This window comes from Kocuria sp. APC 4018 (assembly GCF_030407675.1).
Taxonomy (GTDB): domain Bacteria; phylum Actinomycetota; class Actinomycetes; order Actinomycetales; family Micrococcaceae; genus Kocuria; species Kocuria rhizophila.
This window is the reverse complement of sequence record NZ_JASDCY010000005.1, coordinates 1,823-59,162: the sequence shown is the minus strand read 5'-3', so window position 1 is coordinate 59,162 and position 57,340 is coordinate 1,823. Positions and strand designations below refer to the sequence as shown.

Genomic DNA, 57,340 nt, shown 5'->3' with positions numbered 1-57,340 from the left:
ACGGCTCGCGGCGCCTGGGGTGAAATGCAGCTGCGCCGCGTGGTGGAGGCGGCAGGCATGACTCGCCACGTGGACTTCACGGAGCAGACGGTGCGCTCCACGGAATCCGGTATCCAGCGCCCGGACATGGTGGTCAACCTGCCCGGGGCGCAGACCGTGGTGGTGGATGCGAAGGCCCCCATGTCCTCCTACCTTGACGCCCAGGCCGTCCCCTCGGACGGCTCCCCCGAGAACGAGCAGCGCCGCGCCCAGCTGCTCGCCGCCCACGCCAAGGCTCTGCGGGCGCACGTGAACACGCTGGGCACCAAGAAGTACTGGTCCGCGGAGGAGAACTCTCCCGAGCTGGTGATGTGCTTCGTCCCGGTCGAGTCCGCCCTGGCCGCCGCGCTGGATGCGGATGCCTCCCTGCTGGATCACGCGGCGCGTGCGAACGTGGCCCTGGTGTCCCCGGTGTCCCTGCTCGCCTCGCTCAAGGCCGTGGCGTTCAGCTGGCGTCAGGCCACCCTCACGGACAACGCCCGGGAACTGTACCGGCTGTCCCGGGAGCTCTACGACCGCATGGGCTCGGTGGGCAAGCACCTGTCCGACATGGGCGGTTCGCTGCGGCGCTCGGTGGAGGGCTACAACAAGCTCGTGGGATCGCTGGAGTCACGAGTGCTGCCCTCGGCGCGCAGGATCGCCGAACTGGATCCCACGGCCACCGACTCCGAGGCACTGGAGACCAGGCCCGTGGACTCGGTGCCCCGTCCGGTCACGGCCACGGAGTTCGTGAACGACTGACGCCGCCCATCCCGCGGGGCTGGTGCCGGGGCTCAACGCGAGGGACCGGCACCAGGGCTCAGCGTGAGGAGCGGTTACCGAGACTCGACGTGAGGAGCGGGTGCTGGGGCCCGTAGGAGGGCCCGGCGCCACAGCTCAGCGCGAGGGCTTGGTGCCGCGGCCACCCAGACCGCGGGTGGTGTCCCCGTCCCTCGCGAGCTTGGCGCGCAGCTCCTTGGGCAGGGAGAAGAGGATGTCCTCCTGGGCGGTCACCACTTCCTCGACCTCCCCGTAGCCGTACTCCGCGAGCAGGTCCAGAACCTGCTGCACGAGCACCTCGGGCACCGACGCGCCGGAGGTCAGCCCCACGGTGGCCACGCCCTCGAACCAGGACTCGTCCACCTGGTTGGCAAAGTCCACGCGCTCCGCGCGCCGGGCCCCGTACTCCAGGGCCACCTCCTTGAGGCGCACCGAGTTGGAGGAGTTCGCCGAACCCACCACCAGCACCAGGTCCGCCTGCGGGGCGATCTCTTTGATCGCGGCCTGCCGGTTGGAGGTGGCGTAGCAGATGTCGTCGCTGGGCGGGTCGATCATGTTGGGGAACTTGGCACGCAGCCGGTTCACCGTCTCCATGGTCTCGTCCACGCTGAGGGTGGTCTGGGACAGCCACACGACCTTGTCGGGATCGTGCACCTCCAGGGTGTCCACGTCCTCCGGGGAGTTCACGACCTGGATGTGCTCGGGAGCCTCCCCGAACGTGCCCTCGACCTCCTCGTGGCCCACGTGGCCGATCAGCAGGATCTCGTAGTCGTTCTTGGCGAAGCGCACGGCCTCGCGGTGCACCTTGGTGACCAGCGGGCAGGTGGCGTCGATGGTGTTGAGGTTCCGCTCCTGCGCGGACTGCACCACCGCCGGGGACACCCCGTGGGCGGAGAACACGACCAGCGAGCCCTCGGGGACCTCGTCGGTCTCCTCCACGAACACGGCTCCGCGTTCCTCCAGCGTCTGCACCACGTGCTTGTTGTGCACGATCTCCTTGCGCACGTACACCGGGGCGCCGTAGTGCTCCAGGGCCTTCTCCACGGCGATCACGGCCCGGTCCACGCCCGCGCAGTAGCCGCGCGGCGCTGCCAGGAGCACCTTGCGCCCGGTGACCGGAGCGGCGTCGGCAATCTCCTGGGGAGTGCGACGCACCCGGGGGACGGTGGGCATGGAGAGGTCAACCACGGTGGACATGACCACTATCGTAAGTGACCGTACGGACACGCACCACGGCGCCGATCACACCCGCCAGCGCCACGACCCCCGCCCAGATCATGCCGGTGACGCCGCGTTGCGTGAAGGACTCCTGCAGCAGCGAGACGATCTGCTCGGTCACGAGGTGCGCCACCGGGTCCACGGTGGCGGCGCCCACCACCGCGCGTCCGCCCGCGAGCGCCAGGGCGAGCACGATCCCCGTGCACACCACCCCCGCGACTCCCACTCCCGCGAGCGCGAGCCAGCGGCGCGGGGACACCACCACGGCGGCGATCCCGGCCGCGCCCGCGAGCCACGGCAGGACGTAGCGCCACTGGGCCAGCTGAACGAGGGCGTCCACCACCGCTCCCGTGTGCACGCCCGGGACGGTCACCGTGAAGTTCTGCTCGTCGATGCCCGGGGAGAAGCCCACGGCGTCCTCCACCTGGCGGTTCACGGCCTCCCCGAGCGCGCTGACGTCCACCACGAGCTCGTCCGGCGCGTGCCCGGCGGAGGGGGTCAGGGGGATGTTCGCGTCGTGGGTGTCGTTGAGCACCGCGAGCCACGCGCCCTCCTGCTCGGGCGCGGTCAGCCAGGACTGGGCGGAGTCCACCACCGTCTCGCGGATGGACTCGATCGTCCGGTCCACGGCGTCGATGCCGGTGGCTTTGTCCTCCAGGGCGCTGAAAGTAGCCCGGTCCAGCAGGGTGCGGACCAGCTCGTCCTGGAAGCTCGTCTCCGTGATCACGGACGCGGCGGTGTCCTGGAACCCGGAGGGCGAGAGCAGGTGGTCCTGCAGCCAGGACACCCCCAGCCACAGGGCGAAGCCTGCGCCGGCCAGCAGGGCCAGCGCAGCGGCGGCCACGCTGCGGAAGGCATCGGAGGGGTGGGGGAACGGCGAGGAGCTCACCGCTCCACTCTAGGGAGCAGCGGCTGTGCGTGTCCCCGACGGGTGATACTTATGTCCCATGGACACCTCGTCGTCTCCCAGCGCCGCGTTCCCCCCGGACGCCGAGCGCTCCGCCGCGCCGGCGGGTGCTCCGGCCGAGCTCCCCCGGCTGGCACGGGACACCACCCCCGAGAACCCCTGGCCGCTGAGCAAGCTCTCCCACTCCCTGCACGGCTGGGTCCAGAAGGCCCCGGACGCGTGGGTCGAGGGCCAGGTGATCGAGGTCAACGAGCGCGCCCGGGTCTGCTACGTGACCCTGCGGGACCTCCAGGAGGAGGTCTCGGTGAACGTGACCCTGTTCAAGAACGAGATGGCCCGGCTGGAGCGTCCCCTGGAACGGGGCTCGCGCGTGGTCGTGAGCCTCAAGGCGGACTTCTACGTCAAGACCGGGCGGCTCTCCATGCTGGGCCGAGACATCCGCCCCGTGGGCCTCGGCGACCTCCTGGAGCGCCTGGAGAGGCTGCGCCGGTCCCTCGCGGACGAGGGACTGTTCGACCAGACCCACAAGAAGCCCCTGCCGGTGCTCCCCCACCGCGTGGGGCTGATCACCGGGCGCAACTCGGACGCGGAGAAGGACGTGGTGCGCAACGCCACCAACCGGTGGCCGGGTGTGCATTTCGAGATCCGCGAGGTCCCCGTCCAGGGCTCGGGCTCGGCACGCGCCGTCATCGGGGCCCTCCAGGAGCTCGACGCCCTGGACGAGGTGGACGTCATCGTGATCGCCCGCGGTGGCGGTGCCTTCGAGGACCTGCTCTCGTTCAGTGACGAATCCCTGCTGCGGGCGGTCTTCGCGGCCCGGACGCCGGTGGTCAGTGCGATCGGCCACGAGAACGACCAGCCCCTGCTGGACCACGTGGCCGACGTTCGGGCCTCGACCCCCACGGACGCGGGCAAGCGCATCGTGCCGGACGTCCAGGACGAACGGCTGCGCCTCGGCCAGGCCCGCGCCGCACTGGACCGCGCCGTGGGTTCGATGCTCGACCGCGAGCAGCACGGCCTGGACACCGTGCGCTCACGTCCCGTGCTCGCACAGCCGGAGGGCATGATCCTGGTGCGCGAGGAGGACGTGGACCGGCTGCGCTCCCGCGCCTGGTCTGCCGCGAACTCCCTGGCCCTGCGGGCCCAGGACTCCGTGGTCCAGCTGCGCGCCCGGGTCCGTGCCCTGTCCCCGCAGCAGACCCTGGACCGCGGCTACGCCGTGGTGCAGACCGCGGACGGCTCCGTGCTCACGGACGCCGCCCGCGCGGAGACGGGCCAGTCCCTCACCGTGCGGCTGGCCGCCGGAGAGCTGGGCGTGGACGTCACCGCCGCCAGTACCCGTCAGCCGGGCGAGCGCTGAGGCGTTCGCCCGTCCCACCAGCGACCGGACAGGGCATCCGACCCGGGTCGCACAGCACCCGCACACCACGCATCACCAGGCACCACCACCGGAAGGAACACCGTGGCACAGCAGAACCAGAGCACCGACTCCCAGCAGAGCCCCCAGCAGGGCGCGCCGGACCTCTCCGACGTGGACCAGCTCGGCTACGAGCAGGCCCGCGAGCAGCTCGTGCAGATCGTCTCCCAGCTCGAGACGGGCGGCGCCTCCCTCGAGGAGTCCCTGCGGCTGTGGGAGCGCGGCGAGGCCCTGGCCACCCGTTGCGAGCAGTGGCTCGACGGCGCCCGGGAACGGCTCGACGCCGCCCGCGCCCGGCGGGAGAGCCGGGACCAGGCGGCGTCGGACGCCGAGTAGGAGCGGGACTGGCCTATTGCTGGTAGGTCGAGAGGAACTCGCCCAGGCGGTCCAGGGCGGTGTCCAGCATGTCCACCGCGGGCAGGGTGACCAGCCGGAAGTGGTCCGGCTTGCCCCAGTTGAACGCGGTGCCGTGGCTGAGCAGGATCTTCTGCTCCTTGAGCAGGTCCAGGGCGAAGCGCTCGTCGTCCACGATCCCGAACTTCTCCACGTCCAGCTTGGGGAACAGGTAGAGCGCGCCGCGGGCCTGCTCGCACGTGACGCCGTCGATCTCGTTGAGCTTGCGGTGGGCGATGTCCCGCTGCGCCTTGAGCCGGCCGCCGGGGAGGATGAGGTCGTTGATCGACTGGTAGCCGCCCAGGGCGGTCTGGATGGCGTGCTGCGCCGGAACGTTCGCGCACATGCGCATGTTGGCGAGCAGCTTGATGCCCTCCAGGTAGGACTCCGCACGCCAGTTGGGCCCGGTGATCGCGAGCCACCCGGAGCGGTAGCCCGCCACGCGGTAGGCCTTGGAGAGCCCGGAGAACGTCAGGCACAGCACGTCCTCACCGGTGAGGCTCGCGGTGTTGATCATCTCGGCGTCGTCGTACGTGATCTTCTCGTAGATCTCGTCCGAGAACAGGATGAGGTCGTGCTCCTTGGCCAGGTCCACGATCTTCTGCAGGGTCTCCTTGGAGTACACCGCCCCCGTGGGGTTGTTGGGGTTGATGACCACGATGCCCTTGGTGCGCTCCGTGATCTTTGAGGCCATGTCCTCGAGGTCAGGGTTCCACCCGTTCTCCTCGTCGCACTCGTAGTGCACGGGGGTGCCGCCGGACAGCGCCACGGACGCGGTCCACAGCGGGTAGTCCGGGGAGGGGATGAGCAGCTCGTCACCAGGGTTGCACAGTGCCTGCAGGGCCATGGTGATCAGCTCGGAGACGCCGTTGCCCAGGTAGACGTCGTCGGTGTCCAGGTTCATGATCCCGCGCGTCTGGTAGTACTGCACCACCGCGGTGCGGGCTGAGTAGATGCCCCGGGAGTCCGAGTAGCCCTGCGCGTTGGGCAGGTTCTTGATCATGTCCACCAGGATGGCGTCCGGTGCCTCGAAGCCGAAGGGTGCGGGGTTGCCGATGTTCAGGCGCAGGATGCGCTGACCCGCCGCCTCCATCTTCTCCGCCTGCTCCAGCACGGGGCCGCGGATGTCGTAGAGGACGTTCTTCAGTTTGTCGGACTGCTTCACCTTTGCCATGGGGCCAGACTACTCGCGGGTCCCCTGCGGTTCAGCGGTGCGACGCACCTGTCCGGGGTCCCCGGGTCGGTCCGCAGCACGCGCGGTGCCCCGCGGAACGCACAGCGGGATCAGCGGGGCTGCTCCCGGAGGTAGGTGGCCGCCTTCTCGGGGCTCATGGCCGGATCCTCACCGCCGGTGAGCCGGGTGATGGTGGTGAGGTCCTCGGTGGTGAGCTCCGCGGTCACGGCATTGACGCTGGACACTGCCTGGTCGCTCAGCTTCTCCGATCCCACCACCACGGCGTGCTCCGGGCGGAAGAGCCGGTTGGGGTCCTCCAGGGCCACGAGCCCGTCGTCCTGAATCACCGGTTCCGAGGACCGCAGCACGGCGGCCTGCACCTGATCGGTGAGCAGCGCGTTCACGAGCTCGTCGGTGGTCTTGTACTCGGGCGCGGCCTTGGGGTCGCAGTCGTAGTACGCCTTCAGGCCGGGCTCCCCCTGGGCGCTGTCCGCATAGTCGGTGGGCATCCCCACGGCGAGCTTGCCGCACTGCTTGCCCGCGCCGTCCAGGCTCTTGAGGTCGTACTGCGCGTCCGTGGCGGCGGTGACCACCACCTGGTCCGTGCGCTGGGCGCCGGAGGAGTCCAGCACCTCCAGACCGCTGGGCATCACGTCCGGCAGGGCCCGGTAGACGTCGTCCCCGGACGGCCCGGTCTCCCCCGTGATCCCCAGCAGCTGCCCGAGGGAGTCCAGGAGCCCGCGCGGGGCGTCGGTGTCCGCGGATGCGCTGGGCGCCGGTGTGGGGCTCGCGCCGGTCGCCTGCGAGGCCGGCACTTCGTGCTGCCGCGCGTAGACGTAGAGGTCGCCCGTGAAGTCCGGGACCATGGTGGCCCGCCCGTCCTGCAGCGCGTCGAAGATCTCCTCGCGGGTGGATCCCACGTCCACCACGGTGGCGGGCACACCGTCCGCGCTGAGCCGCTGCTGGTACAGGTGCGCGAGCACGCGGGTCTGGGTGTCCACGCCCGCGGCGATCTTCACGGTCTCGGGCCCGGTGGACGACGCCGCCGCGCTGGGTTCCCCGCCGTCGGCCCCGTTCTGCCCGTCCCCCGCGGAGCAGCCGCTCAGCAGCAGGGCACCCGTGGCGAGCACGGCCACGGCCCGGAGCCGCCCGGGGTGGGTCACCGGTCCCCGCCGGGCTCGGTGGAGACGTCCTGCTCGGCCACGTTCTCCGGCGGTGTGGCCGCCGCGTCCACCACGTCGCTGAGCCCCGCGAGGCGAAGCCCCTGGTCCACGAGGTCCAGCCGCTTGATCGAGCCGAGCTGCGAGAACGGGACCCAGGCGGCGTCGTCCGAGGAGCCGTCCTGCTCCACCGCGAGATCACCGCCGGTGATGTGCGCGGTGTAGAGCACGCGGCACGCGTGGTTGCCGCGCGTGGTGGGGTCCAGGCGCTGCTCCGCGCTCATCCAGTAGCTGTGCACGCCCACGAGTCCGTCCGAGGCCACGTGGAACCCGGTCTCCTCGAAGACCTCCCGCACCATGGTCTCCTCGGGCTGCTCCCCCGGTTCCATGCCGCCGCCGGGAAGCGTCCACGCGCCCTCGAAATCGGGGTGGCGGGGGTTCCAGTGCGTGAGCAGGAGGTGCTCGTCGCGGGTGATCAGGGCGTAGGCGCCCACGCGGGAATCGAACGGCTGGCTCATGGCGGCCAGTCTAGTGGCGGACCCCCATAATGGGCGGGTGAGCATCGTGGAGAACGCCATCTATCGCAACGGCCGCAAGGTCGAGTCCCCGCGCTCCCTGGAGGAGACGTACAGCCTGCTGCGGCGGGTCATGGACCAGCCGGACGAGTCGGGCAGCGGCGAGGACACCGTGCTGGCGTGGATCGGGCTGTACCGCCCCGAGGCGGAGGAGATCCGCTCGCTCGCCGAGCACTTCCAGCTGCACGAGCTCGCCGTGGAGGACACCGTGCAGGCCCACCAGCGGCCCAAGATGGAGCGCTACGGGGACACGCTGTTCACCGTGATCCGCCCGGCCGTCTACCAGGACGAGACCGAGACCGTGGAGATCGGGGAGATCCACATCTTCACCGGCCCCAACTTCGTGATCACCATCCGTCACTCCGAGTCCCGTGGCGTGAGCCGGGTGCGCAAGCGCGTGGAGGCGGACCAGGAGCTGCTGTGCTTCGGCCCGGACGGGGTGCTCTACGCGCTGCTGGACCAGATCGTGGACGACTACTTCCCGGTGCTCTCCGGGCTGGAGAACGACATCGACGAGATCGAGGACGCCCTGTTCGCCGGGGAACCGAACGTGTCCCAGCGGATCTACGAGCTCGCCCGGGAGATCAACGACTTCCACCGCGGCGTGGCACCCCTGAGCACCGTGATGCAGCGGTACTTCGCGGGCTTCACCAAGTACGGCACCCACGAGGAGCTGCAGCACCGCCTGCGGGACGTCCTGGACCACGTGATCGCGGTGACCGGCAAGCTCGAGTCCATGCGCTCCTCGCTGACCGACGCCATGAGCCTGGACTCCACGCTCACCACGGCACGGCAGAACGAGGCCGCGATGGTGCAGAACGAGCAGATGAAGAAGATCTCCTCCTGGGCGGCCATCCTGTTCGCGCCGTCCATCGTGGGCTCCATCTACGGCATGAACTTCCAGGCCATGCCGGAACTGGAGTGGGCTTTCGGCTACCCCATGGCGCTCGTGCTCATGGTGCTCGTGGGCGTGGCGCTGTACGTGGTGTTCAAGGTCAAGGACTGGCTCTGAGCGTCTGAGCCGCCCCGGGTCTGCGTCGGGTCCGCGGGACCCGCCTGCCGACCGACGACGCCGCTCCCCCAGCTCCCGCCCCGGCCGCGCCAAGCGCACACCCACGGGCTGCGGATACGCTGAAGCCGATGCACAACCTCGAATTCTGGCTCGACAAACCCTTCCGCGTGCTCCTGGTGCTGATCGGGGCTGTGGTGGTCTCCGCCGTGGTGCGCCTGCTGATCCGCAAGGTCACCCGCGGCATCGCGCGCGGCACGCAATCCCGGATCGTCAAGCGCCTCGACCACGGCCAGTCCCGCTGGGTGCAGGACGCCGGGGTGGCCTCGGAGCGGCAGGCGCTGCGGGCCCGCACCATCGGTGCGGTGCTGGCTTCGGTGGCCACCATCATCGTGTGGGCCATCGCGATCCTCATGATCATCTCGGAACTGGGCTTCAACATCGCCCCGGTGATCGCCTCCGCCGGCATCGCCGGTGTGGCCCTGTCCTTCGGCGCGCAGTCCCTGGTGAAGGACTACCTGTCCGGGATCTTCATGGTCGCGGAGGACCAGCTGGGCATCGGCGACTCCGTGGACCTCGGGGAGGCGATCGGCACCGTGGAGAACGTGGGACTGCGCGTCACCCAGGTGCGGGACGTCAAGGGCACCCTGTGGCACGTGCGCAACGGCGAGATCCTGCGGGTGGGCAACCAGTCCCAGGGCTGGGCCCGCTGCGTGCTGGACATCCCCGTGCCCTACGACACGAACATCGACCTGGTGGCGGACATGATCGAGCATGAGGCCCTGCTGGTGCGCCACGACCCGGACGTGGGCCCCAGCATCGTGGACGACCCCGAGGTGTGGGGCGTGGAGAACATCTCCGGGGAGAGCATCACCATCCGCCTGGCCGTCAAGACCGCTCCCCTGGAGCAGTGGGACGTGGCCCGGGTGATGCGCGTGCGGATCAAGAAGATGCTGGACCGGGACGGTCTGCGCATCCCCCTGACCAACCAGGTCACGGTGCGCACCGGCTCCGAGCCGGAGACCAGCGCGGACATGCCCACCACGTCCTTCCCCGTGCCGCGTGTGCCCACCACGGGCCAGGTGCGCACCACCCCGCTGCACCCCCACGGCTCGGCCGCGGACAGCCACACACCGGACGGCCGCACCCCCAGCCGGGACGAGACCGGCGAGGGCACCACATCCTCGGAACGCCGCGGGGACGGCTGAGCCACAGGCTCGGCCTCCGCTGCCACTCTTTCCGCAACAGACCCTCGCCCGACGCCGCTCGGAGCCCTTCCCGTCCGGCTCGACTCGTCCCGGGAGGCAGGCCCCGGCTCAGCGCCGCTTCTTGGACCGGCTGTTCTTGACCTTGCGCCCGGGCTTGCGGCGCAGCCCCGGCTTCGTGCTCGCCCCGGCCTTGGCCCACCCACCGGACTGGGGCTTGACGCTGCGCGTTGCCGGCTGCTTCTCCTGCGACTTCTCTGAGGCCGCAGGCTTCATCGCCCGTGACGGCCGCCCCTCTACCCCGGACGACGCCGCCTGGCCGGGCGCCGCGCCGTCGTCCCGCCCGCTGGACTCCTTGCGCCCACGCACGATGCCCACGAAGCGCTGCACCGCGCCCTCCATGTCCTCGTCCAGACCCCGGGGCCACACGAGGAAGACGGGGACGGTCGGGGCGTCCGTGAGTTCGCGGTGGGTGACGTCCTTGCGGGCGTGCAGCCGTGCCACGGACATCGGCAGCACCACGGGACCCACACCGGCGGCCGCGAGTTCCACGGCCATGGCGGCGTCGTCGATGTCCGCGTGTGCCTGGGGCGTGGACTCCTCCGCGAGCTGTGCCGTGGTGAGGCTGTCCAGGACCCCCAGGACGTCGTCGGTGCTCAGCACGGCCACCTGGAGCTCGTCGTAGAGGTGCACCGCGTGGTGAGTGGTGCGGAGGTGGTCCGGGTCGGGGTCCTCGGGCGACCAGTCGAGGCGGACGAAGCACGCGGTGACCTCCCCGGAGTCCAGGGCCTGCCGCCACCCGGCGGCCGTCAGCAGCTCGTCCCGGAGGACCGGCCGCATGCGGCGCTGGCGCCACCGGCCGAGCCACTTCCCCGGCATGACCCCGGGGACGTAGCCGACGGTGAGGAACGGCCCGGCGGCCTCGGGGTCCCCAGGGTGCAGGGCGTCCTCGTGAGCAGGAGCGTCGTCGTGGGCCGATGCGGGAGCGGCGTCGTCGTGGCCCGGGGCAGGCGCGGCGTCGTCGTGGCCCGGGGCGGGCGCAGCGGTGCCGCGAACGTCATCGGGGCCGTCTGCGGGATCTGCGGAGGAGAGCTGGGGCGAGGAAGGCGTGGGGTCCGCTGCGGTCATGGACCCACCCTAGGGCCAGTGCAGCCGCGGCGATCACCGCCCCGGGGCACCCGGCGCCCCGCGAATGTGCGAAATCCGTCCGGGAGGACTACAGTGACTCCTGTTGTTCGGGGCCTTAGCTCAGTTGGTAGAGCGTTTCGTTCGCAATGAAAAGGTCAGGGGTTCGATTCCCCTAGGCTCCACACCACGTCCACGGTCACGTGCTTTCGCACGAAGGATCGAGGGAACGCCGAGAAGGCCCTGGAACGCACCGTTCCGGGGCCTTCTTGCTGCCTCCGGTGGCTCCTGCCCCAGGGACACCGCGCATTCCGCGAGCATCGGCCGGTGCGCCGAGCGGCGATACGGTGGGCCCATGAAGATCCTCGTGACAGGCTTCGAGCCCTTCGGCGGTGAAACGGAGAACGCGAGCGGCACCGCCGTCCAGCGGCTCGGCGAGATCCCTGGTCCGGACGGCGTGAACCTCGCCACGGCGATCCTCCCGGTGACGTGGTCCGGCGCCGGTCCGGCGCTGCTGCGGGCTGTCGAGACCCACCAGCCGGACGCGATCATCGCCGTGGGAGAAGCGGGTGGCCGCGCGGTCGTCACTCCGGAGCGCTGGGCCAGGAACCTGGGGCACGGGCGCATCCCGGACAACGACGGTGTGGTGCGGGATGCCGCTCCCCTGGCCCCCGGGCCCGCACGCCTCGAGTCCCGCCTCGATCCTGCGGCTCTGACCCGGGCCATTCAGGACGCGGGAGTTCCCGCGGAGGTGTCCGAGGACGCTGGTGCATTCCTGTGCAACGCCGTCTTCTGGACCGCCCTGCACCGAACAGACCTGCCCGCCACGTTCATCCACGTGCCCGCGGTCAGGTCACAGGGAACCGCGAGCATCGGCGCCGAGACCGACCCGGAGAATGCCCGCGCGGAGTCCGCGCTGAACTTCAACGACATCACCCACGCCCTGGCCGCGGCGGTGGGCGCCGCCGCGCGGCAGCTACGACCTCATCACTCTTGAGCGCCTCAGTGAGCGGCCACCGTTCACTGTGCAGCTCGGGCCGGAGCACTCCGCTCGCGGCACTGACGCGGTGGACTGCACCGGGACCGGGCCACCCTCCGGCGGCAGGTTCCTCGCGTCCGGTGAGCTCGTCTCGTCCGCCGCAGAGGTCTCCTCTAGGCAGACACATCCGCCTTGTCAGCGATATCATCGTTGCATGGCGATCTGTCCTACCGACCTCCCTGCACTCGATGAGCAGGCCACCCACGCGTACGCGCACCTCTTCCAGGCCCTGAGCGAGCCCACCCGCCTGGCGGTCCTGCAGCATCTGGCCTCCGGCGAGCACCGCGTGCGGGATCTCGTGGCCCACATGGGGCTTGCGCAGTCCACGGTGAGCAAGCACCTGAGCTTTCTGGCGCAGTGCGGGCTCATCCGTTCCCGCCCCGAGGGCCGCGCCACGTGGTACTCCCTCACGCACCCCCACGAGCTGGCGGGACTCATCGCGGCGGCCGAGCAGCTGCTGGGTGCAACGGGCACCCGCGCGGTGCTGTGCACGCACCTGCACCACCCTCCCGCCAACCAGGAGCCCTTCCCGGACGGCCACCCCTCCGGGGTCCTTTCCGGGAACTCGGCCACGGGCGCCCCGCTCACCGGGGCCGCAGCTGCGCCGACGACGCCGCGGCAGGAGTCCCTCTGATGGGCGCCGGCCACGCGCACGACCACGGCGCTGGCGCGGGCGACCACCGCGGCCGGCTGTGGATCGCGTTCGGGCTGACCGCCGGAATGGTCCTCGCCCAGGCGGTGGGCTCCGTGCTCACGGGCAGCCTCGCCCTGCTCACGGACACCGTGCACGCCCTCACGGACGCCCTCGGTCTGCTGGTCGCCCTGGTGGCGGCCCACCTGATGCGCCGCCCTGCGAGTTCCAAGCACACGTGGGGGTTCCGACGTGTGGAGGTCATCGCCGCCCTCGCGCAGGCCACCCTCCTGCTGGGCGTGGGGATCTTCGCCGTGGTCGAGGGCATCCGGCGGCTGCTGGAGCCCCGGGTTGTGCCACCCACCGAGCTGCTCGTGTTCGGTGCGATCGGCCTGGCGTGCAACGTGGTCGCCATCCTGGTGCTCGCCTCCGGGCGCGGCGCCAACTTCAACATGCGCGCCGCGTTCCTGGAGGTGGCCAACGACGCCCTGGGGTCCCTCGGCGTCATCGTGGCCGCCGTGGTCATCGCCACCACCGGCTTCCAGCAGGCGGACACCGTGGCCGCCCTGTTCATCGCCGCGCTGATCCTGCCGCGGGCGGTCACCATCATGCGCGAGACCGCGGCGGTGCTCATGGAGTTCACGCCCCGGGGTCTCGACCTGGACCTGTTCCGCGAGCACATCATGGGGCTGCACCACGTGGTGGACGTGCACGACGTCCACGCCTCCACGGTCGCCACGGGCCTGCCCACCATCAGCGCCCACGTGGTGGTGGAGGACGAGTGCTTCCGGGACGGCCACGCCGCCGACCTGCTCAAGGACGTCAAGACGTGCGTGGCCGAGCACTTCGACGTCTCGGTCCACCACTCCACGTTCCAGATCGAGACCGTGGAGATCCGCGACTCCGAGTCCCACGAGGTCCTGCACGCCTGAGCCGGGTCCCACTGCCCCCGGAGTGACCGGCCGATCAGTCCCGCTGCAGGCGCCGCCACGCGAGCTCGGCGAGCGCCGCGGCCTGGGTGCCCAGCACGGCGTCGTCGAACAGCACCGTGGGCGAGTGGTTCCACCCGGGATTCTCCTGGTCCAGGTCCGGAGGGCTGCACTCCAGGAAGAAGAAGCAGCCCGGGACCTGGTCGAGCACGAACGAGAAGTCCTCGGAACCCATGAGCGGGTCCGCATCCTGGCGCACGTGCTCCTCCCCCACCAGCTCGGCCAGGGTGTTCGCCACGAACGCCGTCTCCGCGTCGTCGTTGAGGGTGAGCGGGTACAGCACGGTCCACTCCACCTCGGCGCGCACACCGTGGGCGGCGGCGATGCCGTGGGCCAGCTCGCGCACGGCGGCGGGGAAGGCCTCGTCACTGGCCGCGGACAGCGTGCGAACGCTCGCGCCCAGGCTCGCGCGGCCCGGGATCACGTTGATCGCCTCGCCCGCGGAGAGCTGCGTGATGGAGGCGACCACGGGGTCGAACACGCTGAACCGCCGCGTGACCATGGTCTGCAGGGCCGTGCCGAACTCGAGCAGCGCGGGAACGGGGTCCTTGGCGGTGTGCGGCTGGGACCCGTGTCCTCCCTCGCCGTGGAACGTGACGTGGAGGTAGTTGGCGCCCGCCATCGCGGTGCCGGGGCGGTACGTGAACAGCCCGCGCTCCCCGGGGAACACGTGGATCCCGTACGCGGCCACCGGCTTCTCGCCCGTGACCTCCAGCAGCCCCTCCTCGATCATGGGCTTGGCACCGCCCGGGCCCTCCTCCCCCGGCTGGAACATGAACACCACGCTCCCGGCGAGCTCGTCCCTCCGCGCGCTCAGCAGGTGCGCCGCTCCCACCAGCCCGGCCATGTGCAGGTCGTGACCGCACGCGTGCATCGCCCCGGTGGTCGAGGCGTACTCCAGCCCGGTCTGCTCGGTCACCGGCAGCCCGTCCATGTCGCCGCGCAGCAGCACCGTGGGCCCGGGCCTGGCGCCACGGAGCACCGCGACCACCGAGGACACCGAGTGCCCCAGGGTGACCTCCAGGTCCAGCCCGTCCAGGGCCTCGACGATCCGCTGCTGGGTCCACGGGAGGTCGTTGCCCACCTCCGGGTGGGCGTGCAGGGAGCGGCGCAGGGCAACGAGCTCCGGCTGCAGGGACGTGGCATGGTCGAGGAACGACATGGTGGAACTCCTTCACAACGGGAACGGGTGGGTGGTGGTCGGTGGGCCGCCAGACCACACGGCGACCCCCAAGGGGAACGTGGCGGCCCAGTCGATGGCGCACAGGTCCCGGCTCACAGGGCCCAGGAAGCGGCCCCGCACGAGGCCGGCCGGGACATCGGTGGGCGGCTCAGCCCCGCGCCACTCGCTCCCACGCCACCTCGGCAAGCGCGGCGGCCTGGTCCCCCAGGACGGAGTCGTCGAAGAGCACCGTGGGCGAGTGGTTCCAGCCGGCGTCCGCGGGATCCACCTCGGGCGGGGTGCAGTGCAGGAAGAAGTAGCACCCGGGGACCTCGCGCAGCACGAACGAGAAGTCCTCCGAGCCCATGCGGGGGTCCGGGTTCCGGGACACGCGCTCCGGGCCGAACACGCGGGCGAGCGTGTCGCTCACGAAGGCGGCCTCGGCGGCGTCGTTGACCGTGGGCGGGTACAGCGGGGACCAGTCCACCTGCGCGGTGAGCCCGTGGGCCGCGGCGATCCCGTCCGCGAGCTCCGTCACGAGCCGCGGGAACCGTGCGGACGTCTCCGGGGACAGGGTGCGCACGTCCCCGGAGATCCAGGCGCTCTCGGGGATCACGTTGTTCACCTCGCCGGCGGAGAGCCGGGTCATGGTGGCCACCACGGGGTCGAACACGCCGAACCGGCGGGTGACCATGGTCTGCAGCGCGGTGCCGAACTCGCACACGGCCGTCACGGGGTCCAGCGCGGTGTGGGGCTGCGAGCCGTGCCCGCCGCGTCCGTGGAAGGTCACGGTGAGGTTGTTGGCCCCGGCCATCGCGGTCCCGGGCCGGTAGCTGAACTGCCCCAGCGGCCCGGGGTTCACGTGGATGCCGTAGGCCGCCACCACGCGCTCCCCGGCGATGTCCAGCACGCCCTCCTCGATCATGGGCTTGGCGCCGCCCGGACCCTCCTCCCCCGGCTGGAACATGAACACGATGTTCCCGGCGAGCTCGTCCCGGCGCGCGCTCAGCAGCCTGGCCGCACCCACCAGGGCGGCGGTGTGGAGGTCGTGACCGCACGCGTGCATCGCCCCGTTGGTCGAGGCGTAGTCCAGCCCGGTCTGCTCCACCACGGGCAGCCCGTCCATGTCACCGCGCAGCAGCACCGTGGGCCCGGGCTTCGCCCCTCGCAGCACCGCGGTCACCGACGTGAGCGACTCGCCCTTCGTGAGCTCCAACCCGCACCCGTCCAGCGCGGCGAGGACCTGCTGCTGCGTCCACGGCAGGTCGGTGCCCAGTTCGGGGTTGGTGTGCAGTGTGCGGCGCAGCGCCACCAGCTCGTCGTGCATCCGGTGGGCGTCGTCCAGGAAGCTCACGTGCGGACTCCTCGGTCTCGGCGGGCGGGATCACTCCCCGTCCGCGGGCATCCCCGCGAGGTCCGGTCCCGGTGCCAGCCGGATGGGACCGCGGGCTGTACAAGGGTCCACTGTCTCACCTTTTTGAGTGACTGTGACTTCTCCCACACCGGCCATCTCCCCCGCCACGTCCCGGATCTGCGGCATGAGGTCCCGCCAGTCGTCCCCGCCCAGGGCGCGGGCCACGTCCGACGGGCAGATGGTCTTCCCCGCCCGGTGCCGCAGCAGCGCGCGGATGGTCGCGGCCTCCCGCGCGCGCAGCCCGTCCTCGCTGGGCTCCTCCCACCACGGCTCCCCGCGCTCGCCCAGCGCCACCTTGGCATCCTGCACGCGGTCCCGCGCGTGCTCGTCCCTGGACTTCACGGCGCGCCGCGCGCTCATCAGCTCGGCCACGAGTTCCTTGCGGAACGTCTCGGGGATCCCGGTGTCTGTGGCCCGCCACTTCCGTCCGTTGACCACGATGTGGTGCCCGTCCGGGGTGCGCTCCGGGCCCGACGACGCCGCTCCGCCGCCTCCCTGCCCGTCCTCGCCCGTTGCTGCGGGACCGTTCCCTCGGTCCTCGCCCGATGGCGCAGGACCATTCGCCCGGTCCTCGCCCGGTTCCGTGGACCCGTTCCCGCGTGCCTCGTCCGTGCTCATGCGCTTAATCCCAGTCGTTGAATCAGGTGCTCGTGGCGCCGCAGCCCGGCAGTCACCACGGACGGGTGCTGTGCGTACCAGCGCAGGTGCTCGGCGGCGATGTCCTGCGCGGGAACGTGCTCCCCGTGGATGATCCAGTCCTCGTGCGGCCCACCCTCGAGCTCCGCAGGGTCGTGCCCGAGAGCTTCGAGGGTGCTCGCCAGGATGGGCGCCCGGATCCCGCCCAGCAGCACCCGCCCCGGATCCGGGACCGGCGCTGACAGCCCCGCCTCGTCCAGGACCGCGGACGCCACTGCCCGCAGCACCCCGTTGCCCGGGTGGTTGATCACGTGCACCGCGTTGGGTCCGGCGGCGTCCAGCAGGGAGGCGGCGTCGAGCGTGCGGTGGGCGTCCTGACGCAGCCGGAGCTGGGCGAGCGACTCCTCACGGGCGGCCCGGGCGGCGTCGGCGGACGGCGGGGCGAGGTCCACGCTCCGCTCTCCACGGGCGGCCGCGGTGAGCACCCGGAGGTCGTGGTACGGCGCGATCGGTGGATCTCCGACCCCGGGGGCGCGGACGATCGCGAGCGTGGGCATGAGCGCGGTCCAGCGCATCACGGGGACCCGCACCACCCGGGCGTCCGGGGACAGCCGCGCCAGGACCTCGTCGGTGCCCAGCGGAAGCCCCCGGTAGCCCGCCGCGATCGGCTGCGTGACCAGCAGGGACAGTCGGGGCAGCAGGGCGTGCAGGTGCGGCAGGTCCTGCTCCAGCAGCTCGTGCACCGGGGGCATCCGCACCCCGTGCCAGTCGCCGGCGAGCGCGCCGTGCAGCAGCACGCGCAGGGACTCCGCCTGGCAGTTGCCGTGCACGGCGAACAGGGGCTTGTCCGGGAGCTCGCTCAGCCCGTAGAAGTCCCCGTAGTGGGCGCGGCGGCCCTCGTCCTGCGGGTCGAATCCCAGCTCAGCCATGGTGGCCCACCCTGTCCTCGAGTCGTCGGTCGGTGTCTGCGGGGTGCACCGCGCAGTCGGCGTGGTCGCGAGGCATGCGCCGCGGAGACGACTCCCCGCGGTGGACGGCGCGCACCGAGCGCACCGTGAGCACTCCCGGCACCTCGCTCTCTCCGCGCTCGCACCACACCCGCAGGGGCTCGCCCAGCGTCAGCGGAGCGTGGGCGTCCGCGAGCACGAGGGCGCGCTCCAGCATCCCGGCCGGCGGCTCCCCCGTGCGCACGCGCGGGTCCGCGGCCAACGCGGCCGGAACGTCCTGGCGGTCCACGAACCACAGCCCGGCGTCCGTGTCCCGCAGCAGGTGGCACGCGGTGAGATACGCCTCGGCGTCCTCGCGGTGGCCGTGCACACGCACCACCGCCCAGGGCTGCTCGAAGACCACGCCGATCCCGCGCGTGCTCGGCAGCGGGATGCGCTGCGCGAGGGCGAGGGTCTCCGCGTCCTTCACCGCGCGAGTGTCCGCCCGCCCACCGAGGTCCGGACCGTCGTGCCACGCCCCGGCCCCCGGCACGTGGGCGAGGTTCGCCCCGAGCTGCCGGCACCGGTGGGCGAGGTCCCAGTCCTCGCCGCCGTAGCCCACGAGGGACTCGTCGAAACCGCCGCAGCGCTCGAAGAGCTCCCGGTCCACGGCCAGCAGCGCACTGATGACCAGCCGGAAGTCCTCCACGCCCGCCTCGCGCAGATTCGCGGTGCGCGCGTAGCCCTCCGCGAGCCACGCGGGATCCTCCAGACGCCGCGCCCGGGGCACGTCCTCCCCCGCCACCCAGCGCAGCACGTCCGGGATCTCCAACTCCGACAGCTCCGCGTGGTGGCGCGCTCCCACGGCGAGCGCACCGTGGCCGTCGTCCGCGGCGTCGCGGCCCGCGAGCAGCGCGGTGAGGAAACCCGGCTCGGGGATCATGTCCCCGTCCAGGAACACGAGCACCGTTCCCGACGACGCCCGCGCGCCCAGGTTGCGCGCGGCGCCGGCTCGGAAGCCCAGGTTCTCCTGGCGCATCACCGTGCACGCGAACTCAGTGGCGGGAAGGACGGGCGGGGTGGCGGACCCGTCGTCGGCGATGACCACCTCGAACTCCCGGGCGGCCATGTCCTGGCGGGCGAGGGCCGCGAGCAGCCGGTCCAGACCGCGTTGGTTCTCGAAGTAGGGGATCACCACGCTCACGCGGGGCGGGGCGGCGGGCTCAACCGTCATGACAGCTCCCCGCCGCCGGTGATCTGCTCCCACTGCACGGCCGCGGCCACCGCACTGGACGGCAGGTCGGCGGTGCGCCACTCGCCCGGCGCGATCCACGTGCCCGCCGGGTCCGAAAGGGCAAGGCGCAGTGCACCGGGCAGATCGTCGGTGAGGGTGAGCGCCCACGGAGCCCGTGCGGCAAGCTCCTCGAAGAACGGATGGGGCGTGACCAGCGGGCGGCGCCCGGCGCTGATCCAGCGCCCCACGGACCCGGAGGCCGAGACGTGCGCGGGGGCGACCACCGGGACCGTGACCTGTTGCGCGGCACGGGTCAGGGCGGCGTCGTCCAGGAAGCCCGTGGCGCGGAACGTGTGACCGGCGCGGCGCGCGGCGTCGTCCAGTTCCTCCACGAGGTCCTCGTGACCGTCCGACGCACGTCCGAGCGCGAGCACGTCCACCGGGAACGGCACGTCCGCCAGGGCTTCCACCACGCGGTCGTGGCCCTTGCCCGGGTAGAGGAAGCCGAGCATGGCCACGGTGGGGCGCTCGGACTCGGTGGGGCGCTGCCCCGTGGCGGCGTGGCGTCGAGCGGCGTCCCAGGCCCCGCGCTCCGGCGGATCGACCGGCAGGGGCGCCACGAGCACGGGAGCCGTGCCCGTGGTCGGGACGTGCCGTGCCAGCTGGGCCCGCTCGGACTCGCTGCTCACGATGACGGTGCGGGCGGCGTCGGCCACCCGGGCGTAGCACGCGCGGCGGGCCTCGAACGCGTGGCCGTTGGCGGGCTGCGGGAGGTCGTGGAGCGTCACGGTGACCGGGCGGACGCGCGCGATCTCGACCACTGCGTCCGCGGCGCCGGCGGGCGTGGACCCGAAGATGCGGTCCGTGAAGTGCAGGTGCACCGGGGACCGCCCGGCGAGCAGTTCCGTGCGCACGCGGTCGAGGGGGCCCACGACCGTGGACGCGTGCGGCGTGTGGGCCGCGAGGTTCTCCGCGTGCATCCGCACGCCGTGCTGAGCGGGCCCCACACAGGCCAGTAAGGGTGCTGTCACACACCCACTGTATCGGGGCCCGCAGACCCGCACCGTGGGGGCCCGGGCGGTGGGACACCAGGCTGCGTGCGGCGGGGCTCGACCGAATGCCGTCCGCTCCCCCGCCCCGCAGGCATCCGCTCAGGGGCCGAGGCGCGCTTCCGTGACCGGGATCATACACTCAGGGCAAAGTCTGCACTTGTGCAAGTTTGCACGAGTGCATAAAGTTGGCGCGTGACACATCCACAACCCTCGTTGCGTGAACGGCATCGCGCGCGCACCCTCACGGAGATCCACCAGGCCGCGCTCGAGCTGGCCGCCGGTGGCAGCTTCTCCGACACCACGGTGGACGCGATCGCGGAGAACGCGGGCATCTCCCGGCGCACGTTCTTCAACTACTACGCGAGCAAGGAGGACGCGGTGCTGGGCATCACCCCGCCGCAGATCTCCGAGTACGCGCACGCCCGCTACATGGACCGCAGCACCGGGGACGAGTTCGCCCGGACCGTGCGGTTGTTCATGGACGTCCTGCGGGAGTCCACCGGGCCGCCCGAGTTCGTGTCCCGCCGCCGAGAGCTCGTGGAGCAGTACCCCGAGCTCAAGCGGCGCATCGGCATCCACGTCAACGCCGCCGAGAACCTCGTGGTCTCCACGGTGGCCGAACAGGCCGGGCAGGGCGCCATGCCCCGCTCCGAGGAGACCACCCACGCCTACGTCCTGCTGGCGGGTTCCGTGATCAAGTTCGCCTTCCGCACCGACACCCACCTGGCCACCGTCTCCGACGACGCCGCCGTCCAGCACGCTCTCGACCACGCCATCGGCGTCTTCCGCACCGCTTTCAAGGAGATTGCATGACCGCCACCGCTTCCCGGGCCGCAGCCGGCCCCGCAACGGAAGAGAAAACCCCACACCTGGGACTGCTGTTCGCGAGCCTCATGATCGTCATGCTGCTCGCGTCCCTGGACCAGACCATCCTCTCCACCGCCCTGCCCACCATCGTGGGCGAGCTGGGCGGCGTGGACCACATGAGCTGGGTCATCACCGGCTACATCCTGGCCTCCACAGTGATGATGCCCGTCTACGGGCGCATCTCCGACCTCCTGGGCCGCAAGCCCGTCCTGATCGCCGCCCTGGTGCTGTTCCTCATCGGCTCCGGCATGGGTGCTGCGGCCGGAACCATGGGCTGGCTCATCGCCGCGCGCGTGGTGCAGGGCCTGGGCGGTGGCGGACTCATCATCCTCGCCCAGACCTCCATTGCGGACGTGGTTCCCGCCCGTGAGCGCGGCAAGTACATGGGCGTCATGGGCGCCGTGTTCGCCGTGTCCTCGGTGGCCGGCCCGCTGCTGGGCGGCTGGCTCACGGAGGGCCCCGGCTGGCGCTGGGCGTTCTCCCTGAACATCCCCCTCGGCCTGCTCGCGATCGCCGCCGTGGCCGTGTTCCTGCGTGTGCCGCCGCGTCCCCGCGAGGAGAACACGCGCATCGACTTCCTGGGCATGGCGCTGCTTGCCGCCACAACCACCTGCCTGATCCTGGTGTGCACGTGGGGAGGCACCCAGTACGACTGGACCTCCCCACAGATCCTGCTGCTGAGCGCCACCACCGTGGCGGGTGCCATCGCGTTCGTGGTGGCCGAGACCCGCGCCACGAGCCCCGTGATCCCGCTGGCCCTGTTCAAGGACCGCAACTTCACCCTGACCACGCTCACCGGCCTGGCCGTGGGTGTGGCCATGTTCGGTGCGATCGGCTACATGCCCACCTACATCCAGATGGTCAAGGGCGTGGACGCCACGCAGGCCGGTCTGCTCATGACCCCCATGATGGGGTCCCTGCTGGTCGCGTCCATCGTGTCCGGGCAGATCGTCTCCCGCACCGGACGCTACAAGCTGTTCCCCCTGGTGGGCATGAGCATCATGGCCGTGGGCCTGTGGCTCATGTCCACCCTGGAGGTCTCGGACCCCACGTGGAAGATGTGCGTGTTCCTCTCGGTGTTCGGCATCGGCATCGGTCTCACCATGCAGATCCTGGTGCTGATCGTGCAGAACTCCGTTCCCAACCGGATCGTGGGCACGGCCACCGCCTCCAGCAACTTCTTCCGCCAGGTGGGCGCCACCGTGGGCTCCGCCGTGGTGGGTTCGCTGTTCATCTCCCGCCTGAAGGACCTGCTGGCGGAGAACCTGCCGCCGATGCCTCCCCAGGCCTCCGGCTCCGTGGACGCCAACTCCTTCACGCCGGAGACGGTGCACGAGCTGCCGCAGATGATCCAGGACCCGGTCATCCAGTCCTACAACGACGCGCTGCTGCCCATCTTCCTGGCCATGATCCCGCTGGCCGTGGTGGCGTTCCTGCTGCTGCTGTTCGTGGAGGAGAAGCCCCTGGCCACCCGCGTGGACCGCACCGGGACCGGCGAGATCTCCACGGTGCAGGCAAATGTCACGGAGTCCGGTGCCACGGGCACCACTGACGCCTCTGACGCCTCTGACAGCGTGGAGGACGCGGCGGTGTCGGCGGACGCCGAAGCCACTGGTGCCGCCGAGCGTGAGTCCGCGCCCGTTGCGGCCCGACCCGCCACCGGTGGGGCGGACGCCGGCACCACCCCCGTTTCCACGGGTGAGGGATCTGCCCAGCGGACCCGCAGGTCAGGACGCCGGGCGCCGCGCCACCGCGCCTGAGTCCCGCCGCTGAGTGGACACGCACGAAGAAGCGCCCCGTCGACGATCACTCGTCGGCGGGGCGCTTTCGTACGTCACACCTGGCCACAGTCCCGGGGCCGAGGGACCAGCGGGGGTCATGCCCGCCGCTGGCCGCAGCCGGCATCCGTCTCCACCGCAGACCACCGTAGCCCAGTGGTGACGGGCGCTGTGCCACCCGGGCGGGTCAGTCCTGAGAGGGCAGCTCGTCCCGCAGGTCCTCCACGAGGTCCTCCAGGATCTCGGAGGCCTCCAGCATCCCGTTGCGCAGCTCGGTGAGCTCCATCCCGTGGAGCACGCCCACCGCGTAGCGGTCCTTGCCGGTGCGCTGGAACGAGCGGGCGGCGCGCGCGAGCCACTCCTCCATGACCGCGGCGTCCGTGATCACCCCGAGGTCGTCCTGGTAGTCCTTGGCCACCGCGGCGGCACGGATCCGCTTCTTCCCGGCCTTGGCGTGCGCGCGTCCCAGGGCCTCGGACACGTAGCGCGCGGACTTCGCCGCCTTGCGGGTCTCGTGCAGCACCTCGAACGCCGCCGCGGTCTGCAGAGAGTCCTTGCCGGGCAGGGCGATCCGCTCCCCCACGTCCATGGCCATCTCGCTCAGCGAGACCTCGGCCCCCGGCTCGGGCGGGGTGGTGCTGGCCGTGACGACCACTCGGTTCAGCGCCGCTCCGAGCACCGCCTTGGCGAACTTCCTGTCGGACAGCGCCGCGGCCTCCTCCGTGAACCCTTCCCCGCGTCCGAGCGCGTGCAGGTCGCGGACCAGCTGGAGGTAGTCCTGGCTGTCCAGCTCCCGCCGGACCGCCCGCCCGGTGCCGGTCCCCAGGTGGCCGGCGGCCTCGCGCAGGTCTTCCTTGGCGGCGCCGCTCAGCACACCCGCCGGCTGGCCGTCGAGCAGCACGTCCAGCCGCTCCAGGGCGACCTCCTGGTCCCGGGCGTCGCCGAGCACACGCGCCAGGTCCTTGAGCCGCTGCTCCATGTCCGCCACCACGTCCTCGGCCACGAAGCCCCGGGACGCCTGGAGCACGCTGCGCAGCGCCCTGGAGCGCACACGCATCTGGTGCACCGAGTCCGTGGCCTCGATCCGCACCGCGAAGTCCCAGCGCTGCAGCTGCGAGGTCAGGTGCGAGATCATCTCCGCGAGGACGTCCGCCCCCGTCCGCTCTCCCCGGTTCCCGGACTCGGACGACGACGCCGCGTCCTTGCCCTTGGCGCGTCCGGTCTCGCCGCCCGTGGAGCCCTTGCCGTTCTTGCCGTTCTTCGTGCTCTTCCCGTCCTTGGACGTCTTATCCTTGGACGAGTTCTTGTCCTTCTTCTTCCCCGAGCCCTTGTCCTGGGAGGAGCCCTTGTCCTTCGACGACCCCTTGTCCGTCGACGAGTCCTTCCCGGACGGCTGCTCCCCCTCATGCTCCCCAGCACCCGGCGCGGACCCTGCGGCAGCGGCGTCGTCGGCCGTGACCGCGGCGTGCTCCGGCGAGACCACGCGCACCGCGTCCCCGCCGTCCTGGCCGAGGGCCCGGGCGATCTTGGCCACCGAGGAGGACGGCTCCGCACCCGCGGCGAACAGCACGGTCTCCACGGCGTCGAACACGGCCTTGGCCTGCTTCTCCGTGAGGTCGTCGCGCGTGAGTTCGACCTCGCACTCGGTCCACTCCCGGGTGACCCCCGCGCGCTCGTCCCGCGCGGAGACGGCGTCCAGGCACAGCTCGGCGTACTGCCCGTCCTCCGCGAGCACCGGGTACAGCGTGCGCCGGGTGTCCACGGTCGCCACGGGCTGGAGGTCCTCGCCCAGGGTGAGACCCAGCAGCACCTTGCGCAGCGCCGCCGGGAGCCGGGCCGGGGCCGTCTTGAGGGGCTCGTAGTGCAGCTCGCCGCGCACCGTGCCGGCCTCGTACTTGACGTGCCAACCGTCGTCGCTGCCGCCGGTGCGACGCCGCACGGCCACCGCGGAGCGCGCGAGCAGCAGATCAGTGGTGTCGTAGTACGTGGCGCTCATGTCGTGCTCCACGGGATCACCCACGGTGAAGTGCTCCAGCTTGTGCAGCTTGAGCTTGGGCTTCTTCTTCCCCGCGACGTCGTACTTTCGTTCGATCTCAACCTGATGCGTGACCATGGTGCTCCCTGTGTGGAACGCGCCGCGGCCCTGTTCGGGATCCGCGGCGCGCTGCTGTCGTCAAATCGGTAGGTGCTGGAGGCGTCAGGCCCGGCGTCGCTTCAGGACGTCGTCCAGGTTCAGCGCGGCGCTCTCCTGCTCCCCGGCGCGGACCGCGTCCTTGAGGGACGTGGTGGTGGCCGCCGGGCGCTGCGGCACCCGCAGCGGTTCCGGTGCGCGTCGCTGCACCACGGGCGCCTGGGTGTAGAGCGGCTTGGGCACGGGGACCGGCTCCCACGTGGCCGCGGTGGATCCCGTGGCGGCCGAGCTGCGAGCCACCTTGAGGGCCTCCGCGCGCAGTTCCGCGACGCTGTAGGTCTTCTCGGCCGCGGGGCGCTCGGGCTCCACCGTCTCGGGCAGCTGCCCCTCGGCGGGCAGGTCCAGTGCGGCGTCCGCCTGCAGTTCCTGCTCCTCGCGGTCCTGACGGGCCTGGTCCTCGTTGTCGAAGATGGCGTGCTGGGCGGGGGCCGCCTGGCGCGTCGTGGCCCGGGCCGACACGCCGACACGGTCGGTGACGGCGAGGTAGCGCAGACCCGCCACGCAACCGGCTCCCAGCAGGAGCAGCACCACGGGCACGGCCCACGTGACGGCCGTGAAGGGCGCGGCGATGGCGGTGAGCACGGCGGCCAGGACGAGCGCGGCACCGGTCAGGAACACGATGGTGCGGTCCCACTTGATCCGGAGACCCGCCACGGATCCGCGGCGGACGGTGATGGCGGACGGCGCATGTGCCGAAGTGTCCATGGCTGTCGTCTCCCGTTCATGAAGCTGTACTGAGGCCGTGGCCTCCACTCTACTGGGCGTGCTGCGGGCGTGCTCGCGGGGGCGGTCCGCCGGATGGAGCAGCAGGTCCGGGGCCTCCACCTGGGCGCGGACCGGAACGCTGGTGCGCCTGGTCACGTGCGGTGCGAACCACATCACACACAGCACGATGATAGCGGCCAGAACCGCTGAACTGCTCACCCATGACAAACCCACCGTTTCAGGGTAGGGCAGGTGGGAAGGATTCCCGGGGTGGAATGAGCGTGTTGCTCACATCAATGTAATTCGATGGTCCTGGGGCGGTGTTCGAATGGCCGTCGGCCGCACTTCCTCCCGTCCCGGGGCTGGCCTGCGTGCCCCGGGCGGCCGCTCAGCGGGCGCACCTCAGCCCGGTCGCCCGGCGCGCCCCTGGCGCCGGGCGCACCCACGCGCCGGGCGGTGGGTCAACGCAGCCCGCGCCGCACGGTGATGCCCTCGTCCTCGCCGGTGAACCGGCGCACGAGGCCCTCCGGGACCTCCTCGGCCGTGAGCGCGAAGCTGCGGTGGTCCGCCCAGCGGCCGGCGATGTGCAGGAAGCGCTCCCGCAGTCCCTCGTCCCGGAACCCCAGTTTCTCCACGACCCGCAGGGACTTGGCGTTCTCGGGACGGATGTTGATCTCCATCCGGTGCAGCCGCAGGTGCTGGAAGCAGTAGTCGGTGGCCATGGCCACGGCCATCGGGGCGATCCCCCGGCCCGCCTGCGCGCCGTCCACCCAGTACCCCAGGCTGGCCGAGCGGAACGATCCCAGGGTGATGCCCGAGACGGTCAGCTGCCCCACGAGCTCCTGCCGCCGGCTCACCGGATCCAGCTCAGTGATCAGCCACGGCAGGGACTGCCCGGCCCGCGCCTGCTGCCGCATCTGCCGCACGAAGCTGCGGTACGACGGCGCCGTCCCGGCCGCCTCGGGGTTGCTCGCCTCCCACGGCTCGAGCCACTCCCGGTTGCGGTAGCGCACCCGGTCCCACTCGCCGCGGTCACTCATGACCAGTGGGCGCAGCATCAGCTGCGCCCACTGGACGGTGACGGGCCACTCGGCTGCCGTGCTCACCCGGTGCGGGTCCTCAGACGTCGAGGGTCTTGGCGTAGTCCGCGATCCAGGAGCGCAGACCCGGGCCGAGGTCGTCGCGCTCGCATGCGAGCTCGATGTTGGCCTTGAGGTAGGAGAGCTTGTCGCCGGTGTCGAAGCGGCGGCCCTTGAACACCACGCCGTACATGCCGTGGGCGTCCTCACCGAGGTCCGCGACGGTCTGCATGGCGTCCGTCAGCTGGATCTCGCCGCCGCGGCCCGGTGCGGTGTTCTCGAGGATCTCGAAGATCTCCGGGTGCAGCACGTAGCGGCCGATGATCGCCAGGTTGGAGGGTGCGTCCTCCGGGGCCGGCTTCTCCACCAGGCCGTTGACCCGGACGAAGTCCTCGCCCTCCACGGCGGTGACGTCGGCGCAGCCGTAGGCGCTGATGCTCTCGCGCGGCACCTCCATGAGGGCCACCACGGAGCCACCGGTGCGCTCCTGGACCTCGATCATCCGGGAGAGCAGGTCCTCCTTCTCGTCGATCAGGTCGTCGCCGAGCAGCACCGCGAAGGGATCGTCCCCCACGTGGATCTTGGCGCGCAGCACGGCGTGACCGAGGCCCTGGGGATCCTGCTGGCGCAGGTAGTGGATCTCCCCGAGGTCCGAGGCGTGCTCCACCTCGGAGAGCAGGGCGTCCTTGCCCGACTCCTTCAGCTGGGCTTCGAGCGCGGGAACGCGGTCGAAGTGATCCTCCAGGGCACGCTTGGAGCGGCCCGTGATCATGAGGACGTCGTCCAGGCCGGCGTCCACGGCCTCCTGGACCACGTACTGGATGGCCGGGCGGTCCACGACCGGCAGCATTTCCTTGGGCATCGCCTTGGTGGCGGGCAGGAAGCGGGTGCCCAGTCCCGCGGCGGGGATGACGGCCTTGTGTACGCGCTTGGTTTCGTGAGGGCTCATGGACTTAGGGTAAACGACGAGGCATCCGCGTCCCGGCTCCAACTCCCGGATCCGACCGGTATTGCACTCCGTGTACTCCCAAGAGCGGACGGTCAGGCAGGAGCGTGCCCATGGAACAGCCCTCAGGGGACCACGCGGCCAAGGCGACCCTGCGCGCGCGCGTGCTCGAGCGGCGTCGTCACCGCAGTGCCGGGGCACGCCGCGAGGCGCAGACGGGCCTGGATGCGCACCTCACCCGGCTTCTCGCGGAGACCGGAGCGGGCGACGTCGCAGCCTTCCTCCCGCTGCCCGATGAACCGCCGTTGCTGCCCGCGCTCGAGGACGCCCACCGGCGGGGGCGGCGCGTGTGGCTGCCGGTCGTGGCGCCGCGGCGGGCGCTGGCCTGGGTGCAGTGGCGTCCCGGGGCCGCACTGGTGGACGGTGCCCTGCCCGGTCTGCGTGAACCCGCCGGCCCGCGGCACGGTCTGGAGGTGTTCGCCGCCGTCCGCGTCCTGGTGGTCCCGGTGGTGGCCGTGGACCGCAGCGGCGTGCGACTGGGTTTTGGTGGCGGCTACTACGACCGGTTCCTGGAGGACCTCGGGACCGCCGGGCACCGGCCCCGGACCGTGGCGTGCTGCTTCACGGACGAGGTGCTCCCCGCAGGAGAGGTCCCGGCGGAGCCCCACGACGCGGTGCTGGCCGAGGTGCTCACCGAGCACGGCGTCGTGGCGCTGGGCGGGTCCGCCTGAGCGCACCCGTGCGAGCGGCCCGGGTCAGCCAGACCCGGGTTGGCCTGGCCCGGGTTGGCGGGGTCCAGCGGCAGCCCGCGAGTAGGATGTGACGTCGGTGAACCACCGTCCCTCCCGCTCTCGAAGGAATCATCCGTGCCCGTTTACGCCTATGCCTGCAAAGACTGCGGCCATGCTTTCGACATCCGCCAGTCCTTCTCCGACGACGCCCTGACCGTGTGCCCCGAGTGCGGGGGCGTGCTGCGCAAGAAGTTCAACTCCGTGGGCGTGGTGTTCAAGGGCTCCGGCTTCTACCGCACCGACTCCCGCTCCGGGGCCTCCGGGGATGCCGGCACGGCGTCTGCCTCGGGATCCGCAGGCGGGTCGGGTTCCCCCGGTGGGTCGGGGTCCTCCGGGGACAGCGCGGCCACCGGCAGCGGCTCCGGGTCCTCAGGAAACGCCGCCTCGACCCCCTCAGTCCCGTCCACCACGGGCTCGGGCTCCGGGACCACGACGTCGGGCGGTTCCGCTACGTCCCGGTGACCCCTGGCGCGTGGGTCGACCCGCGCCGCGGCTCCCCCGCGCCCGTCGCTGCGTCGTCGCGGCGAGCGCCCTGCACAGTCGCGGACCGGGTGCGGCAGACCGTGGCGCAGTGCACCGCTCGTGGAGCGCAGGCCCGGAGATGCTCCATGCCACCCTAGCGTCCGGGTATGAGCTCACCGCCCCGTCCGCACTATCCCCTGGGTCTGAGGCTGCGCACTGCGGTGCGCCGGCGCCACCGGCTCGTGGCCGCCGCGCTCTGCGCGCTGGCCCTCACGATCGTGGTCCTCCGGCTCGCCCCGCCCGGTGACCGGACCACCCCCGTGGTGACAGCCGCCCACGACGTTCCCGTGGGCACCGCCCTGACCGCCGAAGACCTCACCGTGACCGAATTCCCCGTGGACATCGCGCCGGCAGCTGCCTTCACCGGCATTCCCGAGGCGGGCGGGCAGACCACCACCGTGGCGCTCTCACCCGGTCAGCCGGTGACCTCCACCAGCGTGCTGGGGCCCGGTGTGCTGACCGGCCAGCCCCCGGGGACGACCGCCGCCACCGTGCGGGTGAGCGATCCCGCGGTGCTGCGTCACATCCGTCCCGGGGACGCCGTGGACGTCGTGCACCATGCGGACGACGCCTCGGCCGCGCGCGGCCGCCCGGTCGCCCGCTCTGTCACGGTGCTGTGGGCCGCGGCGTCCACGTCCGGAGGTGACACATCCATGCTGGCCCCGGCCGGGACGGACACGGACTCCGGCCTGGTGGTGCTGGCCGCTCCACGAGAGACGGCAGCGAGTCTTGCCGCGCTCGAGGGGTCCGGCCGGGTGTCACTCGTCCTCGTGGCACCGTGACCCGCTGAACGGTGACGGCGCCCCGCTCGAACCGGGAGCGTCCCACGCAGTGCGGCGGGACGGAACCCGTGGCGCGGCCGGTCCGGACGGTCAGCCCCAGTGAGGGGGCCGCTGCTCGCGCAGCCACTGCTCGTGCCCGTCCGAGGTCCCGGCCTCCCGGGGGTCCGGGGCGTCCGAGCCGAGCGACGGCGTGGCCTCGCCCCACACGGGGCCGCCCAGGGCGCGCTCCTGGTCGGGGGCGGTCCCTCCGGTCACGCGCCGGTGCGACCCGCGCCGCCGGCCACCCGAGGACTCATCCGACACGGTCCGCGCTCCCCTGCGCAGCGCCCGGCGCCGGGGCGGCAGCCGCCCCGGCCTCGCCACCCGAGAGTCCCAGGTAGCGCTGCACGAGTCCGGCCACCGTCTGCGGATCGGTGAAGACCTCCACGGACCACAGGCTCACGTAGTTCCACCCCGCGCGCTCCAGGTGCTGCGGGATCAGCCGGGAACGTTCGCGCACGCTCAGGGCACGGCTGCGGTCGGAGCCGTCCGACTGCAGGGCCACGGGGATCCGGACGGGAGCGTCGTCGTCCCCGCGGTGCAGGACCGCGCCGGCGGAGAGCGACTCGGCATCCGCGTGCGCCGCCATGTCCACGGCGTGCGCGTAGCCGGTGTGCACGGTGGCTCCGGCGGCACGCAGCCGCCGCGCGAGGTCTGCCACGAGCGCATCGGTCGCGGCTCCGGGGTCGTCCACGGGTGCCGGGGCGCGCTCGGACGTGGTCTCCTCCCCGAACAGCACCTCGAGCATGTGGTACATGTCCTTGGCACCGTGCTGCAACCGCCGCAGCTCGGTGTCCTTGGGGTGGATGGACGTCACGATGTGGGTGTGGCGACGCGAGCGGGTCATCCCCCGCACGAACGCCTGGCGGCCGTCCCGCTCGGAGAGCGAGCCCAGCTGAGGCGTGCTGCGCCCGGAGGTGGTCCGCCCGAAGCCCAGCGAGAAGATCACGGTGTCCCGTTCGATGCCGGCCGCCCGGTGCAGCTCCACCACCCGGAAGGACTCGTGGCCCGGCGCGAAGAACTCCGCAGACTCCCCGGACTCACGCAGCCTGCGCTGCACCGCCTGCGCCACGCGGGCGGCGTGCATCGCGCTCGCGGTCACCACGGCCAGCGAGCGCTCCGGGTGGCGCACCGCGTGGGCGAAGACCAGGTCCACGGTGCGCTGGACCTCTGCCGCCGGGGCCTGGACGCCCTCGCTCCCGGCCGTGAGCACACCCACCCCGTCCACCACGTACTCCGCGGAGAGCCCGGTGGTGGCGCCCATGAGCTCCGAGGCGTAGGGCACACGGGTCAGCGCGCCGTCGTAGAAGGCCTCGTTGAGGTAGGAGAACAGGCGGGGGTCCATGGGACGGCGCACCGAGGTCAGTGAGCGGGAGTCCACCACGCGGGACAGCGTCTCGAACGCGGAGTCCACCTCGGTCACGGGCTGCGGGGTGTCCCGCGCGCTCACGCGGGGAGCCACCGTGAACGGCTGCGGACCGCCCGCGTGGGGGTCGCCGAAGGCGATCACCTGCTCCGCCTTGACCACCGCCGGGAGCGTTGCGGCCAGCGGCGTGGACTCGGCGTCCAGGATCACGACGGCGTCCACGGCCTGCTCGTCACCGAGGGTCGCCGTGAGCACGAGCGGACTGGCCGTCCACACGGGCACCAGGGAGGGCGTGAGGCGCTGGACCCGGTCCAGCTCCTCGGTGCGGACCCGTCCGCTGCGCAGCATGTCGCGCAGGGTGCGTGCCTCCCGCGGGAACCGCTCGGCATCCCGGGCCCACCGTGTGGCCAGCTCGTGCTCCAGCCGAGCCGGGGCCGCGGCGATGTGCGCGGAGTCGGCACGCCGGAAGGCGGACTCCGTCCTGCGCAGCTGGGAACCGTCCGGCATGGCCACGAAGTCGTCTCCGCTGATCATGGCTTCGAGGACGGACTGCCACCACGCCAGCTCGAGCTCGTCGTCCACCTGCTCCGCGGGCACGCCCCGGGACTCGAGGTCCGCGAGGAACTCCCCCAGACCACGGGCCCGCAGGTCCTCGAGCAGCACGGTCCGCTCGGGAAGGGTGCTCAGGTGGGCCTCGTCGTTGATCAGTTCGTCCAGGATCACCTGGAGCTCGTCCACGGTGGCGGTCTCCAGCCGGGCCGCGGTGACCGAGCCCTCCAGGGCGATGGCCAGGCCCTCGAGGTCCTCCCGGAAGCGGCGGTGGGTGCGCAGGGTCTCCTCCGCGCGGTCGGACACGGCCGGCTGCTCCAGAGTGGTGGCCCACTGCCGCCAGCGGTCCCGCTCGGACTGCACCTTCACCAGCGCGGCGTGCAGGTCGGACAGGTGCACGCCCGGGCGGATGTACTCCTTGGCCGCCTTGCGCAGCCGGGAGCGCTGCAGCCCGCTGAGCTCGATCTCGTGGTCGCGGCGCCAGGACGCGGAGGCCGTGGCGGCAATCAGGTCCGTGACGGGGCGGTCGTAGATGTCCGGGGTGAGGTGGCGCAGCGAGTTGCCCACGTCGATCACCAGCTCGAGCTGCTGCTCCCACTCCGCGATCGTGGAGCCCACCCGCAGCCCGGACACGCCCAGGACGTGGCGCATGGCGGTGGACAGCGTGGTCAGCTCCAGCAGGAGGGACTTCGCGAGGTCGTGGGCCTGGCGGGCCTCGTCGTCGTTGACCAGGCGGGCACCGTGCCACGGGCCCGCGAGCGTGGCCGGGTCGAAGGCCCCCAGGGCGGCGGCGCGCTGCAGCTGGCGCCGCACCTCGCCGCGGTGGGACACGGCGTCGAGCACGGAGCGCCGGAAGCGCACCGTGGTCTGGGGCCCGGGATCCCGAGCGGTCAGCTCCGCGAGGGCCTGCATGGCCTCGTAGGGGGACGCCTGCCAGCGTGGCCGGCGGGTGTGCAGCGACTCCTCGTGCACGCGCAGCTGCTCCCGAGTGCGCTGCAGCGCCTCCCGGATCGGCTCGGTGTGCGGTTCCTGGGTGCGCTCGTTGCGGGCCACCGCGCGCACGAGCCGCTCGGCGACGTCGTCCGGGCTCAGGTGGGAGCCCAGCGGGAGCACGAGCGAGTCCAGTCCCGTGCGGTTCCAGGCGCGGTTGAAGGCGGCCAGCGTGGTGCGGGACTCGCCCAGCACCAGCACGCTGCGCCCGCGGTGCACCAGGGCGCCCACGGTGGAGACCACGGTGTCCACCGCGGCGGTCCCCACGGGGGTGCCCACCACGAAGCTCTTGCCCTGCTCCGCGAGGTCCACAACCTCCTGCTGGTTTGCGTCCAGGTCCGTGAGCAGCAGCTCGTCCGCGGGATCCCGCTGGTCCAGCGCGGGGGCGTCGTTGGTGAGGGCGTGCACCACGGGCAGCTTGCCCACCTCGGAGTTCTTCAGGCGCGCCAGGTCCTCCACCAGGCGGGTGCGGGCCACCACGTGCTCGTCCGCCGGACGCTCGTGCAGGTCCGCGAACGTGGAGACCACCAGCTGGTGCTCCACGTGCATCCCGGGGACCTCCACAGCGAGCTGCCGCAGGGTCTCGAGCACGGGGGCGGGGTCCAGCTTGCGCGTGCCGTACGCCAGGCGGGACATCTCCGCGGTGGCCAGCTCCACACCGTGGTCCTCCCGGAGTCTGCGCACGAGCGCGGGGTTCAGGTGCGCCGGTCCCACGATGTGCAGCTCGAAGTCCTTGTGGTCCGGGCGCAGCTTCACGGTCACCGGCGCCAGCAGGACGGGGGCGATGAAACGCCGCAGCCCGTCCGCCACGGGGTCCGCGAGCCAGGACGCGGTGCCCGCCGCGAGGTACGCCGCGTCCAGCCCGTGGCCCACGGACAGCTCGTGGATCTTGGTGCGCAGCGCACGGGCGGAGCGCACCGCGCGGTCGTACGCGGGGGTGTTCTGGTGGATCATCGTGGACAGCCGCGTGGGCCGCTGCATCAGCAGCTGCGCCTGCCCCGAGGAGTTGGCCTCCGTGAGGTCGATGCACACGTTGTCCACCTGGTTGAAGTCCCGGAGAGTGTCCGGCCCCGTGTACGCGTCCATCTGCTGGGTCCACGCGCGCAGGGACACGCGGGGGTGCTCCCGGGGCCCCTGCGTGGCGTCCGTGTCCTGGGGGGTCGGTCGCGGGCTGTCCTGGGGTGTCGGCATGGTGCTCCTACTCACGAGTGCGCCGGTCCGCGCGCCACGGAGGACGTGGGGCCGACCGGCGCACCGGGACTGACGATGGCTCTCAGCGGGCGGGGATCACTCCCACTCGATGGTTCCCGGCGGCTTGGACGTCACGTCCAGGACCACGCGGTTGATCTCCTCGACCTCGTTGGTGATGCGGTTGGACACCCGGGCCAGCAGCTCGGAGGGCAGCCGGGACCAGTCGGCGGTCATGGCGTCCTCGGAGCTGACCGGGCGCAGCACGATCGGGTGGCCGTACGTGCGGCCATCACCCTGCACGCCCACTGAGCGGACGTCCGCGAGCAGGACCACGGGCATCTGCCAGACCTCGTCGTCCAGGCCCGCCCGGGTGAGCTCTTCACGGGCAATCGCGTCAGCGCGGCGCAGCACGTCCAGGCGCTCCTGCGTGACCTCGCCGATGATGCGGATGCCCAGACCCGGACCCGGGAAGGGCTGGCGGCCCACGATGTTCTCGGGAAGCCCGAGCTCGCGGCCCACCGCGCGCACCTCGTCCTTGAACAGGGCCCGCAGCGGTTCCACGAGCTCGAACTGCAGGTCCTCGGGGAGCCCGCCCACGTTGTGGTGGCTCTTGATGTTGGCGGCGCCCTCGCCACCGCCGGACTCGACGACGTCCGGGTAGAGGGTGCCCTGGACCAGGAACCGCACGGGCTGGCCGTCCTGGGCCTCCTCGCGCAGCACCTTCTCCTCCGCGGCCTCGAACGCGCGGATGAACTCCCGGCCAATGGCCTTGCGCTTGGTCTCGGGGTCCGTGACGCCCTTCAGCGCGTCCAGGAAGCGGTCCTGCTCGCGCGCGATGTGGAGCTTGACCCCCGTGGCGGCCACGTAGTCCTTCTCCACCTGCGCGACCTCATCCTGACGCATCAGCCCGTGGTCCACGAGGACGCACGTGAGGCGGTCGCCGATCGCGCGCTGCACGAGGGCCGCGGCCACCGCGGAGTCCACACCGCCGGAGAGCCCGCACAGCGCCTTGCCGTCACCCACCTGGGCGCGGATCGCGGCCACCTGCTCCTCGATGATGTTGCCGGTGGACCACGTGGGGGTCAGCTGCGCGCCGTTGAAGAGGAAGTTCTCCAGCACCTTCTGCCCGTGGGCGGAGTGCTTGACCTCGGGGTGCCACTGCACGCCGTAGAGGCGGCGCTCACGGTTCTCGAAGGCGGCCACGGGAGCACCCTCGGTGGTGGCGAGCGTGGTGAACCCCTCGGGGGCGGCCGTGACGGAGTCCCCGTGGCTCATCCACACGGTCTGCACGTCCGGGGTGCCGTCCAGCAGGGTGCCCAGGGCGGTGTCCGGGCACGTGGCGGTGGTGGCCCCGTACTCGCGCACCCCGGTGCGCTCCACGGTGCCGCCCAGAGCGTTGGCCATGACCTGGAACCCGTAGCAGATGCCCAGCACGGGCACTCCGGCCTCGAACAGCTCGGCGTCGCGCTGCGGCGCACCGGGCGCGTACACGGAGGCGGGGCCCCCGGACAGGATCAGTGCGGCGGGGTTGCGCTGCAGGATCTGCTCGGTGGACCAGGTGTGCGGGACGATCTCGGAGTACACGTTCGCCTCGCGGACCCGGCGGGCGATCAGCTGCGCGTACTGCGCACCGTAATCGACCACGAGGACCGGGCGCTGCTCCAGTTCGCTCAGGGTGTCAGGGGTTTCAGTCACGCCCTCAAGTCTAGAACACGCGCGGCGCCCCGCCGGCGGTGCTCAGTAGCGCTTGGCGGCCTTGGGGTTGGCCGCGAGCTCCGCCTCGGTGGAGCGGTGGATCTTGCGCTCCACGATGAACGACAGGAACGGCACCACGCCACCCAGCGCCATGACGATGAGCTGGGCGAACGGCCACCGCATGAGGGACCACACCCGCAGGCACGAGAGCAGGTAGATCACGTAGAACCAGCCGTGGACGATCAGGATCCACGTGGAGATGTTCACGCCGCCGGCCAGGTTCTCCAGCTCCAGGTTCTGCCAGCCCAGCGCGACGGTCTCGCCCGTCACCTTGTCCGTGCCGCCGGCAATGAGGTCGTATCCCAGCCCGTAGCGGGTGATCATCTCGGCCACGAGCAGCAGCAGGAACGTGCCGGAGATCCACGCACACACCTTGTAGAACGTCAGCGCGCCGCGGATCTGCGCCTCGGTGCCGCCGAAGCGGCGTCGGGGCTTGAGCGCGGCGGCCTTGGCGCGCACACTGTCCGGCACGGTGGCGCGCTCGGGACTGGCGTCCTCGGGAGCGCTCACCCGCACGCCGTCGGTGCGACGGACCGGTCGGGGCTGCGGATCGGAGTGCGGCGTGGGGTCAGTCATCTCAAGCTCCGTTGTCGGATCGCGGGGTGGCGCGGGGCCCGGCGGAGCGGTCCGCCCCGGCCACCGCTGGCTGGTCGTCGAAGTAGTAGTAGCGCTGGTCCTGGGCGTCCCAGTAGTAGTAGGACTGCTCGGACTCGTCCCAGAAGTAGTCGCCGTCGAAGTAGAAGTACTGCTCGGGGTTCTGGCGCCGCAGGTACTCGTCCCGCACGTAGCGCCACCACAGGAAGACCGCGAAGCCCGCGAACACGACCCACTCCACGGCGTAGAAGAGGTTCAGGGCGTGGACCGAGGTGTCCGTGGGCTGCTGGTCGATCTGCAGCTCAGCGAGCCCCTCCCCCATGGGAGCCGCCGACGCCGCCAGGGTGCCCTCCGGGGTCACGGGTGCGGGCTGCCCGGCCGGGCTCTCCGAGAACGAGGCCACGTACCCCGCGTACACGGGCGCGTCCCACAGGTTGCTCAGCTGCGCCGAGGCCACGGTGGCCACCTGGTCGGCGGGCAGGGCCTCGCTCGGCATGGGCGACTCCGTGGGCATGAGCCGCCCGATCACCCGGACCTCGCCCGACGGCGCGGCAGGCACCTCGTTCGGGGACGCCACCCACCCGCGGGCCACGGCGATGGAGAGGTCTTCATCCGCGGCGTCCCAGCGGTCCTGCGAGCCGGGGATCACGAGCTGCGAGACCACCCAGTACCCCGAGTCGCCATCGTGCAGACGTCCGGGCACCAGGACCGTGGAGTCGGGGGCGTAGCGTCCCGCCACGGAGACCACGTGGTCCGCCTGCTGGGCCGAGGTCGGCTCACCGGGGGTGGTGACGGTCTCGAGCGAAGAGACACGGTCCTTGGCGGGGTCCGCCACCGTGGCCGCGCTGCGGGACGCGTTCAGCTGCCACGCGCTCAGCCCCACGAACAGGGATGCCACGAGCAGCGCCACGGCCAGGAAGGCCAGTGAACGGGGGCGCAACGCGGTTTTGAGCACGACCCAACACTACTGGCCCGCCCTGGGCGTTCTCCAAACCCCTGCCGCCCGTTCAGCTGCGGATGACCACCTCGGCGCGCTGGAACTCCTTGAGGTCCGAGTAGCCGGTGGTGGCCATGGCCCGGCGCAGCGCGCCCATCACGTTGGAGGAGCCGTCCACGTGACGCGAGGGCCCGTTGAGCAGCTCGTCCAGGGGGCCCACCGTGCCCACGTGGGTGCGCACGCCGCGGGGCGAGTGCGGGTTGTGCGCCTCCGCGCCCCACAGCCAACCCTGCCCGGGGGCCTCCTCCGCACGGGCGAGCAGGGTGCCGAGCATCACGGCGTCGGCGCCCATGGCGATGGCCTTGACGATGTCGCCCGAGGTGCCCAGACCGCCGTCGGCGATCACGTGGACGTAGCGCCCGCCGGACTCGTCGAGGTAGTCGCGACGGGCCGCGGCCACGTCCGAGATGGCCGAGGCCATCGCCGCGTGGATGCCCAGAATGGACTCGGTGCGCAGGGACGCTCCCCCGCCGAAGCCCACGAGCACACCGGCCGCCCCCGTGCGCATCAGGTGCAGCGCGGGGGTGTAGCCCGCCGCACCGCCCACGATCACGGGAACGTCGAGGTCGTAGATGAACTGCTTGAGGTCCAGCGGGTCCTGCGTCTTGGACACGTGCTCGGCGGAGACCGTGGTGCCGCGGATCACGAACAGGTCCACGCCCGCCTCGAGCACCGTGCGGTAGTGCTCCACCACGCGCTGCGGGGACAGGGAGCCGGAGACGATCACCCCGGCCTCGCGGATCTCCGCCAGCCGGGCGGTGATCAGCTCGGGCTGGACCGGCGCGGAGTAGAGCTCCTGCATGCGGCGGGTGGCCTGCGGCAGGTTCTCCGAGCTGAGGTCGGCGATCTCGTCCAGAACCGGCTGCGGGTCCTCGTAGCGGGTCCAGAGCCCCTCGAGGTCCAGCACACCCAGCCCTCCGGCTCGGCCCAGGTCGATCGCGGTGGCCGGAGACATCACCGAGTCCATGGGAGCGCCCACCACGGGAATGTCGAACTGGTAGGCGTCGATCTGCCACGCCGTGCTCACGTCCCGGGGATCACGCGTGCGCCGGGAGGGAACCAGTGCGATCTCGTCCAGGCTGAACGTGCGGCGCGCGCGCTTGGAGCGCCCGATTTCGATGTCGTAGCTCACGAGGAGTCCTTTCACGGCGCGCAGTCGGCGCCGAGGGGGTGCGGCGCGGGTCAGCGCTGGTAGTTGGGGGCTTCCACCGTCATGGTGATGTCGTGCGGGTGGGACTCCTTGAGTCCGGCCGGGGTGATCCGCACGAAGCGTCCCTTGTGCTTGAGCTCTGCCACGTCGTGCGCTCCCACGTAGAACATGGTCTGGCGCAGCCCGCCGTCCAGCTGGTGCAGCACCGAGGCCAGCGGGCCACGGTAGGGCACCTGGCCCTCGATGCCCTCGGGGATGAGCTTCTCGTCGTCGTTGACGTCCGCCTGGAAGTAGCGGTCCTTGGAGTAGGACGTGTTCTTGCCGCGGGACTGCATGGCGCCCAGCGAGCCCATGCCCCGGTAGGCCTTGTACTGCTTGCCGGAGACGAAGACGAGCTCCCCCGGGGACTCGTCGCAGCCCGCGAGCAGCGAGCCGAGCATCACGGAGTCCGCGCCGGCCACGAGGGCCTTGCCGATGTCGCCGGAGTGCTGCAGCCCGCCGTCCGCGATCAACGGCACACCGGCGGGGATGGTGACCTGGGCGGCCTCGTTGATGGCCGTCACCTGGGGCACACCCACCCCCGCGATGATGCGGGTGGTGCAGATGGAGCCCGGGCCCACCCCCACCTTCACGGCGTCCGCGCCGGCGTCCACGAGCGCCTGGGCCCCGGCACGCGTGGCCGCCTGGCCCCCGATCACGTCCACGTGGTCTGCGGCGGGCTCCTTCTTGAGCCGGGCAATCATCTCCAGCACACCCTGGGAGTGGCCGTTGGCGGTGTCGATGAACAGGGCGTCCACGCCGGCCTCCACGAGCGTCATGGCCCGCTCCCAGCCGTCGCCGAAGAAACCCACGGCGGCGCCCACCCGCAGCCGGCCCTCGTCGTCCTTGGTGGCCAGCGGGTACTGCTCCGCCTTGGTGAAGTCCTTCACGGTGATGAGTCCGGTGAGCCGGTCCTGCTCGTCCACCAGGGGCAGCTTCTCGATCTTGTGCTGGGCGAGCAGCGCGTGGGCCTCGTCCTTGCCCATGCCCACCTTGCCCGTGACCAGCGGCATGGGGGTCATCACGTCCCGCACCAGGCGGGTGTCGAAGTCGCTCTCCGGCAGGTAGCGCGTGTCCCGGTTGGTGATGATGCCCAGCAGCCGCTGGTTCTCGTCCACCACGGGCAGCCCGGAGACCTTGAAGTAGCCGCACAGCCGGTCCAGCTCGGCGAGCGTGGCGTCCGGGGACACCGTCACGGGGTTGGTGATCATCCCGGACTCGCTGCGTTTCACGCGGTCCACGTGGTCCGCCTGGTCCTGGATGGACAGGTTGCGGTGGATCACGCCCATGCCGCCCTGACGAGCCATGGAGATGGCCATGGCGGACTCGGTCACGGTGTCCATGGCGGCGGAGAGCACGGGAGCCTGCAGCGTGATCCGACGCGAGAGCCGCGTGCTGGTGGAGGCCTCCGAGGGGATCACGTCCGTGTTGCCGGGGAGCAACAGGACGTCGTCGTAGGTCAGTCCGGTGAAGCCGAACGGATCGTCCATGAGTGCCGTGGGCACGTTGTCAGACACGGGTAGTCCCTTCCACGCGAGAATGTCGCCCCCAGTCTACGGGCCGGGCCGTGCGCTCCCCTCGCCCCGCGGCCCTCGTCGTCATGGGTGCGTCCGACGACGCCGCTGCCGCGCCCCGCGAGCTCGCCTCAGCCCTCGGACTCCACGGCCGCCACGAGGTCGTCCCGCAGCAGGGGCGCCATGCTGCGCGCGTAGTCCCACGTGAGGTGGTGGAAGTCCAGCCACACGTTCACGTTGCCGATCACGGGAGCGCACACGCCCTGGGGACAGATGAGCGGGGTGGGGTCGATGCCCGTGTAGCCCGGGATGGCCTCCAGGGACTGCGCGGGGTTCTCCGCCGCGAGCACCTCGTCCTTCTCCGTGGTGCAGGACGGGTCCTCGCGTCCCTTCTCCGCGACGCACCGGGTGGGGTCGTAGCCCAGACGGGGGTTGTCCCGGAACCCCACCACCGTGGTGCCGTCCGCAGTGAGATCCCGGACGATCGGCTCCAGCCCGGCCACGGTGTGCTCGGCTTCCCCGTCCATGAGCTCGGCCCGCGTGGAGGTGGTCAGGACGGCATCGGGCTGCAGCTGGTCGAGGTAGTCCAGGACCGCCTCATTGCCCTTCTGGCACTCCGGGGTCTGACCCTCCACGCCCAGTCCGCACCCGGGCTGCAGCACGGAGACCAGCTGCCAGTTCTCCTCCTCGGCCACCGGGATCACGGCACCCATGTACTGCTCCATGTGGGAGTTGCCCACCACGGCGACCACCTTGGTGGGGTTCTCCACCGGCTCTGTCTGGCGGCAGAAGTCCTGCGCCACCGGGTTCTGGGAGGTGAACTCCCCGCTGCACGGCTCGGGCAGCCCCACCCACTGGTCCGCCATGGAGGCGGGCAGCGCCGGTGCGTCCGGGTCCCCCTCGAACTCGAATCCGGGCTCCAGCACCCGGGCGCCGGGGTTGTTGAGCTCCGCCTGCGCCTCGAGCTGCGCCTCCCGCCGCTGCTCCACGGCTGCCCAGGACCCCGCCACGGCCAGCACCAGGCTCATGCACACCACGATCACCAGCCCCAGCCGCCAGTTCTTCGCCTCCGGCCACGCCCAGTTCTTCAGGGGCGTCTCCACCAGACGGGTCAGCAGCAGCGCCAGCAGCACCGAGACCACCACGATCACCACGCCCGAGCGCGGCCCCGCCACCGGCCGGTCACGAATCACCAGATACGTGATCAGCAAAGGCCAGTGCACCAGGTAGAGGGCGTAGGCCGAATCACCCATCCGCACCACCGGGCCCCACGAGAGGAAACGGTCGAATCCCCACCGCGAACCCGACTGCCCGGCCACGATGATCGCCGCGGCCGAGAGCAGGGGCCACAACGCGATCCACCCCGGGAACGCACCCTGAACGTCCACGAGGATGCCCACGGACACCATGCTCACGAACCCCGCCCAGCCCAGGAGCACCCGCAGCCCACGGCTCGGCCGCAGATACGGGATGGCCAGAGCCACCAGGGACCCCAGCGCGAACTCCCACAACCGGGCACGGGTGTCGAAGTACGCGAACGCCTGCTGGGTGTTCGTGGTGATCACCGAGAACGTCAGCGAGACCGCGAACACCGCCCCGAAGCACACCGCGAGCACGGGCACGCTGCTGCGCCCAGTGCGCCGCTTGACCAGCCACGCGAGTGCGAAGATCAACGGCCAGACCAGGAACACCTGACCCTGCACCGACAGCGACCAGAAGTGCTGGAAAGGGGACGCGCTGGAGTGGTCCGCCGCGTAGTAGTCCACGGCGTTGAAGGCCAGCGACCAGTTCTCCACGTACAGGATCGAGGCCACACCCTCGGAGCGGAAGGACGCCGCGTCCTGCGCCGGGTAGAACAGCCACAGCAGCACGAAGGTGCCCAGGATCACCAGCGTGGCAAGGGGCAGCAGACGCTTGAACGTGTGCAGCCAGTACCGCCCCAGTGCGAGGGGACGTCCGCCCTCGATCTTGCGCACGAAGGACGAGGTCATGAAGAAGGCGGAGATGAACAGGAAGATGTCCACACCACCGGAGACCCGGCCCATGAACACGTGGTAGACCACCACCAGCAGCACGGCCACCGCACGCAGACCCTGCACCTCGGGGCGGAACCCCGAGTACCGGGACACCCGGTCGGAGGGGCTCGATCCCCCGGTGCCGCTCCCCGCACTCCAGGGAGGGGTCTTCGCGGACTCGGGAGACGGGGCCGGGGGGAAGCGCATCGCATCAGGTTAGGCCGGGGGCGCAGGCAGGTCCAACCACGGTTCCGCTCCCGCGGTCCTCAGGTGGGCCGCGCGCTGGTCGGCGCAACGCACCACGGCGGCCCACTCCCTCGGGAGTGGGCCGCCGTGGTGATCATCCGCTCACCCCGTGGCGCGTGCCGCAGAGGGCCGGGCGCTCACGGGAGCGACGAGGGGTGCTCAGTCCTCGTCCTGGTCCTTCTTCTCGGCCACCAGGGTCTCGGTGGTGAGCACGAGAGCCGCGATGGACGCCGCGTTCTGCAGGGCGGAACGGGTGACCTTCACGGGGTCGATGATGCCCGCCGAGAGCAGGTTCTCGTACTCGCCGGTCAGGGCGTTGTACCCGTTGCCGGGCTCCATCTCGGCCACGCGGGAGGCCACCACGTTGCCGTCCTGGCCCGCGTTCTCCGCGATCCAGCGCAGGGGCTGCGTGAGGGCGCGGCGCACGATGTTCACGGCCGTGGCGGCGTCGCCGTCCAGACCGAGGTCCGTGCCGTCCAGGGACTTCGAGGCGTGGACCAGGGCGGAACCGCCGCCGGCCACGATGCCCTCCTCGAGCGCGGCACGCGTGGAGGACACGGCGTCCTCGATGCGGTGCTTGCGCTCCTTCTGCTCCACCTCGGTGGCGGCGCCGACCTTGATCACGGAGATGCCGCCGGCGAGGCGCGCGAGGCGCTCCTGGAGCTTCTCGCGGTCCCACTCAGAGTCCGTGCGCGCGATCTCGGAGCGGATCTCCGCCACGCGCTCGGCCACGGCGTCGGAGGAGCCCGCGCCGTCCACCAGGGTGGTCTGGTTCTTGGTCACGGTGATCCTGCGCGCGGAGCCCAGCTGGCTCAGGTCCACGGCCTCGAGGGAGATGCCGAGCTCCGGGGTGATCACGGTGGCGTCCGTGAGCACCGCGAGGTCCTGCATGATCGCCTTGCGGCGGTCTCCGAAACCGGGAGCCTTCAGGGCCACGACGTCCAGCGTGCCGCGCAGCTTGTTGACCACCAGGGTGGACAGGGCCTCGCCCTCGACGTCCTCCGCGATGATGGTCAGCGGCTTCTTGGCCTGCAGCACCTTCTCCAGCACCGGCATGAGGTCCTGGATCGAGGAGATCTTGCCCTGGAACAGCAGCACGTAGGTGTCGTCCAGGACGGCCTCCTGGCGCTCCTGGTCGGTGATGAAGGACGGGGACAGGTAGCCCTTGTCGAACTGCATGCCCTCGGTGACGTCCAGCTCCACCTCGGTGGAGGAGCCGTCCTCGATGGTGATCACGCCGTCCGTGCCCACGGTCTCGAAGGCGCGGGCGATCAGCTCGCCGATCTCCTCGGACTGGGCGGAGATCGCGGCCACGTGGGCCACGTCCTTGCCCTCCACGGGGCGGGCGTTGTCCAGCAGGCGCTGGGACACGGTGGCCACGGCGGCCTCGACCCCGCGCTTGATGTCGCTGGGGGCGGCGCCCGCGGCAACGTTGCGCAGGCCCTCCTTCACGATCGCCTGCGCCAGCACGGTGGCGGTGGTGGTGCCGTCACCGGCGACGTCGTTGGTCTTGGTGGCCACTTCCTTGGCCAGCTGGGCGCCGAGGTTCTCGTACGGGTCCTCGAGCTCCACCTCACGGGCGATGGTCACGCCGTCGTTGGTGATGGTGGGTGCGCCCCACTTCTTGTCCAGGACCACGTTGCGGCCGCGGGGGCCGAGGGTGACCTTGACGGTGTCGGCCAGGCGGTTCACGCCGGCTTCGAGCGCTTTGCGAGCGGTGTCGTCGAACACCAACTGCTTGGGCATGTGAGTTGCTCCTTAGGGAACCGGGAAGACTGCGGAGACGACGCACGCGGTGCCCGCGGCCCGTTCCCGGGCGGACGGGCACCGCGTACGAAAGGGTGTGGAGAAGCTACTTCTCGATGACGGCCAGCACGTCGCGCGCCGGGAGCACCAGGTACTCCTCGCCGTTGTACTTGACCTCGGTCCCGCCGTACTTGGAGAAGATGACCAGGTCACCCTCGTTGACGTCCACGGGGATGCGGTTGCCCTTGTCGTCCACGCGGCCCGGGCCCACGGCCAGGACGGTGCCCTCCTGGGGCTTCTCCTTGGCGGTGTCCGGGATGACCAGACCGGAGGCGGTGGTCTGTTCAGCGGCCAGCGGCTGAACCACGATGCGATCCTCGAGGGGCTTGATGGAGACCGACACGATCTCTCCCTTTCTTCTAGGCGTGTGAGACGGTGTGCGTCCGCCGCGTGCCATGGGGTCCCATGACGGCGAGCGCCACAGGCCAGTTGGCGTGCCAACCGTCGTCGCGGTGCCGATTGAGCGCCTGGCCTTTAGCACCCTCCATGGGAGAGTGCTAATAGCACTGTAGGGACGCGGGCCGCGCCCGGTCAAGACGCGCCCACGCCACTCCCCTGTGGGCTGAACCGGGCCTCCGGCACACCCCACGACGACGCCGCCCGGCCCCGTCGACGGCCTCGCCGCACCGTCCTCGGGTGGCGCGGGCACGGGCCCGGAGCGTTACCACCGCGTCTGCGCCCCGGCGGACGGAGCCCGCTCCGCGCCCGCGGAAGGCGGGGTCGAGCACCCGCGGGAGGAGCGGCGTCGTAACGCTCAGTAGTAGACCGCGAGCCGCCCGCTGGGGCCCTCGTGGCACGTGACCGGGGTGTCGAACACGCGGGTGAGGGTCTCGTCCGTCATGATCTGGGCGGGCGTGCCGAACTCCACGACCCGCCCGTCCTTGACCGCGCAGATCCGGTCCGCGTAGTGGCTCGCGAAGTTGATGTCGTGCAGCACGATCACCACGGTGCGCCCCAGCTCGTCCGCCACGCGTCGCAGGTGCTGCATCATGTGCACGGAGTGGCGCATGTCCAGGTTGTTCAGCGGCTCGTCCAGCAGCAGGTACCCGGTCTCCTGGCACAGCACCATGGCCACGTAGGCGCGCTGGCGCTGGCCGCCCGAGAGCTGGTCCAGGTAGCGGTCCTGCAGCGGACCCAGGTCGAAGAACTCGATGGACTCGGAGATGATCCTCTCGTCCTCCCTGTTGATCCGCCCGCGCGTGTAGGGGAAGCGGCCCAGGCCCACGAGCTGGCGCACCGTGAGCCGCGCCGTGAAGTGGTTCTCCTGGCGCAGCGTGGACACCACCGTGGCGAGCGTGCGCGGCGGGGTGGTGGTGACGTCGTGGCCGCCGACCACCACGGTGCCGGCGTCCGGGCCGAGCAGACGGCCCATCATGGTCAGCAGGGTGGACTTGCCCGCGCCGTTGGGACCCACGAGCGCGGTGATCCCGCCCTCGGGGATCTCCAGGTCCACCGGCCCGATGGCGGTGTCCGTCCCGTACTGCTTGCTCAGTCCGTCCAGCCGGATCACAGTCTGCCCTTCCTCAGGATCACCACGAGGAACACGGTTCCGCCCACCAGTTCGATGATGATGGACACCGCGCCCTCCGCGTAGAAGACGTTCTTCAGGATGAAATAGGCCCCGGAGAGCACCGCGAAGCCCAGCAGCGCCGCCATGGGGAACACGTAGCGGTGGTCGTGGGTGTCCGAGAACTGGTACGCCAGGGTGGCCACCAGGAAGCCCAGGAACGTCATGGGACCGATCAGCGAGGTGGTCACGGCCATGAGCACGGACACCCAGAACAGGGTGAGCATGAGCTCGCGGCGGTGCAGCAGCCCCAGGTTGGTGGCCACGTCCTGCCCCAGCGCCATGACGTTGAGCCGCCGGGAGCGCAGGTACAGAGCGGCCGTTCCCAGCAGGCACAGCGGGATGGCCAGGGGGAAGTACTCGGGGTTCGCGTTGGACACCGAGCCGAAGAGCCGGGCGCTCAGCACGTCGAACTCGCTGGGCGAGAGCAGCCGCTGCATGAACGTGGACACCGCGCCCAGGCCACCGCCCAGCACGATGCCGATCAGCAGCATGACCTGCACGTTCGCATGCCGGCCGGACAGCAGCCAGCCGTACAGGGCCAGGGCGAAGAGCACCATGACCGTCACCTGCGCCGCGTACTGCGCCAGACCCTGCACCGCGGTGACCCCCACGGCGCCCAGGAAGTAGACCGCCGAGGTCTGCACCAGCACGTAGAGGGACTCGAATCCCATGATGGACGGGGTGATGATCCGGTTGTTCGCCGCGGTCTGGAACGCCACGGTGGCCATGGCCTGGCACAGTGCCACCACCGCGATCACCACCACGGACGTGGCACGAGCTTCCACGATCCGCCAGAACCCCGGGGTGCCGGCCGGCAGCGGGTTGTCCCACACCAGGATCCCCGCGCAGCACAGGGTACCCACCGCGGCCAGTGCCACGGTGATCCACCAGTAGCGGCGCCGGTGGGCGGCGGAGGTGAACGCGCCGGAGCCCACGGCGGCGGGCCGGCGGGTGCGGGACTCAGACACGGCGGCGGCTCCCGAGCAGCAGGGCGATGAACACGGCCGCTCCCACGACCCCCAGGATGAGGGAGACCGGTACCTCGAAGGGCATGATGATCGTCCGCCCGATGAGGTCGCACACCGTGACCAGCCCGATCCCCAGCAGGCACACCCAGGGCAGGTTGGAGCGCAGGTCGTCCCCGCGGAACAGCGAAACCACGTTGGGCACGATCAGTCCCAGGAACGGCAGGTTTCCCACAACCACGGTGACCACCCCCGTGGCCACGGCCACGAGACCCGTGCCGAGCAGGATGATGCGGTCGTAGTTCAGCCCCACGTTGGTGGCGACGTCCTCGCCGAGCCCCGCCACGGTGAGCCGGTCCGCGGCGACGAACACCAGCACGGCCACGGCGGCCACGATCCACAGCGTCTCGTACTGGCCCTTGAGCACGGACGTGAAGCTGCCCGCGAACCACACCCCGAGGTTCTGCAGCCGGTCCGTGACGAGCGCCAGGTAGGTGGACGCGGACCCCACCACGGCGCCCAGCATGATGCCCACGATCGGCACGATCAGCGAGGAGCGCAGGGTGATCCGCCGCAGGAACGCAAAGAACACCATGGTTCCCACGAAGGCCGCCACCACCGCGCCGAGCATCCGGGCGGTCAGGCCGGCGTCCGGGGCCACGACCGTCATGACCAGCAGCCCCAGCCCGGCCCACTCCGTGGTGCCCGTGGTGGTGGGCTCCACGAAGCGGTTCTGGGTGAGCAGCTGCATGACCAGCCCGGACATGGCCATGGCCGCGCCCGCGAGGACCAGTGCCACGGTGCGCGGGATCCGGGTCAGCGCAAGGAACTGCCCACCCTCCTCGGGGTCGGAGAGGTCCGCGACCCCCGTGAGCACGGAGGCCACCAGCAGCCCCGCGACCACCGCGCAGGCCACCCAGAAGGTCCAGTCCCTGAGCACCCCCGTGGGTGCGGGACGGGATGTCGGGACCGTGGCTGTGGTGGCCATCTTCACCTGTGTGCTTCCGTGTGCTCGTGACGTGGCCCCGCGGGACGTCCCCGCGGGGCCACGGTGTGGATCCGGGGCGGGCCGGTCAGTTCTCGGCGTCCGCCTCGAGCTTGTCCGCCAGTGCGTTGAGGATCTCCGTGTAGGTCTGGATGCCCTCGTTGGTGTAGGTGTCCGCGGGCAGGTAGACCACGTTGCCGTTCTTCACGGCGGGGACGTCCTTGAGGGCCTCGGACTTCTCGATCACCTCGGAGGCCGGGGTGGATCCCTTCTCCGACTTCATTGCGGCGTCCCGGTCCATGACGATCAGCAGCTCCGGCTTGGCCTTGGCGATCGCCTCCACCGAGATGTCGTCACCCTGGTGGTCCTCCGAGCCGGAGACCTCCAGGGCGGGCTTCAGGCCCACCATGTCGAACAGCGGGCCGATCGTGCGCCCCGTGCTGGGCACCACGTACCCCATGTCCCCGCCGGAGACGATGAGGCCCATGGTGGACTGCCCCGCGTAGGCGTCCTTGGCGCGCTGCTCGGCCTTGTCGAGGCCCTCGTTCAGCGCCTTGGCGTCCTCCTGCTTGCCGAAGACCTCGCCCATGGCGGTGGTCTGGCGCTGCAGCTCGGAGTCCAGGGGCTGGTCGTCCCGCGGGTCCAGCTCGAGCATGGTGGCGTCCGGGACGAGCGTGTGGATGTCGTCGTAGTGCTGCGCGAAGCGCTGCCCGTTGATCACGAGGTCGGGATCCACACCGGCAATGGCCTCCAGGTCCGGCTCGCGGTGCGAGCCGAGATCCACCACGCTCTCGTCGTTGGCGTAGGAGATGGTCTCGGGGATCAGCTTCTTGGGGGCGGCGGCGAGCTGCACGTCCCAGTCCGCGAGGGTCTCGAACAGGCGGTTGTCGGTAGCCACCACGGTCTTGGGAGGCACGGTGACGTCCTGGGTGCCCTTGTTGTCCTCGATGCTCACGGTGCTGGAGGAGGCACTGGAGCTCGCGGTGGAGTCCCCGGATTCAGCGGAGGAACCGCACCCCACGAGGGTCAGCGCGGCAACGGTGCACAGTGCCGCGCCGGGCAGCAGGCGGTGGGAGAACATGGGTGTCTCACATTCTGATGGAGCGGTCAGGGAACGGGCGGCCGGCCACCAGGTGAGCCTAACCTAATTAGGTATGACTTGTGGTTCGTAATTCGAGATGTGTCGCTCGTGATGTGATGGACGGGTGACTGCACCCACCGCACCGGACGACGCCGAGGCCCGCGGACTGGCCCGCCTCCTCACTCCCGAGGGCCGCCACCTGCTCGACTCCCTCCCCCCGTACGACGCCGCGGCCTCGCTCGCGCTGAACCAGTCCCTGCGCGCCCAGGGCCACGACCCCGAGCTCGTGGCCGCGGCCCTCACCCAGTCCCGGCTGCGCGAGAAGGCCCACGCGAAGTTCGGGGACTTCGCGCGGCAGCTGGTCTTCACGCGCGACGGCGTGGAGCAGGCCACCCGGTGGTCCGTGGCCGCCCTGCACGCCCAGCGCTTCGCCCAGGCGGGCGCGGAGCACGTGGTGGACCTCGGCTGCGGCATCGGCGCGGACTCGCTGGCGCTCGCGGCCCTGGACCGCACGGTCACTGCGGTCGAGCGGGACCCCCTCACCGCGGCGGCGGCCACCGTGAACCTCACGGGCTGGCCCCGAGCCCGCGTGCTGTGCGCGGACGCGCAGGAGCTGGATCTCTCCGCGCTCGAGAACGGCCCCGTCCACGGGGTGTGGCTGGACCCGGCCCGCCGTGTCTCGGGCGGTGGCCGCACCCGCAGGATCTTCGACCCCGAGGCCTTCTCCCCTCCCCTGTCCTTCGTCGCGTCGCTCGCGGAGGCCGGACTCGCCGTGGGCGCGAAGATCGGACCCGGGATCCCCCACGAGCACGTGCCCGAGGGTGCGGAGGCCCAGTGGATCTCCGACCGCGGGGACGTGGTGGAAGCCGTCCTGTGGTTCGGTGCCGTGCGCCGCCCGGACGTGGTGCGCTCCGCGCTCGTGCTGGGCGGCGGCGCGGAACCCGGCTCCGCGGCGTCGTCGGCGGCGGAACTGACCTCCGGCTCCTGGGAGTCCCCCGTGCCCGAGGGGCCGCTGCTGGGACCCGTGAGCCGCTACCTCTACGAGCCCGACGGCGCCGTGATCCGCGCGGGGCTCGTCACCGACCTCGCGCAGCGCCTCGGTGCGCACCTGGTGCACCCGGACATCGCGTACCTCTCCTCGCAGACCCTGGTGCAGACCCCCCTGGCGCGCGCGTACGAGGTGCGCGAGGTGCTGCCCCACACCGTCAAGGTGCTGCGCCGGTGGGTGCGGGAGCACGACGTGGGCACCCTGGACGTCAAGAAGCGAGGCACGGCCGTGACCCCGGAGCAGCTGCGCCAGCAGCTCGCGCCGCGCGGCACGCAGCGCGCCACCCTGGTGATGACACGCGTGGCCGAGCCCGGCGGGGAGCGTCGTGTGGTGCTGGCTGTTAACCCCCTACACTGAGAGACCCTGTGTTCGGACCGCGCGCCGCGGCCACGCTCCAGGACGCAGCAGCCGCTCCCGGCGAACCCATGAGAGGACAACGCCGTGCACATTGACTTCGAGATCTCCGACAACTCCACCCTGGGTGTCGAGTGGGAGGTCGCCCTGGTGGACCGGGACTCCGGAGAGCTCGCGCAGCGGGCGCAGGAGGTCCTCGAGGCCGTGGTGTCCGAGTACCCGGAGCTCGGCGAGGAAGGGGACCACCCCCAGGTCACGGGCGAGTTCCTGCAGAACACCGTGGAGATGGTCACGGGCGTGTGCCAGAACGTGCCCGAGGCCCTGGCACACCTGTCCGAGACCCAGGACAGGATCCGGGAGGTCACGGACCCGCGCGGACTCGAGATCTTCGCGGCCGGCACCCACCCGTTCTCGGACTGGGCGGACCAGCCGGTGGTGGACGCGGAGCGCTACTACAAGGTGCTGGACCGTGCGCAGTACTGGGGCCGTCAGATGGTGATCTTCGGGCTGCACGTCCACGTGGGGGTCGACCACCGGGACAAGGCGCTGCCCGTGCTGGACGGGCTCATGAACTACTACCCGCACCTGCTGGCGCTGTCCGCCAACTCGCCGTACTGGTGCGGCCACGACACCGGCTACGCCTCGCAGCGCGCGCAGCTGTTCCAGCAGCTCTCCACGGCCGGGCTGCCCTTCCACTTCGACTCGTGGGACGAGTACGAGGCCTACGTGTCGGACCTGATCGCCACGGACGTGATCGAGGAGACCTCCGAGAACCGCTGGGACATCCGCCCCGTCCCCCGCTTCGGCACGGTGGAGATGCGCGTGTGCGACGGCCCCTCCAACCTGCGTGAGGTGGGTGCGCTGACGGCTCTGACCCAGTGCCTCGTGGAGTCCTTCTCCCGCACCCTGGACCAGGGCGGAAGCATTCCCGTGATGCCCCCGTGGCACCACCAGGAGAACAAGTGGCGTGCCGCCCGCTACGGGCTGGACGCCGTGGTCATCCGGGACGCGCAGAACCACCAGACACCGCTCACCGAGGACCTCACCGAGGTGCTGAACCGCCTGGAGCCGCTCGCCGCGGAGCTCGGCTGCGCCCGGGAGCTGGCCTACGTGGAGACCATGATGACCGGTGAGGTCGGCTACCTCCGCCAGCGCCGGATCGCCCAGGAGAACGGCGGGGACCTGCGGGCCGTGGTGCGGGACATCGTGGCGCAGAACCGCGAGATCCGCTGACCCCGGGACCGCTCGGGAGCACCCTGCATGCCTCCGGGCGGGCGCCGGAGCGCGGCTGCATCACACCGCTCGGGCAGCGTTCCTCCGGATCCGGGCCGCGCGTGCCGGGCCAGGGTCGGTCAGAGCAGATCAGATCGGCGCAGGCCGGCTGAGGGGGACTCAGGCCGGAGCGGGCACCGACACCGTGGTCACGGGCAGTCCCGGATCCGCGGTGAACTCGATGCCCGTGGGTGCCACACCGCGCGTGACGAGGCGGGCGCCGAGGGCCGCCACCATGGCCCCGTTGTCCGTGCACAGGGACAGTGGCGGGACCACCACGCGGATCCCGTGCTCCGCGCAGCGCCCCGTGACGACCTCCCGCAGCCGGGAGTTCGCGGCCACTCCGCCGCCCATGAGCAGGGTGGTGATCCCGTGCTCGGTGCAGGCCAGCACGGTCTTGCGGGAGATCACGTCCACCACGGACTCCTGGAAGCTCGCGGCCACGTCCGCCACGGGCACGGGCTGACCGGCGGCCTCGAACGCCTCCACCACGCGGGCCACCGCTGTCTTGAGCCCCGAGAAGGACATGTCGTAGCGGTGCCGGCCGGGATTCTCCGCCGAGCCCATGTACTTGCCCGCGCTCAGCCCGCGGGGGAACCGGAACGCCTCGGGGTTCCCGTCCTTCGCGGCCCGGTCGATGGCCGGTCCGCCGGGGTAGGCGAGTCCGAGCAGGCGGGCCACCTTGTCGTAGGCCTCGCCGGCGGCGTCGTCGATCGTGGCACCGAGCAGCCGGACGTCCTCGGTGATCTCCCCCACCGCGAGGATCTCGGTGTGCCCGCCGGAGACGAGCAGCGCCCCGAGGTTCTCGGGCAGGCTGCCGTCCCCGTCCAGCAGGCCCACACCCACGTGGGCCACGAGGTGGTTGATCGCGTACAACGGCGTTCCCGTGGCCACCGCGAGCGCCTTGGCCGCGGCCACGCCCACCATGAGTGCGCCGGCGAGTCCGGGACCGGAGGTGACGGCGATCGCGTCCACGTCCGCGAGCGTCACGTCCGCCGCGGCGAGCGCCTCGCGCACCGTGGGCACGAACGCCTCGAGGTGCGCGCGGGAGGCGATCTCGGGGATCACCCCGCCGAAGCGCACGTGCTGCTCCATGGAGGAGGACACGGTGTTGGTCAGCAGCTCGGTGCCGCGCACGATGCCCACACCGGTCTCGTCGCACGAGGACTCGATGCCCAGCACGAGGGGCTCAGCGGTGCTCATGGATGGTCCTTCCGTCCGCGCTGCGCTCGTGCGGTCCGGGCGGGACCAGCTCGCAGCGCATGATGAGTGCGTCGTGTCCCGGACCGTAGTAGTGGGCCCGGGTGTGGATGTGCTCGTAGCCGAAGCGCCGGTACAGGGCCTGGGCGCGGGGGTTGTCCGCGCGCACCTCGAGCATCATCTCGGTGGCCCCGGCGCGCACAGCCGCCTCGTGCAGCACGCGCAGCAGGGCGCTCCCCAGACCCTTGCCCTCGTGGGCCGCGGCCACGGCGATCGTCTGGACGTCTCCCACCGGAGGGATGCACATCATCCCCGCGTACGCCACGATCTCCCCGTCACGGGTGACCACCCAGTACTGGCGGGTGGGGTGCGCCAGCTCCTCGTCGAACATGGGCCGGGGCCAGGCGTCCTCGGGGAACAGCACGGTCTCCAGGGTGTGCACGGCATCCAGGTCCCCGGGCTGCATGGGCCGCAGGGCGTGTCCCGCCGGGATCGACGACGCCGCCGCGCTTGCCGAGCCGTGCCCCTCCCGCGGGTGCGTGGTGGCTTCCGCGGCCCGTCCCTGCCGGTCCGCAGGGCAGTGCTGCCCGCCGGGTCCGGCAGGGGGTCGCGCGGCGGCGTTGTCATCGGGATCCGCAGCGGGGTTCTCGGCGCCCCTCACGAGGTGACCCGCTTGAGCGATGCGGGAACCTTGGCGTCGGACTCGCGCAGGTACAGCGGAGAGGTGTCCGTGCTGAGGCGCGTGCCGCGGCTCGTCAGCGCCCAGGCCGCGCGGGCGAGGTCCGCGGCCGTGGGGTGCAGCTCGTGGCTCCCGGTCAGGGGCCGCGCGATCCGGTCGGGGTACAGACCCGCGCCGGGTCCCGCGCACGGCAGGTCCGGGAGCTCCTCCGGGGCGCCCACCTGCGGTGCGGCCACGGGCACGGCACAGGTGCCGGCGGCGTCGTCGTGCACCCGGTAGCGGCGCCAGTAGAGCTCCTTGCGGCGGGCGTCGATGGCCACCAGGAACTCGGGGTGCCCGGCGGAGCGGGCGGTCGGGGCCACGCGGTGGGCCACGGCGTCCAGGGAGCACAGCCCGTGCACGGGCACCTCCCACGCGAAGCCGAGCGCCCGCGCCGTGGCGAGACCCGCGCGCAGACCCGTGAAGGGGCCGGGGCCCGTGCCCACGAGCAGCGCGTCCAGCTCGGCGCCCGTGACCCCCTGCGTGGACAGCAGGTCACGCACCGCCGGAGCCAGCGCCTCCGCGTGGGAGCGCGTGTCCGTGGTGGCGAAATCCCGCAGCACCTCACCGTCGCGGGACAGGGCCACGGAGGCGATCGAGGAGGAATCCAGACTCAGCACAAGCACCCGGACAGTCTATGCCCGCAACGCAGCAGCCCCTCCGTCCCGGTTCCGCGAGAGGAACGGGACGGAGGGGCTGCGGTGCGCGGCGCGGGAGGCTACTCCTGCGTGGTCAGCTGCTGGGCGGCCCGGGCGTCGCTGCGTTCGATCAGCCCGAACAGCACGCGGTAGGCCACCAGGCCCAGCAGGGTGATGCCCACAAGCAGCCACAGGATGGTCGCGAAGTAGTCACCCTCGGGCGTGGTGCCCACGCTGAGGCCGCTGAACCAGGTGGGCTTGGAGGACATCAGGGTGGCCGTGTACGCCACGCCGATCGGCGCGGCCACGTTGATCACCAGGTTGTAGAAGCCCACGGCCACACCCGACTTGGCGGCCGGCATGAGCAGCAGCGCGCTGGACATCAGCGGCGCGTACAGCAGGCCGAAGCCCACCGAGAACATGGCCATCGCGATCACCATGGCCACCACGGAGACATTGATGAACAGACCGGCGACCGCCAGGGACAGCGCCAGCAGGCCCAGGGCGAGCGTCACGGCCTGCTTGGAGTCGAGTCGCTTGCTGACCTGCCCGGACATCGCCGCCGTGGAGGCGCCCAGGACGTAGCCCGGGATGGTGAGCAGGGAGACCTTGTCCATGGCCATGTCGTGCACACCGTGGATCGCAAAGGGGAACAGGAAGACGAACGCCAGGTTCACCGAGTAGATGATGAACACGACCACCAGGGCGCTGATGTACGGGCGGTTGGTGAAGAAGGACGCGTCCACCAGCGCCTTGGGGTTGGTGCGCACGTGGATCACGAACAGCACGGTGGCCACGACCACGGGGATCCACCACCACCACACGAACTCCTGCATGAACATGATCAGCCCGGTGGCCATCACACCCACCAGGAACAGCCCGTAGACGTCCACCCCGGAGCTGGTCTGCTGGACCTCGTCCGGCACGCGGGTCTTGATGAACGGCAGGGACAGCACGATGATCAGCGGGATCAGGAACATCCAGGTCCAGGACACGTACGTGGCCAGGAAGCCGGAGATCAGGGTGCCGATCAGCGAGGCCAGCTGGAAGGACATGTTGGAGAAGCCCAGGTACTTCTTGAGCTCCACGCCCTCGAAGTGCTTGGTCACGTAGACCACGTAGAGGGTCTCCGCGGCGGCCAGGCCGGCCGTCTGGATCACGCGGCCCACGAGCACCACGGGGAAGGACGCGGAGCCCACGAAGCCGATCACCGAGCCCACCACGATCAGCCCGATGCTCAGGTACAGCAGCTTGCGGATGGCCACGGAGTCCGCGAGCGCGGAGTACACCACGGCGCCGATGCCGATGAGCACACCGGTGAGCGTGGCCTGCAGGCTCACGGTGGACTCGCTGAGGTTCAGCGCCTCCGCCATGGGCTGGGACGTGAACTTGAAGCCCTGGTCGATCACCAGGCAGAAGATGAAGAGGAACAGCAGCACGGGCACGGCCCGGCGCGGATTCACACCGCTCGTGGTGCGGGCCCCGGCGGCACCGGTGGCCGTGGCGGGCACGGCGGCCGCGGGCGTGGCGGCCGCGCTCTGGGGTCCCGCCTCGGAGGGCGGGACGTGGTTCTGGTTCTCGGGGTTCATGTGCTTCACAGCTCCGTCACGGTTGCGGCCAGCTCGATCATCTGTGCGAACCCCGTCTGGCGCTGCTCGGGGCTCATCTCCTCGTGGGTCACCAGGTTGTCTGAGACCGTGAACATGGCCAGGGCCTCCACTCCGGCGGCCGCGGCGTTGGCGTAGAGCCCCACGGTCTCCATCTCCACGGCGAGCACGCCCATCCGGGCCCAGCGCTGCGTGGTGTCGTCCTGCGCGTGGTAGAAGGTGTCCGAGGACACCACGTTGCCGGCGTGGGCCGTGATCCCGCGCTCCGCCGCACCGCGGTACACGTGGTCCAGCAGCCGGAAGGAACCGGTGGGGGCCCACGTGCCGGGCAGGTCGAACTGCGCCAGGTAGTTGGAGTCCGTGGACGCGGCCTGGGCGAGCACGATGTCGTTGAGGGCCAGGTCCTTGGTGAGCCCGCCGCACGAGCCCACACGCACGAGCTTGCGGCAGCCGAACTCGTGGATCAGCTCCCAGCTGTAGAGCGCGATGGACGGGATGCCCATGCCCGTGCCCATGACGGACAGCTCCCGGCCGTTGAAGGTGCCGGTGTAGCCCAGCATGTTGCGCACGGAGTTGAACTGCACGGCGTCCTCGAGGAACGTCTCCGCGATGTACTTGGCGCGCAGCGGGTCACCGGGCAGCAGGATGGTCTCGGCGATGGGTGCGCCATCGGGTTTGATGTGGGGTGTCGATGTCCGCGGCATGCGGTTCTCCTCGGGTCGGTGCGCGCAAGCGGCCGAGTGCCCATGGAACGACGACGCCGTCGGGGTCCCCCTGGGGTCTCACCGTCTGCGGTGGACGTGCAGGTGTCCGCCCTCATTGTGTCACGCAGCCGGGCCCCTTCCCGGTCTGACCGGGCGTGATCCGCGACGCACCCTGCCCCCTCGGACCGGCGCCCGGGTGGTCACGGGAACCGGTTCTGACCCCACCCGTGCTCCGGACCTCGCGGCCCCGTCACAATCGCGGGCACCGGGCCCAGCGCGGGCCGATCCCCCGCAGCGTCACCCGTCGCGTCTCGTCGGCGGCGCCCTCCTCCTGCCACTGTGCGCCCAGATCCGCGAGCACCCCCGCCAGGTCCGTGTCCGGCTGCTCGGGAAGCGCCTCGGCGCCTCGGGCCCGCTCGATGTCGACCACGAGCCGCGAGCCGCTCAGGTGCTCCACCTTGCCGGTGCCCCATTCGACCACGGTCACGCACGTGTCCAGCGTGTCCTCCAGGTCGATGCTCTCGACGTCCTCGGCCGTGGTCAGCCGGTACGCGTCCACGTGCACGAGGTCCGGCCCACCCGGGAGCGGCCCGTCTGCCAGGTTGGGGTGGCGGCGCGCGAGCACGAACGTGGGCGAGATGATCCCCTCGCGCACGCCCAGCCCCTCCCCGAGCCCCTGGGTGAAGGTCGTCTTGCCCGCGCCCAGCTCGCCGTTGAGCAGCACCAGGTCTCCCGCCCGCAGGTGAGGTGCGAGGGCGCGCGCCAGCTCGCGGGTCTCCTCCGCGGTCCCGAGCTCCCGGGTGAGGCTCCAGTTCTCCCCCGCCGCGGCTCCCTCTCCGGGACCGTCCTGCGCATCCTGCCGGGGCACGACGCCGCCCGGTCCGGTTCCCGGCCCGCAGTCGCCGTCCGCAACGCCGTCCGCAACGGGGTCCGTGCCGCGGTAGTGGTCCACGCCGGGGTGCGCACTGGGATCCCCCGCGGAATTCACTGTGGAATCAGCCACGGGCTCCACGCCGCGGTGCCCACTGCGCTGCGCGTGCCGGCCCCGGTCAATGTCGGAGCGCGGTTCCGCCGCGACGTACTCGCGGGGGACGCGCGGCGAGATCCGGGTGACGATCTCGTAGTTGATGGTCCCGGCGGCGTCGGCCCACTCCACCACGGAGGGGTCCGTCCCGGCCCCGAAGAGAACGGCCTCGTCCCCGATCCGCACGGACGGCTCCCC

The 57,340-nt window shown here is 71.3% G+C and carries 51 protein-coding genes and 1 tRNA gene (1 of these 52 only partly in view); 16 read left to right on the top strand and 36 right to left on the bottom strand.

Features of this window, described 5'->3' with window-relative positions; all coding sequences use genetic code 11:
• Positions 1-780 carry the 3' portion of a DNA recombination protein RmuC gene (locus QL985_RS01915; protein ID WP_290147440.1) on the top strand. 423 nt of this gene lie to the left of the window's left edge, so only the last 780 of its 1,203 coding nucleotides appear in the window; its start codon lies off the left edge, out of view; its stop codon occupies positions 778-780.
• Between the two features lie 135 nt (positions 781-915).
• On the opposite strand, the gene QL985_RS01910 is transcribed toward QL985_RS01915, so the two are convergent.
• Entirely contained in the window at positions 916-1,995 is a 1,080-nt protein-coding gene (locus QL985_RS01910; protein WP_290147439.1) for a 4-hydroxy-3-methylbut-2-enyl diphosphate reductase, read from the bottom strand.
• Positions 1,979-2,905, bottom strand: a complete 927-nt coding sequence (locus QL985_RS01905; RefSeq protein WP_019309568.1) for a hypothetical protein — start codon at positions 2,903-2,905, stop codon at positions 1,979-1,981. The genes QL985_RS01910 and QL985_RS01905 overlap by 17 nt, the downstream gene beginning before the upstream one ends.
• A gap of 58 nt (positions 2,906-2,963) precedes the next feature.
• Between QL985_RS01905 and xseA the strand changes: the two genes are divergently transcribed.
• Positions 2,964-4,283: an exodeoxyribonuclease VII large subunit gene (gene xseA / locus QL985_RS01900; RefSeq protein WP_019309569.1), complete on the top strand. Its 1,320-nt coding sequence runs from the start codon at positions 2,964-2,966 to the stop codon at positions 4,281-4,283.
• A gap of 102 nt (positions 4,284-4,385) precedes the next feature.
• On the top strand, positions 4,386-4,676 hold the full coding sequence (locus QL985_RS01895) for an exodeoxyribonuclease VII small subunit (RefSeq protein WP_019309570.1): 291 nt from the start codon (positions 4,386-4,388) through the stop codon (positions 4,674-4,676).
• Positions 4,677-4,689: 13 nt separating this feature from the next.
• On the opposite strand, the gene QL985_RS01890 is transcribed toward QL985_RS01895, so the two are convergent.
• The 3 genes from QL985_RS01890 to QL985_RS01880 all read right to left on the bottom strand — a co-directional run bounded on the left by QL985_RS01890 (position 4,690) and on the right by QL985_RS01880 (position 7,585).
• On the bottom strand, positions 4,690-5,907 hold the full coding sequence (locus QL985_RS01890; RefSeq protein ID WP_019309571.1) for a pyridoxal phosphate-dependent aminotransferase: 1,218 nt from the start codon (positions 5,905-5,907) through the stop codon (positions 4,690-4,692).
• Positions 5,908-6,017: 110 nt separating this feature from the next.
• Positions 6,018-7,070, bottom strand: coding sequence for a glycine betaine ABC transporter substrate-binding protein (locus QL985_RS01885; protein ID WP_121241176.1), 1,053 nt, complete (start codon positions 7,068-7,070; stop codon positions 6,018-6,020).
• Positions 7,067-7,585, bottom strand: coding sequence for an NUDIX hydrolase (locus QL985_RS01880; protein ID WP_019309573.1), 519 nt, complete (start codon positions 7,583-7,585; stop codon positions 7,067-7,069). The genes QL985_RS01885 and QL985_RS01880 overlap by 4 nt, the downstream gene beginning before the upstream one ends.
• A gap of 37 nt (positions 7,586-7,622) precedes the next feature.
• Between QL985_RS01880 and corA the strand changes: the two genes are divergently transcribed.
• Both corA and QL985_RS01870 read left to right on the top strand, forming a co-directional pair.
• Positions 7,623-8,654, top strand: a complete 1,032-nt coding sequence (gene corA, locus QL985_RS01875) for a magnesium/cobalt transporter CorA (protein ID WP_019309574.1) — start codon at positions 7,623-7,625, stop codon at positions 8,652-8,654.
• 128 nt (positions 8,655-8,782) lie between these two features.
• Positions 8,783-9,859: a mechanosensitive ion channel family protein gene (locus QL985_RS01870; RefSeq protein WP_019309575.1), complete on the top strand. Its 1,077-nt coding sequence runs from the start codon at positions 8,783-8,785 to the stop codon at positions 9,857-9,859.
• 108 nt (positions 9,860-9,967) lie between these two features.
• On the opposite strand, the gene QL985_RS01865 is transcribed toward QL985_RS01870, so the two are convergent.
• Positions 9,968-10,984, bottom strand: coding sequence for a LysR substrate-binding domain-containing protein (locus QL985_RS01865; RefSeq protein ID WP_019309576.1), 1,017 nt, complete (start codon positions 10,982-10,984; stop codon positions 9,968-9,970).
• 109 nt (positions 10,985-11,093) lie between these two features.
• Between QL985_RS01865 and QL985_RS01860 the strand changes: the two genes are divergently transcribed.
• From QL985_RS01860 to QL985_RS01845, 4 genes are all read left to right on the top strand, one after another.
• Positions 11,094-11,166 (top strand) — tRNA-Ala (locus QL985_RS01860).
• Between the two features lie 170 nt (positions 11,167-11,336).
• The gene (locus QL985_RS01855) at positions 11,337-11,978 is read left to right on the top strand and encodes a pyroglutamyl-peptidase I (protein WP_019309577.1); all 642 of its coding nucleotides are present in this window, start codon (positions 11,337-11,339) and stop codon (positions 11,976-11,978) included.
• A 196-nt stretch (positions 11,979-12,174) separates the two neighbouring features.
• On the top strand, positions 12,175-12,654 hold the full coding sequence (locus QL985_RS01850; RefSeq protein ID WP_047978166.1) for a metalloregulator ArsR/SmtB family transcription factor: 480 nt from the start codon (positions 12,175-12,177) through the stop codon (positions 12,652-12,654).
• Entirely contained in the window at positions 12,654-13,583 is a 930-nt protein-coding gene (locus QL985_RS01845) for a cation diffusion facilitator family transporter (RefSeq protein ID WP_019309579.1), read from the top strand. The genes QL985_RS01850 and QL985_RS01845 overlap by 1 nt, the downstream gene beginning before the upstream one ends.
• Positions 13,584-13,617: 34 nt before the next feature.
• Here the strand turns inward: QL985_RS01845 and QL985_RS01840 are convergent, their stop codons facing one another.
• The 6 genes from QL985_RS01840 to QL985_RS01815 form a co-directional block, all read right to left on the bottom strand.
• Positions 13,618-14,802 (bottom strand): M20 family metallopeptidase, encoded by a 1,185-nt coding sequence (locus tag QL985_RS01840; protein ID WP_019309580.1) that lies wholly within the window; start codon positions 14,800-14,802, stop codon positions 13,618-13,620.
• Positions 14,803-14,971: 169 nt separating this feature from the next.
• Positions 14,972-16,156: a M20 family metallopeptidase gene (locus QL985_RS01835; protein ID WP_290147433.1), complete on the bottom strand. Its 1,185-nt coding sequence runs from the start codon at positions 16,154-16,156 to the stop codon at positions 14,972-14,974.
• 30 nt (positions 16,157-16,186) lie between these two features.
• Positions 16,187-16,834, bottom strand: a complete 648-nt coding sequence (locus QL985_RS01830) for a DUF3253 domain-containing protein (protein ID WP_290147431.1) — start codon at positions 16,832-16,834, stop codon at positions 16,187-16,189.
• Positions 16,831-17,781, bottom strand: coding sequence for a WcbI family polysaccharide biosynthesis putative acetyltransferase (locus tag QL985_RS01825; protein WP_059280938.1), 951 nt, complete (start codon positions 17,779-17,781; stop codon positions 16,831-16,833). Before QL985_RS01825 ends, QL985_RS01830 begins: the two co-directional genes overlap by 4 nt.
• Entirely contained in the window at positions 17,774-19,012 is a 1,239-nt protein-coding gene (locus QL985_RS01820) for a glycosyltransferase (RefSeq protein WP_290147430.1), read from the bottom strand. The genes QL985_RS01825 and QL985_RS01820 overlap by 8 nt, the downstream gene beginning before the upstream one ends.
• Positions 19,009-20,043 carry a hypothetical protein gene (locus tag QL985_RS01815; protein ID WP_290147428.1) on the bottom strand — a complete coding sequence of 345 codons (1,035 nt, stop codon included), beginning with the start codon at positions 20,041-20,043 and terminating at the stop codon, positions 19,009-19,011. The genes QL985_RS01820 and QL985_RS01815 overlap by 4 nt, the downstream gene beginning before the upstream one ends.
• Positions 20,044-20,256: 213 nt before the next feature.
• Here QL985_RS01815 and QL985_RS01810 point away from each other — a divergent pair, with 213 nt between their 5' ends.
• Together QL985_RS01810 and QL985_RS01805 are read left to right on the top strand one after the other, a co-directional pair.
• Positions 20,257-20,877: a TetR/AcrR family transcriptional regulator gene (locus tag QL985_RS01810; protein WP_290147426.1), complete on the top strand. Its 621-nt coding sequence runs from the start codon at positions 20,257-20,259 to the stop codon at positions 20,875-20,877.
• Positions 20,874-22,691, top strand: a complete 1,818-nt coding sequence (locus tag QL985_RS01805) for an MDR family MFS transporter (protein ID WP_290147424.1) — start codon at positions 20,874-20,876, stop codon at positions 22,689-22,691. The genes QL985_RS01810 and QL985_RS01805 overlap by 4 nt, the downstream gene beginning before the upstream one ends.
• Positions 22,692-22,896: 205 nt before the next feature.
• Here the strand turns inward: QL985_RS01805 and QL985_RS01800 are convergent, their stop codons facing one another.
• The 4 genes from QL985_RS01800 to galU all read right to left on the bottom strand — a co-directional run bounded on the left by QL985_RS01800 (position 22,897) and on the right by galU (position 27,633).
• Positions 22,897-24,822: a CYTH and CHAD domain-containing protein gene (locus tag QL985_RS01800; protein WP_290147422.1), complete on the bottom strand. Its 1,926-nt coding sequence runs from the start codon at positions 24,820-24,822 to the stop codon at positions 22,897-22,899.
• Positions 24,823-24,906: 84 nt separating this feature from the next.
• Positions 24,907-25,779 (bottom strand): hypothetical protein, encoded by an 873-nt coding sequence (locus QL985_RS01795; RefSeq protein WP_290147459.1) that lies wholly within the window; start codon positions 25,777-25,779, stop codon positions 24,907-24,909.
• 287 nt (positions 25,780-26,066) lie between these two features.
• Positions 26,067-26,711, bottom strand: coding sequence for a GNAT family protein (locus QL985_RS01790; RefSeq protein WP_019309590.1), 645 nt, complete (start codon positions 26,709-26,711; stop codon positions 26,067-26,069).
• A gap of 13 nt (positions 26,712-26,724) precedes the next feature.
• A complete protein-coding gene (galU, locus tag QL985_RS01785; protein ID WP_290147420.1) occupies positions 26,725-27,633 on the bottom strand; it encodes a UTP--glucose-1-phosphate uridylyltransferase GalU in 909 nt (302 codons plus the stop codon).
• Between the two features lie 110 nt (positions 27,634-27,743).
• Here galU and QL985_RS01780 point away from each other — a divergent pair, with 110 nt between their 5' ends.
• The 3 genes from QL985_RS01780 (at position 27,744) to cpaB (ending at position 29,725) form a co-directional block, all read left to right on the top strand.
• Complete coding sequence (locus QL985_RS01780; protein ID WP_290147418.1) at positions 27,744-28,361, top strand: 5-formyltetrahydrofolate cyclo-ligase; 618 nt, start codon at positions 27,744-27,746, stop codon at positions 28,359-28,361.
• 135 nt (positions 28,362-28,496) lie between these two features.
• The gene (locus QL985_RS01775) at positions 28,497-28,883 is read left to right on the top strand and encodes an FmdB family zinc ribbon protein (protein WP_290147417.1); all 387 of its coding nucleotides are present in this window, start codon (positions 28,497-28,499) and stop codon (positions 28,881-28,883) included.
• Between the two features lie 167 nt (positions 28,884-29,050).
• Positions 29,051-29,725 (top strand): Flp pilus assembly protein CpaB, encoded by a 675-nt coding sequence (gene cpaB / locus QL985_RS01770; RefSeq protein ID WP_290147415.1) that lies wholly within the window; start codon positions 29,051-29,053, stop codon positions 29,723-29,725.
• A 90-nt stretch (positions 29,726-29,815) separates the two neighbouring features.
• Here the strand turns inward: cpaB and QL985_RS01765 are convergent, their stop codons facing one another.
• The 14 genes from QL985_RS01765 to QL985_RS01700 form a co-directional block, all read right to left on the bottom strand.
• Entirely contained in the window at positions 29,816-29,980 is a 165-nt protein-coding gene (locus QL985_RS01765; RefSeq protein ID WP_237708713.1) for a hypothetical protein, read from the bottom strand.
• Between the two features lie 37 nt (positions 29,981-30,017).
• Positions 30,018-33,860: a hypothetical protein gene (locus QL985_RS01760; RefSeq protein ID WP_290147412.1), complete on the bottom strand. Its 3,843-nt coding sequence runs from the start codon at positions 33,858-33,860 to the stop codon at positions 30,018-30,020.
• Between the two features lie 96 nt (positions 33,861-33,956).
• The gene (guaA, locus tag QL985_RS01755; RefSeq protein WP_290147410.1) at positions 33,957-35,555 is read right to left on the bottom strand and encodes a glutamine-hydrolyzing GMP synthase; all 1,599 of its coding nucleotides are present in this window, start codon (positions 35,553-35,555) and stop codon (positions 33,957-33,959) included.
• 42 nt (positions 35,556-35,597) lie between these two features.
• On the bottom strand, positions 35,598-36,191 hold the full coding sequence (locus tag QL985_RS01750) for a DUF3817 domain-containing protein (RefSeq protein ID WP_191873409.1): 594 nt from the start codon (positions 36,189-36,191) through the stop codon (positions 35,598-35,600).
• Between the two features lies 1 nt (position 36,192).
• Complete coding sequence (locus QL985_RS01745) at positions 36,193-37,164, bottom strand: SURF1 family protein (RefSeq protein ID WP_290147407.1); 972 nt, start codon at positions 37,162-37,164, stop codon at positions 36,193-36,195.
• A 52-nt stretch (positions 37,165-37,216) separates the two neighbouring features.
• A complete protein-coding gene (locus tag QL985_RS01740; RefSeq protein ID WP_290147406.1) occupies positions 37,217-38,338 on the bottom strand; it encodes a GuaB3 family IMP dehydrogenase-related protein in 1,122 nt (373 codons plus the stop codon).
• Positions 38,339-38,388: 50 nt separating this feature from the next.
• Positions 38,389-39,885, bottom strand: a complete 1,497-nt coding sequence (gene guaB, locus QL985_RS01735) for an IMP dehydrogenase (protein WP_290147458.1) — start codon at positions 39,883-39,885, stop codon at positions 38,389-38,391.
• A gap of 155 nt (positions 39,886-40,040) precedes the next feature.
• A complete protein-coding gene (locus QL985_RS01730) occupies positions 40,041-42,131 on the bottom strand; it encodes an acyltransferase family protein (RefSeq protein ID WP_290147405.1) in 2,091 nt (696 codons plus the stop codon).
• A gap of 198 nt (positions 42,132-42,329) precedes the next feature.
• Positions 42,330-43,916, bottom strand: coding sequence for a chaperonin GroEL (gene groL / locus QL985_RS01725; protein WP_290147402.1), 1,587 nt, complete (start codon positions 43,914-43,916; stop codon positions 42,330-42,332).
• Between the two features lie 106 nt (positions 43,917-44,022).
• Positions 44,023-44,319: a co-chaperone GroES gene (gene groES / locus QL985_RS01720; RefSeq protein ID WP_012397747.1), complete on the bottom strand. Its 297-nt coding sequence runs from the start codon at positions 44,317-44,319 to the stop codon at positions 44,023-44,025.
• Between the two features lie 411 nt (positions 44,320-44,730).
• Positions 44,731-45,486 carry an ATP-binding cassette domain-containing protein gene (locus tag QL985_RS01715; protein WP_290147400.1) on the bottom strand — a complete coding sequence of 252 codons (756 nt, stop codon included), beginning with the start codon at positions 45,484-45,486 and terminating at the stop codon, positions 44,731-44,733.
• Complete coding sequence (locus QL985_RS01710) at positions 45,483-46,514, bottom strand: iron chelate uptake ABC transporter family permease subunit (RefSeq protein ID WP_290147397.1); 1,032 nt, start codon at positions 46,512-46,514, stop codon at positions 45,483-45,485. The genes QL985_RS01715 and QL985_RS01710 overlap by 4 nt, the downstream gene beginning before the upstream one ends.
• Positions 46,507-47,499 carry an iron chelate uptake ABC transporter family permease subunit gene (locus QL985_RS01705; RefSeq protein WP_290147395.1) on the bottom strand — a complete coding sequence of 331 codons (993 nt, stop codon included), beginning with the start codon at positions 47,497-47,499 and terminating at the stop codon, positions 46,507-46,509. The genes QL985_RS01710 and QL985_RS01705 overlap by 8 nt, the downstream gene beginning before the upstream one ends.
• Before the next feature lie 85 nt (positions 47,500-47,584).
• Entirely contained in the window at positions 47,585-48,577 is a 993-nt protein-coding gene (locus QL985_RS01700) for an ABC transporter substrate-binding protein (protein WP_290147392.1), read from the bottom strand.
• A 124-nt stretch (positions 48,578-48,701) separates the two neighbouring features.
• Here QL985_RS01700 and QL985_RS01695 point away from each other — a divergent pair, with 124 nt between their 5' ends.
• Positions 48,702-49,982, top strand: a complete 1,281-nt coding sequence (locus QL985_RS01695) for a class I SAM-dependent methyltransferase (protein ID WP_290147389.1) — start codon at positions 48,702-48,704, stop codon at positions 49,980-49,982.
• Between the two features lie 84 nt (positions 49,983-50,066).
• Complete coding sequence (locus QL985_RS01690) at positions 50,067-51,212, top strand: glutamate--cysteine ligase (protein ID WP_290147386.1); 1,146 nt, start codon at positions 50,067-50,069, stop codon at positions 51,210-51,212.
• 159 nt (positions 51,213-51,371) lie between these two features.
• Here QL985_RS01690 and tsaD read toward each other — a convergent pair whose 3' ends face one another.
• From tsaD to tsaE, 6 genes are all read right to left on the bottom strand, one after another.
• Positions 51,372-52,454 (bottom strand): tRNA (adenosine(37)-N6)-threonylcarbamoyltransferase complex transferase subunit TsaD, encoded by a 1,083-nt coding sequence (gene tsaD, locus QL985_RS01685; RefSeq protein ID WP_290147383.1) that lies wholly within the window; start codon positions 52,452-52,454, stop codon positions 51,372-51,374.
• Entirely contained in the window at positions 52,441-53,112 is a 672-nt protein-coding gene (gene rimI / locus QL985_RS01680; protein ID WP_311200552.1) for a ribosomal protein S18-alanine N-acetyltransferase, read from the bottom strand. The genes tsaD and rimI overlap by 14 nt, the downstream gene beginning before the upstream one ends.
• Positions 53,109-53,795: a tRNA (adenosine(37)-N6)-threonylcarbamoyltransferase complex dimerization subunit type 1 TsaB gene (tsaB, locus tag QL985_RS01675; RefSeq protein ID WP_259921437.1), complete on the bottom strand. Its 687-nt coding sequence runs from the start codon at positions 53,793-53,795 to the stop codon at positions 53,109-53,111. Before tsaB ends, rimI begins: the two co-directional genes overlap by 4 nt.
• Before the next feature lie 92 nt (positions 53,796-53,887).
• Positions 53,888-55,396 (bottom strand): MFS transporter, encoded by a 1,509-nt coding sequence (locus QL985_RS01670; protein ID WP_259905768.1) that lies wholly within the window; start codon positions 55,394-55,396, stop codon positions 53,888-53,890.
• Positions 55,397-55,401: 5 nt separating this feature from the next.
• On the bottom strand, positions 55,402-56,118 hold the full coding sequence (gene deoD / locus QL985_RS01665) for a purine-nucleoside phosphorylase (RefSeq protein ID WP_259905764.1): 717 nt from the start codon (positions 56,116-56,118) through the stop codon (positions 55,402-55,404).
• 250 nt (positions 56,119-56,368) lie between these two features.
• On the bottom strand, positions 56,369-57,340 hold a 972-nt coding region (tsaE, locus tag QL985_RS01660; protein WP_290147380.1), incomplete at its 5' end, for a tRNA (adenosine(37)-N6)-threonylcarbamoyltransferase complex ATPase subunit type 1 TsaE.

What these genes read in the sequence shown, in the direction of transcription:
- groL (WP_290147402.1), bottom strand. Translation starts at nt 43,916, where the DNA reads ATGCCCAAGCAGTTGGTGTTCGACGACACCGCTCGCAAAGCGCTCGAA.
- QL985_RS01730 (WP_290147405.1), bottom strand. Translation starts at nt 42,131, where the DNA reads ATGCGCTTCCCCCCGGCCCCGTCTCCCGAGTCCGCGAAGACCCCTCCC.
- QL985_RS01855 (WP_019309577.1), top strand. Translation starts at nt 11,337, where the DNA reads ATGAAGATCCTCGTGACAGGCTTCGAGCCCTTCGGCGGTGAAACGGAG.
- QL985_RS01700 (WP_290147392.1), bottom strand. Translation starts at nt 48,577, where the DNA reads ATGTTCTCCCACCGCCTGCTGCCCGGCGCGGCACTGTGCACCGTTGCC.
- QL985_RS01830 (WP_290147431.1), bottom strand. Translation starts at nt 16,834, where the DNA reads ATGAGCACGGACGAGGCACGCGGGAACGGGTCCACGGAACCGGGCGAG.
- QL985_RS01825 (WP_059280938.1), bottom strand. Translation starts at nt 17,781, where the DNA reads ATGGCTGAGCTGGGATTCGACCCGCAGGACGAGGGCCGCCGCGCCCAC.
- QL985_RS01865 (WP_019309576.1), bottom strand. Translation starts at nt 10,984, where the DNA reads ATGACCGCAGCGGACCCCACGCCTTCCTCGCCCCAGCTCTCCTCCGCA.
- QL985_RS01910 (WP_290147439.1), bottom strand. Translation starts at nt 1,995, where the DNA reads ATGTCCACCGTGGTTGACCTCTCCATGCCCACCGTCCCCCGGGTGCGT.
- QL985_RS01750 (WP_191873409.1), bottom strand. Translation starts at nt 36,191, where the DNA reads ATGACTGACCCCACGCCGCACTCCGATCCGCAGCCCCGACCGGTCCGT.
- QL985_RS01820 (WP_290147430.1), bottom strand. Translation starts at nt 19,012, where the DNA reads ATGACGGTTGAGCCCGCCGCCCCGCCCCGCGTGAGCGTGGTGATCCCC.
- guaB (WP_290147458.1), bottom strand. Translation starts at nt 39,885, where the DNA reads ATGGACGATCCGTTCGGCTTCACCGGACTGACCTACGACGACGTCCTG.
- deoD (WP_259905764.1), bottom strand. Translation starts at nt 56,118, where the DNA reads ATGCCGCGGACATCGACACCCCACATCAAACCCGATGGCGCACCCATC.
- QL985_RS01890 (WP_019309571.1), bottom strand. Translation starts at nt 5,907, where the DNA reads ATGGCAAAGGTGAAGCAGTCCGACAAACTGAAGAACGTCCTCTACGAC.
- cpaB (WP_290147415.1), top strand. Translation starts at nt 29,051, where the DNA reads ATGAGCTCACCGCCCCGTCCGCACTATCCCCTGGGTCTGAGGCTGCGC.
- QL985_RS01840 (WP_019309580.1), bottom strand. Translation starts at nt 14,802, where the DNA reads ATGTCGTTCCTCGACCATGCCACGTCCCTGCAGCCGGAGCTCGTTGCC.
- galU (WP_290147420.1), bottom strand. Translation starts at nt 27,633, where the DNA reads ATGAGCCCTCACGAAACCAAGCGCGTACACAAGGCCGTCATCCCCGCC.
- QL985_RS01850 (WP_047978166.1), top strand. Translation starts at nt 12,175, where the DNA reads ATGGCGATCTGTCCTACCGACCTCCCTGCACTCGATGAGCAGGCCACC.
- QL985_RS01845 (WP_019309579.1), top strand. Translation starts at nt 12,654, where the DNA reads ATGGGCGCCGGCCACGCGCACGACCACGGCGCTGGCGCGGGCGACCAC.
- QL985_RS01805 (WP_290147424.1), top strand. Translation starts at nt 20,874, where the DNA reads ATGACCGCCACCGCTTCCCGGGCCGCAGCCGGCCCCGCAACGGAAGAG.
- QL985_RS01800 (WP_290147422.1), bottom strand. Translation starts at nt 24,822, where the DNA reads ATGGTCACGCATCAGGTTGAGATCGAACGAAAGTACGACGTCGCGGGG.
- QL985_RS01780 (WP_290147418.1), top strand. Translation starts at nt 27,744, where the DNA reads ATGGAACAGCCCTCAGGGGACCACGCGGCCAAGGCGACCCTGCGCGCG.
- QL985_RS01795 (WP_290147459.1), bottom strand. Translation starts at nt 25,779, where the DNA reads ATGTGGTTCGCACCGCACGTGACCAGGCGCACCAGCGTTCCGGTCCGC.
- QL985_RS01880 (WP_019309573.1), bottom strand. Translation starts at nt 7,585, where the DNA reads ATGAGCCAGCCGTTCGATTCCCGCGTGGGCGCCTACGCCCTGATCACC.
- tsaD (WP_290147383.1), bottom strand. Translation starts at nt 52,454, where the DNA reads ATGAGCACCGCTGAGCCCCTCGTGCTGGGCATCGAGTCCTCGTGCGAC.
- QL985_RS01705 (WP_290147395.1), bottom strand. Translation starts at nt 47,499, where the DNA reads ATGGCCACCACAGCCACGGTCCCGACATCCCGTCCCGCACCCACGGGG.
- QL985_RS01760 (WP_290147412.1), bottom strand. Translation starts at nt 33,860, where the DNA reads ATGCCGACACCCCAGGACAGCCCGCGACCGACCCCCCAGGACACGGAC.
- xseA (WP_019309569.1), top strand. Translation starts at nt 2,964, where the DNA reads ATGGACACCTCGTCGTCTCCCAGCGCCGCGTTCCCCCCGGACGCCGAG.
- QL985_RS01870 (WP_019309575.1), top strand. Translation starts at nt 8,783, where the DNA reads ATGCACAACCTCGAATTCTGGCTCGACAAACCCTTCCGCGTGCTCCTG.
- QL985_RS01670 (WP_259905768.1), bottom strand. Translation starts at nt 55,396, where the DNA reads ATGAACCCCGAGAACCAGAACCACGTCCCGCCCTCCGAGGCGGGACCC.